General features: G+C 57.8%; 51 protein-coding genes and 1 pseudogene. 29 read left to right on the top strand and 23 right to left on the bottom strand.

Translation table 11 applies throughout. The annotated features are described in order from the left end of the window. Together ACR0AG_RS21195 and ACR0AG_RS21200 are read right to left on the bottom strand one after the other, a co-directional pair. Positions 1 to 232: thiamine pyrophosphate-binding protein (locus ACR0AG_RS21195; protein WP_480842494.1), on the bottom strand; the 232-nt coding region annotated here is incomplete at its 3' end. A 140-nt stretch (positions 233 to 372) separates the two neighbouring features. Then, a complete protein-coding gene (locus tag ACR0AG_RS21200; RefSeq protein ID WP_480842496.1) occupies positions 373 to 1,974 on the bottom strand; it encodes a GMC family oxidoreductase in 1,602 nt (533 codons plus the stop codon). Positions 1,975 to 2,082: 108 nt separating this feature from the next. Between ACR0AG_RS21200 and ACR0AG_RS21205 the strand changes: the two genes are divergently transcribed. The 4 genes from ACR0AG_RS21205 to ACR0AG_RS21220 all read left to right on the top strand — a co-directional run bounded on the left by ACR0AG_RS21205 (position 2,083) and on the right by ACR0AG_RS21220 (position 6,204). Continuing rightward, positions 2,083 to 3,321 (top strand): TRAP transporter substrate-binding protein, encoded by a 1,239-nt coding sequence (locus ACR0AG_RS21205; protein ID WP_480842498.1) that lies wholly within the window; start codon positions 2,083 to 2,085, stop codon positions 3,319 to 3,321. Between the two features lie 68 nt (positions 3,322 to 3,389). Continuing rightward, positions 3,390 to 4,055 (top strand): TRAP transporter small permease, encoded by a 666-nt coding sequence (locus tag ACR0AG_RS21210; RefSeq protein WP_480842500.1) that lies wholly within the window; start codon positions 3,390 to 3,392, stop codon positions 4,053 to 4,055. Then, the gene (locus ACR0AG_RS21215; RefSeq protein WP_480842502.1) at positions 4,055 to 5,413 is read left to right on the top strand and encodes a TRAP transporter large permease; all 1,359 of its coding nucleotides are present in this window, start codon (positions 4,055 to 4,057) and stop codon (positions 5,411 to 5,413) included. The genes ACR0AG_RS21210 and ACR0AG_RS21215 overlap by 1 nt, the downstream gene beginning before the upstream one ends. An 11-nt stretch (positions 5,414 to 5,424) precedes the next feature. Then, complete coding sequence (locus tag ACR0AG_RS21220; RefSeq protein WP_480842504.1) at positions 5,425 to 6,204, top strand: IclR family transcriptional regulator; 780 nt, start codon at positions 5,425 to 5,427, stop codon at positions 6,202 to 6,204. A 106-nt stretch (positions 6,205 to 6,310) separates the two neighbouring features. Here ACR0AG_RS21220 and ACR0AG_RS21225 read toward each other — a convergent pair whose 3' ends face one another. From ACR0AG_RS21225 to cyoA, 15 genes are all read right to left on the bottom strand, one after another. After that, the gene (locus ACR0AG_RS21225) at positions 6,311 to 6,874 is read right to left on the bottom strand and encodes a TetR/AcrR family transcriptional regulator (RefSeq protein ID WP_480842506.1); all 564 of its coding nucleotides are present in this window, start codon (positions 6,872 to 6,874) and stop codon (positions 6,311 to 6,313) included. Positions 6,875 to 6,880: 6 nt separating this feature from the next. Further along, positions 6,881 to 7,942 carry a flavin monoamine oxidase family protein gene (locus tag ACR0AG_RS21230; RefSeq protein WP_480842508.1) on the bottom strand — a complete coding sequence of 354 codons (1,062 nt, stop codon included), beginning with the start codon at positions 7,940 to 7,942 and terminating at the stop codon, positions 6,881 to 6,883. 3 nt (positions 7,943 to 7,945) lie between these two features. Further along, the gene (locus ACR0AG_RS21235; protein ID WP_480842510.1) at positions 7,946 to 8,629 is read right to left on the bottom strand and encodes an SDR family NAD(P)-dependent oxidoreductase; all 684 of its coding nucleotides are present in this window, start codon (positions 8,627 to 8,629) and stop codon (positions 7,946 to 7,948) included. A 3-nt stretch (positions 8,630 to 8,632) separates the two neighbouring features. After that, complete coding sequence (locus tag ACR0AG_RS21240) at positions 8,633 to 9,301, bottom strand: cupin domain-containing protein (protein WP_480842512.1); 669 nt, start codon at positions 9,299 to 9,301, stop codon at positions 8,633 to 8,635. A gap of 196 nt (positions 9,302 to 9,497) precedes the next feature. Beyond that, positions 9,498 to 10,274, bottom strand: a complete 777-nt coding sequence (locus ACR0AG_RS21245) for an aldolase/citrate lyase family protein (protein ID WP_480842514.1) — start codon at positions 10,272 to 10,274, stop codon at positions 9,498 to 9,500. Positions 10,275 to 10,284: 10 nt separating this feature from the next. After that, positions 10,285 to 11,085 carry a 2-oxo-hept-4-ene-1,7-dioate hydratase gene (hpaH, locus tag ACR0AG_RS21250; RefSeq protein ID WP_480842516.1) on the bottom strand — a complete coding sequence of 267 codons (801 nt, stop codon included), beginning with the start codon at positions 11,083 to 11,085 and terminating at the stop codon, positions 10,285 to 10,287. Then, complete coding sequence (locus ACR0AG_RS21255) at positions 11,082 to 11,936, bottom strand: fumarylacetoacetate hydrolase family protein (protein WP_480842518.1); 855 nt, start codon at positions 11,934 to 11,936, stop codon at positions 11,082 to 11,084. Before ACR0AG_RS21255 ends, hpaH begins: the two co-directional genes overlap by 4 nt. A 109-nt stretch (positions 11,937 to 12,045) precedes the next feature. Beyond that, on the bottom strand, positions 12,046 to 12,888 hold the full coding sequence (gene hpaD, locus ACR0AG_RS21260; RefSeq protein ID WP_480842520.1) for a 3,4-dihydroxyphenylacetate 2,3-dioxygenase: 843 nt from the start codon (positions 12,886 to 12,888) through the stop codon (positions 12,046 to 12,048). A 51-nt stretch (positions 12,889 to 12,939) separates the two neighbouring features. Next, a complete protein-coding gene (gene hpaE / locus ACR0AG_RS21265; RefSeq protein ID WP_480842522.1) occupies positions 12,940 to 14,448 on the bottom strand; it encodes a 5-carboxymethyl-2-hydroxymuconate semialdehyde dehydrogenase in 1,509 nt (502 codons plus the stop codon). A gap of 3 nt (positions 14,449 to 14,451) precedes the next feature. Next, a complete protein-coding gene (locus tag ACR0AG_RS21270; protein ID WP_480842524.1) occupies positions 14,452 to 14,847 on the bottom strand; it encodes a 5-carboxymethyl-2-hydroxymuconate Delta-isomerase in 396 nt (131 codons plus the stop codon). A gap of 63 nt (positions 14,848 to 14,910) precedes the next feature. Beyond that, positions 14,911 to 15,555, bottom strand: coding sequence for an SURF1 family protein (locus ACR0AG_RS21275; protein ID WP_480842526.1), 645 nt, complete (start codon positions 15,553 to 15,555; stop codon positions 14,911 to 14,913). A 53-nt stretch (positions 15,556 to 15,608) separates the two neighbouring features. Next, positions 15,609 to 15,965, bottom strand: a complete 357-nt coding sequence (gene cyoD / locus ACR0AG_RS21280) for a cytochrome o ubiquinol oxidase subunit IV (protein ID WP_480842528.1) — start codon at positions 15,963 to 15,965, stop codon at positions 15,609 to 15,611. Beyond that, positions 15,962 to 16,591, bottom strand: coding sequence for a cytochrome o ubiquinol oxidase subunit III (cyoC, locus tag ACR0AG_RS21285; protein WP_480842530.1), 630 nt, complete (start codon positions 16,589 to 16,591; stop codon positions 15,962 to 15,964). The genes cyoD and cyoC overlap by 4 nt, the downstream gene beginning before the upstream one ends. After that, on the bottom strand, positions 16,591 to 18,624 hold the full coding sequence (gene cyoB / locus ACR0AG_RS21290; RefSeq protein ID WP_480842532.1) for a cytochrome o ubiquinol oxidase subunit I: 2,034 nt from the start codon (positions 18,622 to 18,624) through the stop codon (positions 16,591 to 16,593). The genes cyoC and cyoB overlap by 1 nt, the downstream gene beginning before the upstream one ends. A gap of 33 nt (positions 18,625 to 18,657) precedes the next feature. Then, positions 18,658 to 19,716, bottom strand: coding sequence for a ubiquinol oxidase subunit II (cyoA, locus tag ACR0AG_RS21295; RefSeq protein WP_480842534.1), 1,059 nt, complete (start codon positions 19,714 to 19,716; stop codon positions 18,658 to 18,660). A 186-nt stretch (positions 19,717 to 19,902) separates the two neighbouring features. Between cyoA and ACR0AG_RS21300 the strand changes: the two genes are divergently transcribed. Together ACR0AG_RS21300 and ACR0AG_RS21305 are read left to right on the top strand one after the other, a co-directional pair. Next, a complete protein-coding gene (locus ACR0AG_RS21300; protein ID WP_480842536.1) occupies positions 19,903 to 21,177 on the top strand; it encodes an MFS transporter in 1,275 nt (424 codons plus the stop codon). A gap of 147 nt (positions 21,178 to 21,324) precedes the next feature. Then, positions 21,325 to 21,669: a RidA family protein gene (locus tag ACR0AG_RS21305; RefSeq protein WP_480842538.1), complete on the top strand. Its 345-nt coding sequence runs from the start codon at positions 21,325 to 21,327 to the stop codon at positions 21,667 to 21,669. Between the two features lie 126 nt (positions 21,670 to 21,795). Here the strand turns inward: ACR0AG_RS21305 and ACR0AG_RS21310 are convergent, their stop codons facing one another. Further along, positions 21,796 to 22,572 (bottom strand): DeoR/GlpR family DNA-binding transcription regulator, encoded by a 777-nt coding sequence (locus ACR0AG_RS21310; protein ID WP_480842540.1) that lies wholly within the window; start codon positions 22,570 to 22,572, stop codon positions 21,796 to 21,798. 202 nt (positions 22,573 to 22,774) lie between these two features. Between ACR0AG_RS21310 and ACR0AG_RS21315 the strand changes: the two genes are divergently transcribed. Then, positions 22,775 to 24,406 (top strand): alpha-D-glucose phosphate-specific phosphoglucomutase, encoded by a 1,632-nt coding sequence (locus ACR0AG_RS21315; protein ID WP_480842542.1) that lies wholly within the window; start codon positions 22,775 to 22,777, stop codon positions 24,404 to 24,406. Between the two features lie 76 nt (positions 24,407 to 24,482). Here the strand turns inward: ACR0AG_RS21315 and ACR0AG_RS21320 are convergent, their stop codons facing one another. After that, positions 24,483 to 25,397, bottom strand: coding sequence for a LysR substrate-binding domain-containing protein (locus tag ACR0AG_RS21320; protein ID WP_480842544.1), 915 nt, complete (start codon positions 25,395 to 25,397; stop codon positions 24,483 to 24,485). A 183-nt stretch (positions 25,398 to 25,580) separates the two neighbouring features. On the opposite strand from ACR0AG_RS21320, the gene ugpB reads away from it, so the two are divergent. From ugpB to ACR0AG_RS21370, 10 genes are all read left to right on the top strand, one after another. Continuing rightward, a complete protein-coding gene (gene ugpB / locus ACR0AG_RS21325) occupies positions 25,581 to 26,891 on the top strand; it encodes a sn-glycerol-3-phosphate ABC transporter substrate-binding protein UgpB (protein ID WP_480842546.1) in 1,311 nt (436 codons plus the stop codon). 61 nt (positions 26,892 to 26,952) lie between these two features. Further along, positions 26,953 to 27,834, top strand: a complete 882-nt coding sequence (ugpA, locus tag ACR0AG_RS21330; protein WP_480842548.1) for a sn-glycerol-3-phosphate ABC transporter permease UgpA — start codon at positions 26,953 to 26,955, stop codon at positions 27,832 to 27,834. A 20-nt stretch (positions 27,835 to 27,854) separates the two neighbouring features. Then, positions 27,855 to 28,691, top strand: coding sequence for a sn-glycerol-3-phosphate ABC transporter permease UgpE (gene ugpE / locus ACR0AG_RS21335; protein WP_480842594.1), 837 nt, complete (start codon positions 27,855 to 27,857; stop codon positions 28,689 to 28,691). 3 nt (positions 28,692 to 28,694) lie between these two features. Next, positions 28,695 to 29,753 (top strand): sn-glycerol-3-phosphate ABC transporter ATP-binding protein UgpC, encoded by a 1,059-nt coding sequence (gene ugpC, locus ACR0AG_RS21340; RefSeq protein ID WP_480842550.1) that lies wholly within the window; start codon positions 28,695 to 28,697, stop codon positions 29,751 to 29,753. Then, positions 29,753 to 30,685 (top strand): glycerophosphodiester phosphodiesterase family protein, encoded by a 933-nt coding sequence (locus ACR0AG_RS21345; RefSeq protein ID WP_480842552.1) that lies wholly within the window; start codon positions 29,753 to 29,755, stop codon positions 30,683 to 30,685. Before ugpC ends, ACR0AG_RS21345 begins: the two co-directional genes overlap by 1 nt. Before the next feature lie 125 nt (positions 30,686 to 30,810). After that, a complete protein-coding gene (locus ACR0AG_RS21350; protein ID WP_480842554.1) occupies positions 30,811 to 32,541 on the top strand; it encodes a sensor histidine kinase in 1,731 nt (576 codons plus the stop codon). Next, the gene (locus ACR0AG_RS21355) at positions 32,538 to 33,878 is read left to right on the top strand and encodes a sigma-54-dependent transcriptional regulator (RefSeq protein WP_480842556.1); all 1,341 of its coding nucleotides are present in this window, start codon (positions 32,538 to 32,540) and stop codon (positions 33,876 to 33,878) included. The genes ACR0AG_RS21350 and ACR0AG_RS21355 overlap by 4 nt, the downstream gene beginning before the upstream one ends. A 123-nt stretch (positions 33,879 to 34,001) precedes the next feature. Then, a complete protein-coding gene (gene dctP / locus ACR0AG_RS21360) occupies positions 34,002 to 35,012 on the top strand; it encodes a TRAP transporter substrate-binding protein DctP (RefSeq protein ID WP_170574179.1) in 1,011 nt (336 codons plus the stop codon). A gap of 70 nt (positions 35,013 to 35,082) precedes the next feature. Further along, positions 35,083 to 35,715 (top strand): TRAP transporter small permease subunit, encoded by a 633-nt coding sequence (locus tag ACR0AG_RS21365; protein WP_480842559.1) that lies wholly within the window; start codon positions 35,083 to 35,085, stop codon positions 35,713 to 35,715. Positions 35,716 to 35,726: 11 nt separating this feature from the next. Then, complete coding sequence (locus ACR0AG_RS21370; RefSeq protein ID WP_480842561.1) at positions 35,727 to 37,127, top strand: TRAP transporter large permease; 1,401 nt, start codon at positions 35,727 to 35,729, stop codon at positions 37,125 to 37,127. 12 nt (positions 37,128 to 37,139) lie between these two features. Here ACR0AG_RS21370 and ACR0AG_RS21375 read toward each other — a convergent pair whose 3' ends face one another. The 3 genes from ACR0AG_RS21375 to ACR0AG_RS21385 all read right to left on the bottom strand — a co-directional run bounded on the left by ACR0AG_RS21375 (position 37,140) and on the right by ACR0AG_RS21385 (position 39,781). After that, positions 37,140 to 38,189, bottom strand: a complete 1,050-nt coding sequence (locus ACR0AG_RS21375; protein ID WP_480842563.1) for a hypothetical protein — start codon at positions 38,187 to 38,189, stop codon at positions 37,140 to 37,142. Positions 38,190 to 38,265: 76 nt separating this feature from the next. Beyond that, positions 38,266 to 38,583, bottom strand: a complete 318-nt coding sequence (locus ACR0AG_RS21380; RefSeq protein ID WP_480842565.1) for a MocE family 2Fe-2S type ferredoxin — start codon at positions 38,581 to 38,583, stop codon at positions 38,266 to 38,268. A 19-nt stretch (positions 38,584 to 38,602) separates the two neighbouring features. Then, entirely contained in the window at positions 38,603 to 39,781 is a 1,179-nt protein-coding gene (locus ACR0AG_RS21385) for a fatty acid desaturase family protein (protein ID WP_480842567.1), read from the bottom strand. 164 nt (positions 39,782 to 39,945) lie between these two features. Between ACR0AG_RS21385 and ACR0AG_RS21390 the strand changes: the two genes are divergently transcribed. After that, positions 39,946 to 40,983, top strand: a complete 1,038-nt coding sequence (locus tag ACR0AG_RS21390; RefSeq protein ID WP_480842569.1) for a LacI family DNA-binding transcriptional regulator — start codon at positions 39,946 to 39,948, stop codon at positions 40,981 to 40,983. Positions 40,984 to 40,997: 14 nt separating this feature from the next. On the opposite strand, the gene ACR0AG_RS21395 is transcribed toward ACR0AG_RS21390, so the two are convergent. Next, positions 40,998 to 42,023, bottom strand: a complete 1,026-nt coding sequence (locus ACR0AG_RS21395; protein ID WP_480842571.1) for a LacI family DNA-binding transcriptional regulator — start codon at positions 42,021 to 42,023, stop codon at positions 40,998 to 41,000. A gap of 186 nt (positions 42,024 to 42,209) precedes the next feature. Here ACR0AG_RS21395 and ACR0AG_RS21400 point away from each other — a divergent pair, with 186 nt between their 5' ends. The 11 genes and pseudogenes from ACR0AG_RS21400 to eno form a co-directional block, all read left to right on the top strand. Continuing rightward, positions 42,210 to 42,938, top strand: a complete 729-nt coding sequence (locus tag ACR0AG_RS21400; RefSeq protein WP_480842573.1) for an SDR family NAD(P)-dependent oxidoreductase — start codon at positions 42,210 to 42,212, stop codon at positions 42,936 to 42,938. A gap of 11 nt (positions 42,939 to 42,949) precedes the next feature. Next, positions 42,950 to 44,104, top strand: coding sequence for a Gfo/Idh/MocA family protein (locus ACR0AG_RS21405; RefSeq protein ID WP_480842575.1), 1,155 nt, complete (start codon positions 42,950 to 42,952; stop codon positions 44,102 to 44,104). A gap of 10 nt (positions 44,105 to 44,114) precedes the next feature. Further along, entirely contained in the window at positions 44,115 to 45,029 is a 915-nt protein-coding gene (locus ACR0AG_RS21410; protein ID WP_480842577.1) for a sugar phosphate isomerase/epimerase family protein, read from the top strand. A gap of 25 nt (positions 45,030 to 45,054) precedes the next feature. Continuing rightward, on the top strand, positions 45,055 to 46,083 hold the full coding sequence (locus ACR0AG_RS21415; RefSeq protein ID WP_480842579.1) for an ABC transporter substrate-binding protein: 1,029 nt from the start codon (positions 45,055 to 45,057) through the stop codon (positions 46,081 to 46,083). A gap of 75 nt (positions 46,084 to 46,158) precedes the next feature. Then, positions 46,159 to 47,643: a sugar ABC transporter ATP-binding protein gene (locus tag ACR0AG_RS21420; protein WP_480842581.1), complete on the top strand. Its 1,485-nt coding sequence runs from the start codon at positions 46,159 to 46,161 to the stop codon at positions 47,641 to 47,643. After that, positions 47,640 to 48,578 (top strand): ABC transporter permease, encoded by a 939-nt coding sequence (locus tag ACR0AG_RS21425; protein WP_480842583.1) that lies wholly within the window; start codon positions 47,640 to 47,642, stop codon positions 48,576 to 48,578. The genes ACR0AG_RS21420 and ACR0AG_RS21425 overlap by 4 nt, the downstream gene beginning before the upstream one ends. Beyond that, a complete protein-coding gene (locus tag ACR0AG_RS21430; protein ID WP_480842585.1) occupies positions 48,575 to 49,582 on the top strand; it encodes an ABC transporter permease in 1,008 nt (335 codons plus the stop codon). The genes ACR0AG_RS21425 and ACR0AG_RS21430 overlap by 4 nt, the downstream gene beginning before the upstream one ends. Positions 49,583 to 49,595: 13 nt before the next feature. Next, positions 49,596 to 50,672, top strand: coding sequence for a Gfo/Idh/MocA family protein (locus ACR0AG_RS21435; RefSeq protein WP_480842587.1), 1,077 nt, complete (start codon positions 49,596 to 49,598; stop codon positions 50,670 to 50,672). Then, positions 50,669 to 51,763: a Gfo/Idh/MocA family protein gene (locus ACR0AG_RS21440; protein ID WP_480842589.1), complete on the top strand. Its 1,095-nt coding sequence runs from the start codon at positions 50,669 to 50,671 to the stop codon at positions 51,761 to 51,763. Before ACR0AG_RS21435 ends, ACR0AG_RS21440 begins: the two co-directional genes overlap by 4 nt. A gap of 335 nt (positions 51,764 to 52,098) precedes the next feature. Beyond that, positions 52,099 to 53,100, top strand: a complete 1,002-nt coding sequence (gene gap, locus ACR0AG_RS21445) for a type I glyceraldehyde-3-phosphate dehydrogenase (RefSeq protein ID WP_480842592.1) — start codon at positions 52,099 to 52,101, stop codon at positions 53,098 to 53,100. A 10-nt stretch (positions 53,101 to 53,110) separates the two neighbouring features. Continuing rightward, positions 53,111 to 53,264 (top strand): annotated as a pseudogene (gene eno, locus ACR0AG_RS21450) (phosphopyruvate hydratase); the annotation flags it as partial.

A 53,264-nucleotide genomic window follows, 5' to 3' on the forward strand; every position in this document is an offset into this window, starting at 1 on the left:
TGATGCCGGGGCCGTTCTGCGCGATCATCATCGACATCTTGCCGGTCGCGCGGGTGTAGCCATCGGCCATCATGCCGCCCGACCCTTCATGTGCGCAGTCCCAGAACGTGATGCCCGCCTGGCCAAAAATATCCGAAATCGGCATCATCGCAGAGCCGATAATCCCAAACGCATGCTCAATTCCATGCATCTGCAACATCTTAACAAACGCTTCTTCTGTCGTCATCTTCATGTGGAGGTTTCCTTGTTCATAACGTTACAATTCATGCCTGAGGACCTGAGCCGCCTACCAAGTGGTGTGGCTAAGCCCTAGCAGTCTGGATAAGGCGATCGGACCGACGCATCCGGCTATCTGGTAAGGGCAACCCACCTTCAGGTTGATACCTCCGCCGCAATCAGATCGCTTGCCTTTTCGCCGATCATGATTGCGGGCGCATTGGTATTGCCGCTCACGATTTCTGGCATGATCGAGCAATCTGCGACTCTGAGGTTTTCGATGCCATGCACTTTGAGGGTAGGGTCCACCACAGATCTTTCGGTACGGCCCATCGCACAGGTGCCTGTCGGGTGATAGATTGAGACAGAATTGGATCGCGCCCAATCCAACGTGCCCTCGTAATCGTCGCGAGACAGATCTGATGTCGGGCGAAACTCTTCCGAAATCTTGGAGGCCAGCGGGTTATGCCGGGCAATTTCACGCGCGATATTCACACCATCCACAAGGGTTCTGCAATCGGTCTCGGTCGACAGGTAATTGGGGATGATTTTAATGTAGGTCGACGGGTCCGGGCCGTTCAACCGCAGCTCACCCCGGCTTTCTGGTCGCAACTGGCATACCGACATCGTAAAGGCCGAGAAGGGGTGCACGCCTTCTCCGGGGCTGTCGGCAGACCAGGGTTGGACATGGAATTGAATGTCAGGGGTTTGCACCTCTGGGCGGGTTTTGAGAAAGCCTGTGGCCAGACTTGCCGCCATAGTCATGGGTCCCGCCCGGAAAAGCGCGTATTTCAACCCGATACGGGCCTGATTGAACAGGCTGCGCACCTCGTCATTCAGCGTGGGTTCATTGCATTTGAATACCAGCCTCGCCTGCAGGTGATCCTGCAGACCTTTGCCGACCCCGGGCAAAGCGTGGACGGGGTCAATGCCGTTTTCTTTCAGATGCTCAGGATCGCCAATTCCCGACAGCATCAGAATCTGAGGTGAATTGATCGCGCCACCGGACAGAATGATCTCACGCCGGACTTTAAGTACTTTTTCAGCGCCCGAACGGTCGCGATACACCAATCCTGTTGCCTTCTTTCCATCCATCTGGATGCGAGAGACCAAGGCATGGGTGATGATGTTCAGGTTTTGGCGATGCCGTATGGGCTTTAGATACGCAACGGCAGCGCTGCATCTGCGACCATTTCGCGTGGTTAGCTGAAAGTATCCAACGCCTTCCTGTTCGGCACCGTTGTAGTCCGGGTTGAATTTGTAGCCTGCGCTTTGGGCCGCTGCGACCCATGCATCACAAATCGGGCGCTGTATGCGCATGTTCGACACCGAAAGCGGCCCGCCCACACCGTGAAAATCGTCTTCGCCCCGCTCCTGGTCCTCGCAGCGCTTGAACAGGGGCAGGACATCGTCCCAACCCCAGCCTTCGTTACCCATCTGCCGCCAGCGGTCATAGTCTTCCTTCTGACCCCGCACATAGAGCAGACCGTTTAACGATGAGGAGCCGCCAAGCACTTTGCCTCTTGGCCAATCGATTGAGCGACCGTTCAGGCCCGGGTCGGGTTCGGTTTGATAACACCAGTCGACCGTCGGGTTATGCATCGTCTTGAAATAGCCGACCGGGATATGGATCCAGGGGTTGGTATCTTTGCCGCCGGCTTCGAGAAGGGCAACCGTTGTGCCAGGATTTGCGCTGAGCCGATTGGCGATGACACAGCCGGAAGAGCCGGCCCCGACGACTGCATAATCCACCTCCATGACCGCCTCCTCTCAAAGGTCTCAAAAAATATCTATGCAAATTGAATCAAATAAGCTAGCATTTTTTGATACAAATTGTCTCAATAATTGCGAACAGGGAGGTAAGCAATGGAGATTGGTCGGAAACTCAGTGGAATTTCGAGGCGGGATTTTTTCCGTGTGGCCGGGCGTTATGGTATGAGCTCGACACTGCTGGCTGCAGGTGGCTTTGGCGGGGCTATGAGCCTTGCGAACCTGGCGCAAGCGGCAGAATCCACATACGAAAAGCGTTTCTCGAAAGAGCCTAAGCACACGCTGAAATTCGGTGCGTCGGGCTTTAACACCCGTAACCTGCTGATTGAACGCGCAGGCGCAATCGAATTTGCGCGCGATCTGGAAGAACGTACCGACGGCGAGATTCGCATCGAGTTTATCGGTGACAACCAGATCTGTGGTCAGCTTAGCTGTGTTGAAAAGACTCAGCAGGGCATCGTCGATATCTATGCGGCCTCCACTCAGAACTCGGCAGGCGGTGCGCCTTATCTGAATGTGCTGGACTACGCGTACATGTTCCCAAGCCGCGCAGCGCAGTATCATTTCTTTTATAGCCCGGCGAGCCAGCGCATCCTGCGGGATCCGCTGGAAAAACGGCATGGCCTCAAGTTCCTGTTCACCCATTGTGAACTGCGCGGTCTGCAAATGGGATCGACCTTTGCCGACAAGCCGACTGTGACCAAGCTGGAAGAGTTGTTTGGCACCAAAAACCGCGTCACGGGCACGCAACTGGGTCGAATAGCGATGCAACTGCTGAACCTGAATCCGGTTCCGGTGGCATGGGAAGAGACGCTGGATGCACTGAAAACCGGTCTGATCGACGGCGCAGAAACATGGGCTTCAGCGGTGGCATATGCCAACATGGCGCCGGTGGTGTCGCAGTCGGTCAACCTGAAGTTCTTCTGCGGAACCGAGCATACATCGATGTCCGCCAAAGTGTTCGACAGTCTTGGCGGTGATCTGCAGGACGCGGTTATGGAATCGTCCTACTTTACACAGGCTTTGATCCAGGGGGCCAACGAGGCCGCTCTGTTGAACACGGTTGGGTTCTCGGAACCACAGCTGCCGAACACCATCTTTGCAGAAAACGGTGTGCGTCCGGCCTTCCTGCCGGATGATCAGATCAAACTGGCCGAAGAGATGTGTGCCCCCAACTACAACCCCGAGCCCTGGGCGCAATGGCGCGAGCGGCTTAACAAGTGGGCCGGTGGTATCGATACATATCAAGAGATCTACGACATCGCCCGTGAGATCCCCGCCGACACTCTGCCTGAAAATGTTGAGCCACGTCGTTGGTGGATGGGCGCAGCCTGATCCGAATTACATAAGAACCGGCCCTGTGGGGCCGGTTTCACCAAACACCGACTGGGAGGACGGGGTTCATGTCTTTTTGGACAGAGGTTCGCGCTATTTTCAGCGCTTTACTCACCTTCGATTCATTCGAGATTCAGTCCGCGCTGGAGTCTGATGCCACATGGGTCGTTGGCGCTGTTGTCTCGGCTTTGGGGGGGCTCCTGATTATGTGGATCTACCGCAAAGTGCCGTTTGTCGAGCGTCACTTTGAACGGTCGGTGATGGTCTATTCCTATCTGGCGATTGCGTTCATCATCTTTTGGGGCGTGATCGACCGGTTCGTTTTCAATGACCAGGAACCGTGGTCCACTACCATTCCTCCGCTTCTGTTCATGGTCATGGCTTGGTTTGGTGCCTCCTACAATGTCCGGCTGCGCACGCATCTGAGCTTTAGCGAATTCCGCAGCGCCATGCCGCGGGCGGGACAATTGGCCTGTCTCATTCTGGATGCGGTGCTTTGGTATATCTTCGCCGTTATCGTCATCGTCACGACGGTGCGGCTGGTGGCCCTGTCGGCGTCGAACTTTCAGATCGTTCTTGGCACGGACAACATCATGCAATGGTGGTTCCTGCTGGCAGCCCCCTTGTCTTTCTTCCTGATGGTCGGGCGGGTTTTTCAGAACCTCGCGGATGATTTCAGAAACTGGAAAACTGGTGAGCCGCTGATTAAGCAGGCGATGATTGGGGCTGACTGATGACTGACGGAACCTGGGTTACACTTATTTCATTGGGCGTCACGTTCCTGTTCATGCTGGGCGTCCCCGTTTTGCTGGTGATCGGTTATTGGGTCATCGGTTGTTCGTTCGTTTTGGGCCTGACGCTGGACAACATGGGCGCCGAACTGCTGAACGTCTTCAACAAGGGTTTCGCACTTCTGGCAATGCCGCTCTTTATTCTGACTGGGGACCTGATCAACAAATCCGGCATTGCACGAAGGTTGAGTGATTTTGCCTATGCCTGTCTGGGCTGGATACGCGGCGGGCTGGCCATGGCGTCGCTGGGCGCTTGCGGTCTGTTTGCCGCGATATCGGGATCGAATTCGGCTACGACCGCCACCATCGGCTCGATGCTGCATCCAGAAATGGTGAAGGGCGGCTATGATGAACGTTTCAGCGCCGCGACCGCTGCGGCGGGTGGCACGGTAGGGATCATTATCCCGCCGTCTATCATCTTTATCGTTTACGGGTTCCTGATGAACCTACCCATTTCCGAGTTGTTCTTGGCGGGCATTCTGCCCGGCGCGCTGATGGTCGTCGGTATGCAATTTGCATGTTGGATTATCTGCCGCATGAATGGCTGGGGCTACTTGATCCCGCTGCAACTGAACCGGGTTCTCAAAACCGCGTTTGGCGCGTGGCTTGGTTTCTTTGCCATAGGGTTGGTGCTTTGGGGTATCTACACAGGTAAGTTCTCACCAACCGAAGCTGCGGGGGTGACCGTGGGCTTCTGTGTCATCGCGGGGCTTGTTAGCTATCCGATCAACAAGATCATGGGCGCGCGCGATGACGTTTCGCCAACCGATAAGAGCTTTGCCGAAATGCTGGTCGTCGAAGGATTCACGATCCCCGAGATCCCCTCGGTCGTGATCCGTTCGGCGCAGATCACCGGCATTCTCGCCCCGCTGATCGCGATTTCCGTGGTCATGCAGCAGATCCTTTCGCTGCTGGGGGCACAACAGACAATCGGTGATTTTGTCACGTCGATGGGCGGCTACTATGCGGTTCTGTTCACGTCGATGGTGATCGTCTTCTTTTCGGGAATGGTGCTGGAAAGCTTGCCCGTGACGATCATCCTGGCACCGATCCTCGCGCCCATCGCTGCTTCTGTTGGGATCGATCCAATCCACTTTTCAGTGATCTTCCTTGTGGGGGCATCGATCGGCTTCATCACGCCACCCTATGGTCTGAACCTTTATGTGGCTTCGGGTGTAACGGGCGTGCCGTATTTCCGGCTGCTGCGCTATACGGTGCCGTATCTGGCCGCGCTTATCTCGGTTTGGATGCTGATCTCACTTGTTCCCAATATCGCCTTGATCCTGCTGCCAAACAGCTAGAATGTAACGGGATGGCCGATACGGACACGCAAGAGAAAGAAACCCAGATTCCCACGAACCTGCGCCTCCTCCTCATCCTTGAAGAGGTGGCGCGCCGCGGTGTGGCGGTAAAGCCGTCCGAGTTGATCGAGGCGTTGGGGCTTGCCAAACCGACGATACACAGGCTGCTTCAAACCGCCGAGGCCGAAGGATTTCTTCAGCGCGATCTGGATGGCCGGTCTTTTGGGCCGGGCAGACGGCTTCGCCTGCTGTCGGTAAATACAATGTCCGCCGAACACTTGCGCACCGCGCGTCTTGCCATATTGCGAAGCGTTGCCGATGCGGTCGGAGAGACTTGCAATCTGGCAGTGCCCGACCGCGAAGGCATGATCTATCTGGACCGGGTCGAAACCAAATGGCCCCTGCGCATTCAGTTGCCCGTGGGCACCCAGGTCCCGTTTCATTGCACCGCCAGCGGTAAGATGTACCTGTCCACTTTACGAGCGAAAACGCTCAGGGGGTTTCTGTCTGCGGGTCAGCTGAAACCGCAGACAGAACGGTCTTTGACCGAACCGGTGGCACTGCAATCGGAAATCGCGCGCATCTCCAAGAACGGGTATTCGACGGATGATGAAGAGTTCATGACGGGCATGGTGGCGATTGCGGTGCCGATCCGTGACGCGCAGGACCGGCTGGTGGGAACGCTTTCGGTTCATGCGCCGACTCAGCGGACGGACATTGAAAGCATGTTGACCCATCTGGGAACGCTGCGAGAGGGGGCTGACAAGCTCTCGGGCCTGTTGGTTGATTAAACTCTTAAGTTGAAGGCCGCAACGCAGGCGGGTGCGAAAGGGTGCGGGTCGCAAGTGGCGGTCCTGAGTAATTCGCAGGCGGGATTAAGCGTCGGGACCGGACGGATCAGCAGCGCGATTTCAGAATGCCCAATGCCTCGTCAAAAGCTGCCGTGTTTTCCTCCGCGCGTGCTGTCAGATGTGCACCTTCCAGAAGTGCCAACACCGCCCGTGCCTCAGCGGTTGGATCGGTGATACCCGCAATGGACTTGTCCTTTTGACCTGACCACAAGATCGCTTCGATCTGCGCGACCATCATGGCGCGAAACATCCTGATCTGTTGGATAACGTCTTCCGAAAGGCTTTCGCGACTACTGATCAGCGAAACGCACAGGCACAATGTCTTTCCATCATTGAGCGCATCACGATACAGGTCGATCAAGGCGAGCAACCGCTGGGCACCGGTTTCGTGAGCCACTTTGATGCGATTGCACTCGGCCTCAAGGGCTTGATGATAGCGATCCATCAACGCCGCCGACAAGGCAGCTTTGGTCGGGAAATGGTAGTGGATCGACGCCTTGCGAATGCCCACGGCCTCGGCCAGATCGGCATAGCTGAACCCGTCAAAGCCGCGCGCGCGCGCAGCAAGTTCCGCAACATCCAGAAGGGCCGTTTTGGTGTCACTTCCCATGTGCTTTCAAGCCATTTCTGTCGCGATCAGGGCCATCGCGTTTTCGGCGGCCTCAAGCGCGCCTTCAAGGTATCCGCCAAACTGCGGCGCTACCTCGGTTCCAGCAAAGATCAGGCGACCTTCCCAAAGATGCGCCAAGGCATACGGCAGCCCATATTGCGGATGGGCGTATAGCGGCTGCTGATCTTCTTCGACCGAAGTGAACGGATCAAAGGCCCAGTCTTTGACAAAAAGTGCTTTGGGCGTGGCCGCTTCAGGGCCGAAGATCCGCGTCAGTTGTTCGGTCAGAGCTTGCCGCAGGCGGTGTTCATCCTGCCGGGCCTGTGGTGAAATACCGACAAAGCCGAACAACGCATAAGGTCCGCCTTGGGCAGGCGATGCGTCATGAGTTTCCACCATCGGCCCACGGCGGCTCATGGCATCACCAGACAGCCCCGCGTCGCGCCAAAAGGGGTGGTCATAAATGGCAATGGCCTTGGCCTGCCCGGCCATCCAGGTGGCGATGCCGTTCATGGCTGTCTGCGCTGCAAACGGCAAGGCTGGGTAGAACGCGATCTTGCTGGCGACACGCGGCGGCAGTGCCAATACAGCCTCGCGTGCGCGGATGATCTGACCGGATTCCGTGGTCGCGGTGATCCCCGTTTCCGATTTTTGCAGCGCGACGATTGGCGCTGATCGCATAAATTGCTGTTCAGGAATATTTTCGGCCAGCGCATCGGTCAGGGCCGCCAGTCCACCCTTGAGGCGATAGGATCCCTGCATCGAGGCAAAGCCGCGACCACGTTCAACCTGACCGTTTTGATCCTCAAAGCTGAGCGTGCCTGTCGCATACTGTTCGAACCACTCCAGCCGCAACTTCTTTACCAGCGCCGCGATACGTGGCTGCCCGGGCCAGAACCAGGCCGGGCCCATGTCGAAATACCCGCCCTCCAGCTTTTGTGTCAGGATACGCCCGCCCGGGCGTTCCCGCGCCTCAACCAGCAGATAGTCGCGGTTTTGCGCCTCCATCTGATTGGCAAGGCTGAGCCCGGACAGGCCAGCGCCAATGATCAGCGTGTCTGCCTGCATCGCTCAGAACCCTTCGGAGGCAGGCCGCAGATCCTGCTCATGGGTCCAGGTGGAGACTGGTTGATGGGCCAGTTGCCAATAGGCCTCGGCGATCTCATCCGGTTTCATCATTTTTGCCGGATCCAGAGAGTGAAGGTCCCGGGACCGTGGCGTATCGATGATCCCGTCCAGGATGACATGCGAAACATGCACGCCCGCTGGCTGATACTCGCGCGCCAACGATTGGGTCAGCCCACGCAGCGCGAATTTTGCCGACGCAAACGCAGAAAACCGCGCGCCGCCGCGCAACGATGCCGTGGCCCCGGACACGATCAATGCGCCACCTCCGCCCCGCACCATCGGTTGCAGAACAGATTGGCCAAGAACAACAAGCGACTGCACCATTGAGGTCCACGTTCTTTGGTAATCCTCCAACGCGGTTTCGGTGAACGGGGCGATCACCAACTCGGCCGTGTTGTGCACCACGATCTGCGGCGGTCCATGGGCTGTGATCAAATCTGCGATCACAGGCGATACCGCGTCCGGATCCGACAGATCGACCTGATGAAATGGTGCGGTAGTCTCTGCCGGTTGTGTCCGTCCAAGGCCGACAGCCGTCATTCCACCTGCTTGAAATCGTGCCAAAAGGGACTGGCCAAGACCGGCCCCCGCACCCGCGACAAGCGCCAAAGGTTTTTCACTGCTCATGGATCACACCTCCGGCGCTTGGGCAAAGGGCAGGTGCCCGGTTTTCATCCAGACCTTTGCCCCTTCCGAGCCTGCAACGACAGACAACGCTTCGCCCTCGGGCAGGCGCAGCCAATCGTTCTTTTGCAGCACGTCATCCCCTGCGGTCAGCGACCCGCCGATCATCAAAATCTCGGTGCCGCCAGGTGCGTTCGATGTCATCCTCGCACCGGGTTCGAGGTGGCTGTAGGTTACAACCTCGCGGTCATCCTTGTGCAAAACCGCGGTGGCAACACCGTCGACAGGCGCGGCCAGTTCATCTGCCATGGTTTTGCGGAACTGAGTGCGGTCATCCATGTCGAACTGCCAGAGTTTGACAAAAATCGTGCAGCCAGGTTCCGAGCCGGGCGTATGCGCGGTCGTCGGCGGATTGCGGACATAGGTGCCTTCCGGGAAATCGCCGTGCTCATCCTGAAAGACACCGTCCAGAACAATGAACTCTTCGCCGCCTGTATGGGTATGGGCCGAAAACTTGCTGCCCGGCGCATAGCGTACAATTGTCGTGGCCCGGGCAACTTCGTCTCCAATCCGATCCAGCATGCGCCGATCAACACCCTTCATGGGTGAGGCCTGCCATTCAAGCTGATCCGAATGAACAACGACGCGGGCAGAGAAATCCGAGTTGAGTTCCATTGAGAAGGGTCCTTTCTGCTGAAGTGGCAGGCCTTGCCGCGGCAGTGATTGACAGGCCTTCGAGAACGCGAGTAACAGATATTACCTACTGATAGGTAGGTAACAATGCAACCCGGATTCCAAACCGGGTTCGCAAAGACACAGAGTTGTGAGATGGCTCACGCCGGCTATCGCGACAGCAAGACCGGCCGTCAGCCTATGTCTCGCCAAGCTGTTTCGCCGCATCCGCCGCAGCGCGCATGGCGTTTGCAAATAGAATGACGTCGATATTGGTGGCCAGAAAGGTGACACCAAGATCCAGGCACTTGCGTTGCATGGCCGGATCGAGGGTCAGAATACCTGCGGCTTTTCCGGCGGCGACGATACGGGTGAGGGCGTCCGAGATCGCATCCACAACGTCGGGGTGGTCCGCATTCCCCAGATGCCCCATGTCGGCGGCAAGATCGGCTGGGCCGATAAAGACGCCGTCCACATCGGTGGCCAGAATGTCATCCAATGCGTACATGCCTTTTTGGCTTTCGACCTGAACCAACAGGCAGATCTGGTCGTCTGCGGTTGTCAGATAGTCCGGGATCGCCGCGAAACCCGAAGCCCGCGCCAGCGATGAACCGACGCCGCGTACGCCCTTTGGCGGGTACTGCACGGCGCGCACCAGTTCGCGGGCCTGCTCGCCGCTTTCCACCATGGGGATCAGAAGACTCTGAACGCCTGCATCCAGATATTGCTTGATCATCCAGGTCTCACCAATCGGCAAGCGCGCCACTGGATGGCTGCCTGACCCTTCGATAACTCGGACCTGTTCCAGGATTGACCGCAGATCGTTTGGTGCATGTTCGCCATCCACCAGCAGCCAGTCAAATCGTGACGTTGCGGCGATTTCGGCGGCGTAGGCGCTGGCCATCCCGATCCAGCACCCGATCTGAGGTTGACCGACGGCCAGCGCGGCCTTGAACGTGTTATGGGGGGCAGGCATGGGGCCTCCTTCAGGCGAAGTTGATATCGACCGACCCGAACGGGCCGAAATCGGCGTGGATTTCCGTGCCCGGCAGGCATTCGACCGGACGGATGAAGCTGCCGGATAGAATAACCTGCCCGGGCTCAATGTTCTGACCATATTGCGCCATGCGGCGGGCCAGCCAGACCACGCTTTCGACCGGGTCGTTCAGCACACCCGCGCCCAGCCCGGTTTCCTCAATCTCGCCATTGCGGAAGGTTAGCGCGCCGACCCAGCGCAGGTCAAACGCATCAACCGCGTGGCGCTGTGGGCCCAGCACGATGCCTGCATTGGCGGCATTGTCGCTGATCGTGTCAAACACGGTGCGCGCTTTGCCGGTGTCCGGATCCACCCGTTGAATCCGTGTGTCGAGAATCTCGATCGAAGGGGCAACAAAATCGGTGGCCGCGAAGATATCGTCGCGGGTAACGTCATCGCCCCCCACGGCGGAATTCATCACAAAGGCAATCTCGGCCTCGATCCGGGGCTGGATGAAGCGCCCTGCAGGGACGGTTCCGCCGTTGTCAAAAGCCATGTCATCGAAAAGGATGCCGCTGTCGGGAATGTCGATATTCAGCGCGTATTGCATCGCTTTCGAGGTCAGGCCGATCTTCCAGCCAATCACTTTGCGGTCTTCAGCCAGTTTCTGGCGATAGATGGCGTTCTGTACCGCATAGGCATCATCCATGCCCATTTCCGGATGGCGCAGAGTCAGCAGGCCTATCTGCGCACGCGTAGCCTCTGCCTGCAGCAGATCGGCGGCGGCGCGGGCGTGATCTTCGGGGGTCATACCTGCTCGTCCTCGATCCCGTTGCTCAGCGTGCCGATGCCTTCGACTGTGATCTCGACCACATCGCCCGGGACAAGATATTTCGGCGGGTCAAAGCGCGCGCCTGCGCCGGTGGGGGTGCCGGTTACGATCATGTCGCCGGGCTGTAGCGTCATGAAGGTCGAGATATATTCGATCTCGCGCCGGATCGGGAACATCATGCGGTTCAGCGTATCGTCCTGGCGCACTTCGCCGTTCACCGTGGTGATGATCCGGGCGTCATCCAGCTGCGCTGCATCGGTAAACGGCACCAGCCACGGGCCGATGGCGCCGGATTTGTCCCAGTTCTTGCCTTGCGTGACGTTGAACTTGGCGTGACGCACCCAATCGCGGATGGTGCCTTCGTTGCAAAGCGTCAGCGCCGCAATGTGGTCATAGGCGTCATCCTGGCTGATCCGACGACCTTCTTTGCCGATCACGATCACCACCTCGCCTTCATAATCCAATGTGTGGTTTTCCGGCGGGCGCACCAGATTGCGCCCATGCCCGGTAAAGCCGGTGGCGAAACGCGGGAACAGCGACATGTATTTCGGCTGCGCGCTGCCGTCCTTGTATTCCGCATTGCGGTCGGGGAAGTTCACGCCGACACACAGGATGCGGCGGGCGTCCGGCATCACCATTTCAAACTCATAGGCGGTATGGGTGACGGGCTTGCCTGCAGCGGCGGCAGAGAGCTGATCGAACTTTCCAGCGGCGATCACCTCATAAAGGCTGGCGCAATCGGGAAAAGCGGAATTCAGGGCAATCGCACCATCATCGGTGATTGCACCAAAGAATGTCTCGCCATCGGCGGTGTAGGTTGCAAAGCGCATCAGATCTCCTTGGCGGCGTCGATGCCACCCATGCATTGGTTTCTCAGGTCCATTTGGTGCGCAGCTTTGCGGCCCAAACCGGATATCTTGACCGCATCAGCTGTCGGGATCAGACCGAAAAGCTGATATTGGCCTGCCCCGTGCCGGAGCTTCCGAAATAGGGGGTATAGATATCGATCTCGCCCTTGTAGCTGCCCCAGCCGAGCGCGCCGAACAACAAAGCGGTGTCGTTCATGGCGCATTCGCCGGCACATTTCTTGGCGTAATCGGGCAGAAGTTCGAGGAATTCCTCGAACCGGCCCTGTTCCCACAGGTCCAGCACGCGCATATCCATTTGCCGATTGAACTCGCCATTCACACTGTTCAGGCCATCGACCGAGCGCTCGTTCGGGGTAAAATCGTGGCTCAGCGAACCCGATGCCAGAATCGAGACATTGCGGTCCGACCGGCGGATGCCTTCGGCGATGGCCTCGCCCCAGACGCGGTTCTCGGCGATGGACGAGAACTGGTTCACCGCCACCGGCAGCACCCGTGCATTCACCCCGTCATTGATAAAATGCATCGGCAGCAGGGTGCCGTATTCCATGCCCATATCGGGATGGGAATGGCCAAGCGCGCGTTCACCGCGTTCACGCAGAACGTCTAGGATTCCTTCGCCCAGCTCATGATCGCCGCGATAGTTGAACTCCATATCCGCAAGCATGTGCGGCAGTTCGTGGCTGATGAAGCGGCCCTTGTGGTGCTCTTTCGTGTTCAGGTGAAAGCCCTGATTGGTGATCCAGTGGGTGTCGAAGATGACGAAGGTATCGACGTTGCGGTCGATCGCGTCCTGACGCAGGCGCGCATAGCCGTCAATGGCAGGTTGCCGGATGCCTTTGTATTTCGGCATCGTGTGGGACATCCAGATACTTGGCACATGCGTGATCTTTGCAGCCTGTACAATCTTTCCCATGACAGTTCCTCCTGTTGCATCAGATCCGGTCAACGATCGGTTTGCGGGCCGTTACTTGCCCAGCTGCATGATCTTGTGCTGACCGGTCGCAAAACCGATATGCTTTTGTTCCATATAAAACTCGAACGACCAATCGCCGCCATCACGGCCAATGCCGGATGCCTTGACCCCGCCAAAGGGTGTCGGCAGGTGGCGGACGTTTTCCGAGTTCACCCAGATCATCCCGGCCTCAAGCCGATCTGTGAACCGCAGCGCGCGGGTCAGGTCATTGGTCCAGACATAGCCGGTCAGACCATAGGGCGTGTCATTGGCAATCTGCAACGCCTCATCCTCGGTCGAGAACGAGATCGAGGTCAGGACGGGGCCAAAGATCTCTTCGCGCGCGATGCGCATCTGGTTGCTGGCATTGGTGAACAGGGTCGGGCGGATGAAAAACCCTTCGTCGCCCAGCTTGACGCCACCGGCGGCAATCGTGGCACCGTCCTCTTTGGCGATGTCGAAATAGGAGGTGACCTTGTTGTAATGCTCTTCCGTCACCAACGGGCCGATTTCGGTCGCGGGGTCCAGCGGATGGCCGACCTTGATTTTGTTCACGCGTTCGACCAGCCTGGCTTCGAACTCTTCCTTGATGCTGTCTTGCACCAGCAGGCGCGAGGACGAGGTGCAGCGCTCGCCATTGATCGAATAGATCATGAAGATCACCGCATCCAGCGCCCTGTCCAGATCAGCGTCCTCGAACACGATGACCGGGTTTTTGCCGCCCAGCTCCAGATGCATCCGCTTGAGCGTATCGGCCCCTTGTTTGGTGATAATGCTGCCCGTGCGGCTTTCGCCGACAAAGGCGATGGCCTTGATCAAGGGGTGTTCGGTCAGCGCCTTGCCCGCATCGGGGCCAAAGCCGTTGACAGTGTTCAGCACCCCCTTGGGCAGACCGGCCTCTTCGGCGATCTCGACCAGCAGGCGGGCGGATAACGGGCTGTCTTCTGCCGGTTTGTGAACCACGGTGCAGCCTGCGGCCAGTGCCGGTGCGATCTTCCAGGTCGACAGCATGAACGGCGTGTTCCAGGGCGTGATCACGCCCACAGGGCCGATTGGCACGCGGGTGGTGACGTTCATCAGGGTCGGCGATTTCAGGTGCTGACCATCGCGTGCCTGCACCACCTGATCGGCGAAATAGCGAAAGTTCTCGGCCCCGCGCAACGCCGCCTTGGACATGAACCGCAGGGTCTGGCCCGTATCCCAGCATTCGCACAGTGCGATTTCCTCAGCCCGCGCCTCAATCGCGTCGGCCACGTTCAGCAGGATGCGACGACGCTGAGTGGCGGGCATGTCGCGCCAGTCGGCAAAGGCCGCGTGGGCTGCTTTGGCCGCGGCGTCGATATCTTCGGCGGTGCCATGCGCCACGTCGCAGATTACAGATTTATCTACGGGCGAGGTCGATTGAAAGACACCAGCACCACCATCCCGGTCCTGCCCCGCAATGCGGTTCTTGATACCGGTGTCCTTGAACCGCGCCAGAAAGCCCGCCAGTTTCTCGATATTTGTGTCCAAAACGCTCATGGGTCAGGTCTCCTGCGTGGTCGCCAAGTGATCGCGGATGGTGCCGGTCTTGGGCGAAAGCTCTGGGTCGATGTCGCGCATCTCAAGCGAGAGCGCGATGGAATACTGTTCGAAGGCAGGTGCCAAATAGGCCTTAACCGCCTCAAAGATACGCTGGGTGGCATCTTTTTTGACGTCCTCGGGGCGACCAGCGCGCAGCCGGATCGAAATATCAATGAACCCATGCGCCGGGTTGCCGTCGGCAATGGCATAGTGATCGACCCGCGTGGCGCGCACGCGAATACCGGGCATCGGAAACGTATCGATCTTCGCCGCGTTGGCTCGGATGCACTCGCACAGGCCATCCATGTCGATCCTGTCCTCCAGATTGCCGGAATACTCGACGTGGAAATGTGGCATGGGTCCCCTCCGTTCATTAACATGTGTAGTAATAAAAGGTGCGCCTGTCAAGTAGTTGCTTTGTTAACTTGTTGAAGATTGATTGAGCCTGAGAACATAGACAAGCGCAATCGCAAGCAACACGGCCATGGCGTACCAGGTCAGCGCGTAGATGAGATGAGAATTACGGAACCGGATAACCGTCATTCCGCCACGTGGCCAAACATTCCGAGCGCCCACGTGATCGGCATCCAGAAAATACGGTAATGTTGCACCTAGGCCAAATGTTTGTGACATCGCGACCGTGTCACGCGCCACCCAGCGCGCATTGGCGGGATCGTTGCGTTCCAGCAGTGTACCACCTTCCTCCATAGGACGGAGCAGGCCGGTCAGGGGCGTCTGAGGTTCCGCCCACTTGGTCGTGGCCGAAGGCACGAAACCCCGGTTAACCCAGAGTACCCCTCTCTGGGTCTGCACCGGGGACATGACCCAGAAACCCGGGCCGAGCTCGGTAACAGCCTTCACCAGCACCTCGGGTTGGTCCAGAAATGAACTCTCGACTGTCACCCGCAGATACGAATGCAGGGCGGGATCGAATTGGGCAGGTATTTCGACAGGCTCCCTAAATGCGCGCGCGTCAACCGCGGCGATCAGCTCCTGCTTCCAGGCCAGTCGCCTGATCTGCCAGTTTCCAAGCAAGACAAACACCACCATCAGAACAACAGACATCGCCAATAGCAGGGCTGTAAACCAACGTGGCCGACCTGTTGAGGCGGGACCACTCATGGTAGGTTGCGTACCCTTTCGATCTGCTCGTGTGCGGGCATCATGTTTTCATCCAGATTGAACATGACCCAGATTGAACCGGCCATTACGATCACCAGCAACAAAATCGTCAGACCCAGAGACATCGCCTGCCAGCCGGCCTCAACCTTGAGTGACACGTGCAGAAAATAGTGGATGTGGACCACCATCTGCGTGGCCCCGAGCGTGAAAATGATCGCCACCGCCCAGCCTGTGCTGTCTGTGACATCTCCCAATACGATCCAGAAGGGGATCAGGGTCAAAACCACCGACAGCAAAAATCCGATCATGTATGATTTGAAGGTCCCGTGGCGACTTTTTGCTTGCTCGCTCATAGCAGCACTCCGGTCAGGTAAACCAATGAAAAGACGCCGATCCAGATCAGATCGAGGAAGTGCCAGAACAAAGACAGACACATCACGCGGCACTTGTTTTCATGGGTCAGCCCGCGCTGCCCCAGTTGGAGCAAAAGGACAATTAGCCAGATACTTCCGCCCAAAACATGCAACCCATGCGTGCCGACCAGCACGAAGAACGAAGACAGGAAGGCGCTCGCTTGTGGAGTGGCGCCGATATGGATGAGGTGCGAGAACTCCTGAAACTCCAGGAACAGAAATGCGGCACCGAAAAGGCCGGTCACGATAAGCCACAGGACCGTCCCGCGCAGATCGTCCATATCCATCCGCAGCACTGCGAACCCGTATGTGATCGAGGAAAATAGCAACGCAAAAGTTGCCACCAGGATCATCTCGATCTCGAACAGATCCACTGGCGCGGGTCCGGCGGCATAGTTCTGGCCCAAAACGGCATAGGTCGCAAAGAGGATGCCAAAGATCAGGCAATCGCTCATCAGGTAGATCCAGAAGCCAAGCATGGTTCCGGTTTCATGATGTTCGTCCCCATGGTGGGGATCTTCGATCACATAGAACTCTTTCGGCGTTTCGCTTGTGCTATCGCTCATTATTCCGCGGCCCCCGCCAGCTGTTGTGTGCGCTGGTTTTCAATCGAGCGCACTTCATCTGCCGGGACAAAATAGTCGCGGTCATAGTTGAATGTGTGACCAATGCCGTAGAGCAGCGTCGCAGCAAAGCTAAGCGCTGCCAGCCACCAAACATACCAGATCAGTGCAAATCCCATGATGGTCAGCAAACCCGCCATCACAATCCCGGTGGCGGTGTAACGCGGCATGTGGATCGGCACATAGCCGTCTGTTGGGCGAACAAAACCTTCGCGTTTCATTTGGGTGAAAGCGTCCAACTCATGTACGCGCGGTGTGAAGGCAAAGTTGTAGTAGGGCGGGGGGGACGAGGTGGACCATTCCAGTGTCCGCCCGTTCCAGGGATCGCCTGTCGTATCGCGCAACTCATCACGTCTGAGAATGGAAACGACAATCTGCACGATGAAGGCACCGATCCCGGCGGCCACAATCAGGGCCCCAACCAGAGCCACGATGAAGTAGATCGAGTAGAACGTGTCTTCAAACTGGCTGAGGCGGCGGGTCACGCCCATCAGACCCAGCGCATAAAGCGGCATAAAGGCCAGGTAGAACCCGATCAGCCAACACCAGAAACTGACCTTGCCCCAGAACGGCTCGAGCCGGAAACCGAACGCCTTGGGCCACCAATAGATGATGCCTGCAAAGATACCGAACACCACGCCACCGATGATCACGTTGTGGAAATGCGCAATCAGGAACAGCGAATTGTGCAGCACGTAATCCGCAGGCGGCACCGCCAGAAGCACCCCGGTCATGCCGCCGATCACGAAAGTGAGCATAAAGCCCATGACCCACAGCATCGGTGTCTCGAACCGGATGCGCCCTTTGTACATGGTGAACAGCCAGTTGAAGATCTTGGCCCCTGTCGGAATCGAGATGATCATCGTGGTGATGCCAAAAAAGGCGTTTACGTTGGCTCCGGCCCCCATGGTGAAGAAATGGTGCAGCCAGACGATATAGCTGAGCACCATGATCACGCAGGTCGCATAGACCATCGAGGTGTAGCCAAACAGGCGCTTGCCGGTAAAGGTGGGCACGATCTCGGAAAAGATGCCAAAGATCGGCAGGATCAGGATGTAAACCTCGGGGTGGCCCCAGATCCAGATGAGGTTCACATACATCATCGGATTGCCGCCCAGATCGTTGGTAAAGAAATGGGTGCCCAGATACCGGTCCGCCGTCAACAGCGCCAAGGTGGCTGCCAGCACCGGAAAGGTCGCGACGATCAGGATATTGGTGCACAGAGTCGTCCACACAAACACCGGCATTTTCATCATCGTCATACCCGGCGCGCGCATCTTGACGATGGTCACCACAAGGTTGATCCCCGAAAGGGTCGTGCCGATACCCGCGATATTCAAAGACCAGAGGTAATAGTCCATCCCCACGCTTGGGCTGTATTCGAGGCCCGAGAACGGGGCATAGGCCAGCCAACCTGCTGTCGAGAACTCTCCCACAAACAGCGACAGCATGATCAGGACCGCGCCCGAAACGGTCAGCCAGAAGCTAAGGTTGTTGAGGAACGGAAATGCCACGTCCCGCGCGCCGATCTGCAACGGCATGACATAGTTCATGAAGCCCGTGACAAAGGGCATAGCCACGAAAAAGATCATGATCACGCCATGCGCGGTGAAGATCTGATCATAGTGATGCGCGTTCAGATACCCCTCACCCCCGCTGGCCGCGATGGCCTGGTGGCCCCGCATCAATAGCGCGTCGGCAAAGCCCCGAAGCAGCATGATCAACCCGAGGACCATGTACATGATCCCGATCTTCTTGTGGTCGATGCTGGTGAACCACTCCTTCCACAGATACCCCCACAGCCGGTAATAAGTCAGCGCTCCAACAACAGCGAGGCCCAGGATGGCAACACCGATAAAGGTGCCTAGAACGATCGGCTCATAGAAGGGAAAGATATTCCAGGACAGCTTGCCCCAAAACGGGTCCACAGTTGACAGGGTTGCATGGCCGTCCGTTGCTGCATGAGATAGCGACATTGCGTTATCTTTCGTGTTTTGGTGCGTTTCGGGTCAATTTGCGGCTGCTGGAGGAACCAGCGTCATCGCAGTCACGATTTCATCTTTATGGATTCGAAGCTCGGGCCGGATCATCGCCATCAGCGCGCCGGGGTCGTCGGCCGAGCAGATGCCGCGAAACATCTCGCGGTTGAACAGTCCCTCAAGACCACCTCCGCCAAGCGCATCGACCATCATCATATCGTTCCGGCACAGCGCGTCATCCTGGATGCACAGATTGACGATCTTGTCCCACAGACCGTCTTCGACCGCGTTGTAATAGGTGATCGGGTGCGAAATGCTGGGCTGGTTCAAATGTGCCGCGGCTTCGCGATCCAGAACGGTGCCTTGCGCGCGCACCTGTTCGACCCACGCGTCGAAATCCGCCTGATCCTTGCCGTGGAATTTGAAATGCATCTGCGAAAACCCCTCGCCGCTGTAATTGGCCGAGAAGCCCTTGTAGATACCGGGTTTGTTGATGACGGCGTTCAACTCGGTCTGCATGCCGGACATGGCATATATCTGCCCGGCCAGCGCCGGGACGAAGAAGGAATTCATCACCGTGGTCGAGGTAATCTCGAACTTGATGGGCCGGTCCACCACCGCCGCCACCTCATTCACGGTGGCAATGCCCTGTTCGGGGTAGATGAACAGCCACTTCCAATCCATCGCCGAGACCTGGATCACCATCGGCTCGACCCCCGGCTCGACAGGCAGGCCATCGGACAGCCGGGTCAGGGGTTGGTAAGGGTCCAGTCGGTGTGTGGCCACAAAGGTCAGCCCAGCAAGACAAATGATGATCGCCAGAGGAACCGACCAGATGATAATCTCAAGGCTGGTCGAGTGATCCCAATCCGGCTCATATGTGGCCTTTTTGTTGGATTCCCGGTACTTCCACGCGAAAAATACCGTCAGTGCCATCACCGGAACGATGATGATCAGCATCAGGATCGTGGAATACAGGATCAAGTCGGCCTGCTGGGAAGCAACATCGCCCGAAGGGTTGAGAACGACCAAATCACAGCCGGAAAGGGCCAGCAGTGGCAAGGCCAATACATAAAACGCACGCGCCATAATCTTGCGAACCTTGGATCGTTTTTCGTCTGAGGACCTGCTAAGCTGGCGAGACATTTTGCGTACCTCTGCTTGCAGGGGCCTTGTGCTACTATTTCAGCCGTGCTGCAATGTGACAAATAGTGACCCTAGAACATACCTTTGGCGTGACGCTCCGGAAAGACCGGGTCCAGACAGGAGTATAGCATGTCCGGTGTCGATGGCACACAACGATACACGGCCACGATTGATGAGGTGATCACCACTGTCATCATGGCGCGGGTAACTGATTTCTTTGGCTTTTTTGTCTATGCCATCGCGTCCGCGCTGGTTTTTCCTCAATTGTTTTTCCCAATGCTGGATCCGCTCGGCGGGACATTGGCGTCATTTGCGATCTTCTCGCTGGCGTTTTTGGCGCGCCCGATTGCCAGTCTGGCGGGGCGGACGTTGCAATATAAAATTGGCCGGGTTGGCAAGGTTTCTCTGGCCTTGCTGCTGCTGGGAACGGCAACCGTCGCCATCGGATTGCTGCCGGGGTACGAAAAAATTGGCTGGTTTGCGCCGGTGCTGCTGGCGGTACTGCGTATCCTGCAAGGCCTTGGTCTGGGCGGTGCCTGGGACGGGCTGACCCTGCAATTGCAAAACGTGGCCCCGGAACACCGCAAGGGTCTGTATGCCATGGTTCCGCAACTGGGCGGACCGATCGGTTTTGTGGTAGCGGCATCGATATTCTACGTGCTGCACGGGTTTCTGACTCCGGAGGAATTCATCCGGTGGGGCTGGCGCTTTGCGTTCTTTGCGGTCATGGCGGTCAATGTCGTGTCGCTTTATGCTCGGGTGCGGCTATTGAACTCTGATCTGGGTGTTGACCCAGAGGTGCTGAAATCCGCGCCCCTTCCCGAACTGGTTCGGAACGAGGGCAAAACGATATTTCTGTCCGCCTGCCTGCCTTTGGCAAGCTATGCTTTGTTTCACATGGTCACAGTGTTTCCGCTTGCATTCGCGGCCATTTATGAGCGGTTCGAGATCAACGAAGTTTTGACGGTTCAACTCTTTGGTGGCGCTTTGGCGATCTTGGCCGTTATTCTTTCCGGGATTCTGGCCGACAAATATAACCGCCGAGCCGTCATTCGGGTCAGTTCTGTCCTGATCGTGCTGCTCAGCCTCATGATCGGGACGCTGGCCCATTTCCCCTACGCTTACATCCTGCTTGGCTTCACGATCCTGGGCCTTGCCTACGGTCAAGCCGGTGGCATCGTTCCCAAACGGTTTCCCAAGAAATACCGCTATTCCGGATCGGCCATGGCGACCAACCTGTCCTGGATCATCGGCGCGGCTTTCGCGCCTTTGGTGGGTATCGGGCTGACGGCAGCTTTCGGCCTTTGGGCGGCGGGGCTTTACCTGATGTCCGGGGCATTGGTCACCTTCGGGGCGCTTCATTTGCTAGAGAAGCGAAAATTGGACGAAACCGGGCCCTCGTGAGGGTCGAGCCTGATCACCCCGCGCAATTCCATCAACAAAAGCGGCATCCGGCTAGACGATCTGTATGCGGGCGGGTAAAGCCGTCTCGACCCACCGGCCCCTGGTATTGGCGGCGTGAGCACAGATTTCGACAACAGGAAAACAGATATGACCATCACCCGCATAGAAACCGGCCAACGCATGAGCAAGATCGTCAAGCATAACGGGACAGCCTATCTGTGTGGTCAGACCTCGGATGCGGCGACGGTCGCAGATCAGACGCGTGATATTCTGACCAAGGTCGAAGATTTGCTAACCAAGGCCGGGAGCGACAAGACACGCGTGCTGCAATGCGTGATCTGGCTGGCGGATATGGCCGATTTTGCCGAAATGAACGCGGTCTGGGACGCTTGGGTTCCTGAAGGTCACGCGCCTGCACGCGCCTGTGGCGAGGCAAAGCTGGCCCGTGATGCCCTCAAGGTCGAGATGATCGTCACTGCTGCCTGCGATTGATTGACGGGGCATCAGCCTAAGCTGCGATGACGTCCACGCCGTGCGCTCTCAGGATGTTTTAGCAGCTGTCGCAATTCGGTTCATCGGGGTCATCGACTGCTGCAGATGGCCCACCCGAAACACAAGCTAGGCGACATTGATCGAAAATTCGGAGTTGGGCCATTTCGCCAAAAGATCTTCAGGAATGTCGGCGTCTGTGAACAGTGCGTCAATATCCTGAACCGAGCCAATCCGACCGGGTGCCGTGCGCATGATCTTGGAGTGGTCGGCAACCACAAAGGTCGACCGGGATCTGGCGATGATTGCCTGCGTGGCCGCGACCTCTTGCAGGTCGAAATCCAGCAACTCTCCGTCGCCGTCGATCCCGGCGCAACTGATAACCGCATAGTCGAACTTGAAGAAATCCACCACTTGCGTCGTGAGGTTCCCAAGCAGACCGCCGTCGGTTCGCCGCAAGGACCCCCCGGCGACGATGATGTCGATATTCGGATTGCCTGCCAGGATATTTGCGGTGTTCAGGCTGTTGGTAACAACCATCAGGCCACTATGATCCATCAATTCGCGTGCGACTGCTTCGGTGGTCGTACCGATATTGATGAACACGGCCACATTGTTGGGGATGGCAGCGGCACAGGCTTTGGCAATTTTTGTCTTGCCTTCCGCATTTTGCTTTTGGCGCCGCATGTAGTCGAGATTGGTCAACTCATTGGCGATGATCGCACCGCCATGAACCCTTTCGACATGACCTGCGCGGCTGAGCTCGGCCAGATCTCTGCGAATGGTGTGCACCGTGACCTCGAACTGCCGGGACAGATCGTCAACATGGACCTTGCCGCGCTCGCGCGTGATCTTCAGGATCTCTGCCTGGCGCATTCCGCTTGTGACGCGCTCTCCTTGGTCCATTTACAGCGACCTCATGCTCGGTTTTGTTCGAATTTTCGGAATTGTTGCATAGTTTGATCGAACCGAACAAGGTCGGGGGCAAGATATTCGGGTTGGTTCGCGAAACCGGACGCTCGGGCGTCACAACATGTTGTATTGGGTTGCGCAGCGGTGCGGCAGAGGTACACATGACCGGCAAAATACCTAGCGCTCAGAGAAGGCCATGACGATTTCCGAACTCATCTGCACCCCGTTTGAGGGGCAAAAACCAGGCACGTCGGGTCTGCGTAAAAAGACGCGAGTGTTCATGCAACCGGGATATCTGGAAGCCTTTGTGCAATCCATCTTCAACGGGATAGGCGGCGCGCAAGGCAAGCGTTTTGTCGTCGGTGGGGACGGTCGGTATTTTAACCGCCCTGCCATACAAACGATCCTTCGCATGGCCGCCGCCAATGGGGCGCGGCAAGTGATTGTAGGTCAGAACGGTTTGCTTTCGACGCCTGCCGCCTCGCACCTGATCCGTTCAAACCAGACCGATGGCGGGTTGATCTTGTCCGCCAGCCACAATCCCGGCGGGATCGACGCGGATTTTGGCTTGAAATTCAACGTCGCAAACGGCGGCCCCGCGCCCGAAGCCGTTACGGACGCGATTTTCGAGCAAACCCGAACCCTGGGTTCTTACAAAACTCTGGATGCGCCTGACATCGATCTTTCAGCGGTAGGGTCTCAGCAGATGGGTGAGATGGACATACGGGTTGTCGACCCTGTTGCGGATTACGCGGCATTGATGGGGCAGCTGTTCGACTTTACCAAGATCAAAGCCTTGATCGCAGAAGGATTCCAAATCCGATTTGATGCGATGCACGCGGTAACCGGCCCCTATGCGACGTATATTCTCAAAAACCTTCTGGGCGCACCAGAGGGATCGGTGTTGAATGGCACCCCATCCGAAGATTTTGGCGAGGGCCACCCTGATCCCAACCCGATTTGGGCCAGGCCCTTGGTCGATCTGGCCATGTCAGATGACGGGCCGGATTTCGCCGCAGCGAGCGATGGTGATGGTGACCGGAACATGATCCTGGGCAAGGGGATCTATGTTACGCCATCCGACAGTCTGGCTGTTCTGGCGGCCAATATGCATCTGGCGCCGGGGTATTCCTCTGGGCTGGCGGGTATCGCGCGCTCGATGCCAACCAGCCGCGCCGCCGATCACGTGGCAATGGCTTTGGGGGTCGATTGCTTTGAAACGCCCACGGGTTGGAAGTTTTTTGGCAACCTGCTGGACAATGGCCGTGTCACGATCTGCGGCGAAGAAAGCGCAGGCACCGGATCGGATCATGTGCGAGAGAAGGACGGGCTTTGGGCGGTTCTTTTATGGCTGAATATTCTGGCGGAACGGCGATTGTCTGTTGAGCAGGTCATGGCCAAGCACTGGGCCCGTTTCGGACGCCACTACTATTCTCGGCATGACTATGAGGCGATCGCGCCAGACGTCGCAAATGCGCTGATATCAGACCTTGAGAGCAAGCTTGCCGTGTTACCAGGCACCAAAGCCGCCGGGATAACGCTAACCAAATGTGACCAGTTCGCCTATCACGACCCTGTCGATGGCTCTGTCAGTCAGAAACAAGGCCTGAGACTTTTCTTTGAAGGGGACGCACGCGCTGTTCTGCGCCTGTCCGGGACGGGAACCGAGGGAGCGACCTTGCGGATTTACCTGGAACGCTACGAACCCGCCAACGGCAATATTTCACTGGACACTCAAGAGGCCCTAGGTGCAGTGCGCGACGCCGTGTTGGAACTGACCGATCTGCAAAGCCGCACAGGACGAGATGCCCCAGATGTCATGACCTGACGCCAGCGATGCTGATTGCGGAGCCTGTGTATCCGGACCGGTGATCGCGCTTTCCGAGTGAAATTCCATCTGGACACTACTTGCGACCCGCATCAACTCGGAACGGCGCGAGGCTGTCGCTGAATTGTTCGATGAATTCCAGGGTCACCAGCGACGGTTGCTTCAAAATCGGTCGCACCAATGACAACCTGTGGGGCAACGCGGGTTTGAAGGGCCGGAACTCCAATCCCTGGTTTGTGTATTGCACGGCATCCAGCTCGCTCACGATCGATACGCCGACACCTTTGATCACCAACTCGCAGGCCGCCGTAAACTGTCGAACCTCAACATGCGAGTTCAGGGGAACTTTCGCAGTTTGGAACGCTTTGGAGAGGCGCAGGAAAAAATCACTGTCCCTGCGCGTGTGGATGATTTTCTGATGCGCCAGATCGGCAGGTCTGATCTGTGCGGCATTTTCAAGTTCGTGCCCAGCGGGAAAGACGCATACGGTGCGCAGGTCGATATGGGTGCTTTCCACCGCAGGATGGCCGTTGAACCCGTCGGTGATTCCAAAATCATATTGCTCGCCGATCATCCATTCCAGAATACGTTCGGGTCTGTCGGGCTCGATCGTCATGGTCACGCCGGGCCGGTCGGTCAGAAAACCGGCAACCACGCCAGGCAAATGGCTGGTGGCAAATCCCGGCAGGCAGGCCACACGGATATGCCCTGCTTTGCGCTGCGTAATGTCCTGACTGACATCGGTGATTTGCTTCATAAGCTCCAGTACACGCTCGACACTGGGCTGCAGATACCGAACCTCCTGCGTGGGTTGCAGTCGACCTTCGCGGCGATCAAACAACTGAAACCCAAGCGCTTTTTCCAAATCGGATAGCAACCGGCTGACCGCGGGCTGACTGACACCCAGATCCGCAGCGGCCGCTGTGATCGAGCCATTATTGGTCACGGCCAGCAAAGCCTCCAACTGTCGAATTCGTAAGACTTGGCTCATCGCTGCCTTCCTGATCCTTTGGTTCGATTTCTCATCGATATAATGTTGTGTTATGTTTTTTGTCAAAAAATTTGCCTTGAATTATATTTCTGTAACGTTACCGTCGCAAAATCGTCATGTGTGCCGACTACGCGTTGCGACCGGTACTCAACGAAGCATCAAACCCGATGCATGGGAGGAAACATGAGAAAGAATCTGCTCGGCGCTCTTGCCGTAACAACCGCCCTGACCCCCGCGGTGGCCATGGCGCAAACCGAAGTACAGTTCTGGCACGCCTTTACTGGCCGTCTGGGTGACTTGGTCAAAGCTCAAGTCGAAGAATTCAACGCCAGCCAGGATGAATATGTCGTGGTCGAAAACCACAAAGGCAATTATTCGGAAACCCTGAACGCAGGCATTGCGGCCTTCCGTGCAGGCGAACAGCCCCACATTCTGATGGTCTTTGAAGTTGGCACCGCGACCATGATGTCCGCTGAAGGCGCGATTAAACCGGTGTACGAAGTGATGGCCGAAAGCGGTGCATCCTTCGACCCGGACGCCTATATCGGCGCGGTCAAAGGGTACTACACCACCACCGATGGTGACATGCTGTCGCTTCCGTTCAACTCGTCGACCCCGGTTCTTTGGGTCAACCGTGACGCGTTTGAGGCGGCCGGCGTTGATCCCGACACCGACCTGTCCACCTGGGAAAACGTGGGTGCGGTTCTGGATCAATTGAAAGCCGGTGGCGAAGACTGTCCGCTGGTTACCGCATGGCAAAGCTGGATCCATCTGGAGAACCTGTCGGCCTATCACGACGTACCATTTGCCTCGAAGGATAACGGCTTTGCTGGTCTCGATACCGAGCTGATGCTGAACGGCCCGACCCAGGTCGCGCACCTGAGCGCGATGGGTGACTGGGCCAAAGATGGCAAGTTCATCTATACCGGTCGCCGCAACGAAGGCGGTGCAAATTTCCGTGCCGGCGAATGCGCCCTGTTCACCGAAAGCTCGGCGGGGTATGCCGGGATCAGTTCCGAGGCTGAGTTCGACTTTGACGTCCGCCCGCTGCCTTACTGGGAAGGCGTGATCAGCGAGCCGCAGAACACCATCATCGGCGGCGCATCCCTGTGGGTCATGGATGGTCACGAAGCGGATGAATACAAAGGCGTGGGTGAATTCCTGAGCTTCCTGTCTTCGTCGGACGTGCAGGCCTCTTGGCACCAGAACACCGGGTACCTGCCGATCACGGCAGAGGCAGGAGATGCCACCCGCACGGCTGGTTTCTATGAACAGAACCCGGGCACCGATATCGCTGTCATCCAGATGACCGCGAAAGAGCCGACCGCCAATTCGAAAGGTCTGCGCCTTGGGTCTTTCGACCAGATCCGCGGCATCATCGATGAAGAGCTTGAGGCGATTTGGTCCGGTGAGAAAACCGCGCAAGAAGCAATGGACAGCGCCAAGGAACGCGGCGACGCCCTGCTGCGCCGCTTTGAATCCGCAAATCAATAATCTTTAACCCGATGCGGGCCCTGTTGGGGGCCCGCATTCTCATTCCGGGTGGAATAACAAGATGGAAAAACGCGTCACTTTTCGCGGTTGGCTCCTGCCGCTTGCGCTGATTGCGCCTCAGGTGCTGATCTCTGCCGTTTTCTTCTTCTACCCCGCAGGGCAGGCCGTCTGGCAATCGCTGTTTATTCCCGACCCGTTTGGGCTGTCGTCCCAATTCGTGGGGCTGGGCAACTTTGAGTTTCTGCTGAGCGACAAGTTCTATCGTGCCTCGTTCCTGACGACCGCGATTTTTTCCACGCTTGTCACCTTGTGTTCGATGATCCCAGCGCTGTTTCTGGCGGTGATTGCCGACCGATTGATCAAAGGATCGGGCGTTTACCGGACCATGCTGATCTGGCCCTATGCCGTTGCTCCGGCGGTGGCCGGTGTCTTGTGGCTGTTCATGTTCAACACGCGCGTCGGCGTGGTGTCGTGGTATCTGGGCCAGTTGGGTTATGACTGGAACCACGTCTTGAACGATACCGAAGCAATGGGCCTTGTGGTTGTCGCGTCGGCCTGGGGGAGGATCAGCTATAACTTCCTGTTCTTCTTTGCCGCTTTGCAATCGGTCCCACGTTCGGTGATCGAGGCCGCAGCCATCGATGGCGCACGGTTCTGGCGCCGGTTCTTCACCATCGTGCTGCCGCTGTTGTCACCAACCGCGTTCTTCCTGCTGGTGGTCAACGTGGTCTATGCCTTCTTTGAAACCTTCGGCGTGATCCACACGATCACCGGAGGCGGGCCTCAGCAAGCGACAACCATTCTGGTCTACAAGGTCTTTTCCGACGGCTTTGTCGGACAGGATCTGGGATCGTCCTCGGCCCAGTCGGTCATCTTGCTGGTCGTCGTCGGTTTGCTGACGGTCATTCAGTTCAAATACGTGGAAAAGAGGGTGCATTACTGATGGCGGCCCAACAACACGGTATGGTCGAGAAACGCGGCGCTGGGATCTGGTTGACCCATGCAATGATGATCCTTGGCGTCGTGATCATCTTTTTTCCGATCTGGCTGGCTTTTGTCGCCTCGACCGTCACGCAGGCCGACATTGTCTCGCCGCCAATGCCGGTGGTGCCTGGGGACCAGTTCTGGGTGAACTACAAGGCGGCGCTGTTTTCCGGCGTGAACGTGCCGGTTGCCACGATGCTGTTCAACAGCCTGGTCATGGCCATCGGCATTGCCGTGGGCAAGATCATCATTTCGCTGCTGTCGGCCTTTGCGATCGTCTATTTCCGCTTTCCCGGGCGTCAGACATTCTTCTGGATGATCTTCATCACCCTAATGCTGCCGGTCGAAGTGCGCATCGTTCCAACATTCGAGGTGGTCGCAGGGTTCGGGATGCTCAACAGCTATTCCGGGCTGATCCTGCCGCTGATCGCCTCGGCCACGGCAACCTTCCTGTTCCGTCAGTTCTTTCTGACCATTCCCGATGAACTGGCCGAGGCTGCGCGGGTCGATGGCGCCCGCCCGATGCGGTTCTTCATTGATATCGTGGTGCCCATGAGTCGCACCAACATTGCAGCACTTTTTGTTATCCTGTTTATCTATGGCTGGAACCAATACCTCTGGCCGTTGCTGATCACCACCGACCCGGAGATGAACACCATCGTCATGGGCATCAAACAGATGTTCCCGTCAGGCGACGATTTTGCCCATTGGCCCACGATCATGGCGACGTCGATCCTGGCGATGATCCCGCCTGTCATTGTCGTGGTGTCGATGCAAAAGCTTTTTGTCCGTGGTCTTGTCGATAGCGAGAAATAAGAAATGGCAACTGTAACTCTAGAGAACGTCAAGAAAAGCTTTGGCCCTACGGACGTCATTCATGGCATCGACATCAACATCGAAGATGGCGAGTTTATCGTGATCGTCGGCCCTTCGGGATGCGGGAAATCGACCCTGTTGCGCATGGTGGCCGGGCTGGAGACGGTGACCGCAGGCGAAATTCGCATCGGTGACGAGCGGGCAAATGACAAGGAACCGATGGATCGCGATATCGCGATGGTGTTTCAGAACTATGCGCTTTATCCGCATATGTCGGTGCGCCAGAACATGGGGTACGGGCTGAAGATCGCGGGCCTTCCCAAACCCGAGATTGACCGCAAAGTCACCGAAGCCGCCAAGCTGCTGCAGCTAGAACCCTTGTTGGATCGCAAGCCCCGGCAACTGTCGGGCGGTCAGCGTCAGCGTGTTGCGATGGGCCGGGCGATTGTTCGGGAACCGGCCGTGTTTCTGTTTGACGAGCCTCTGTCGAACCTGGATGCCAAACTGCGCGTTCAGATGCGGTTGGAGATCCGCGAGTTGCAGGAAAAGCTGGGCATCACCTCGCTTTATGTGACGCACGATCAGGTCGAGGCCATGACCATGGCAGACCGGATGATCGTGATGAATGGCGGCATCGCCGAACAGATCGGCACGCCGCTTGAAGTGTACGAGACCCCGCGAACCCTGTTCGCCGCGCAGTTCATTGGCAGCCCGGCGATGAACATCTTTGACGCGCGGTGCGAAAACGGAGCCATCAAACTGGGCGATGTGCAAATTGGCTTTGCGACGGGCGCTGATATGCCGGTCAAGCTGGGGATACGCCCCGAACATCTGGTTTTGGACGACAACGGCCCCTTGGAGGTTGCCATTCAGATGGCCGAGCCGCTGGGCGCCAACACGTTGTTGCATGGACATCTGACCCAAACGACGGATGCAATCACAGTCAGCCTGCCAGGCGTACACCCCGTGGAACACAAACACCCAAATATGCGCTTTTCGGTTGCAACCGAGAACCTACACCTGTTTGACCCCAATACTGGTAACAGGTTGGAGCGTGGTTAATGTATCCTCAGGTCGAAGCTTTTCGCGGCGGTGACAAACTGATCCGTGTCGTGGGTCACCGGGGTGCTCGGGGTGTGCTGCCGGAAAACAGCATGGTCGGGTTCGAATTTTCGCTGAATATCGGCGTTCCGTTGATCGAATTTGATGTGGTGCTTTCAGCCGACGAAGTGCCTGTTATCACACATAACCACCGCGTTCACGCGCCCTCGTTCCGGGATGAAAAGGGCCAGTTTCTGACGCAAGAGCCCAAAGTCTCAGAACTGAGCTTTGCACAGCTTCAACAGTTCGATGTGGGGCGATTGGACGGGCAATCGGCTTATGGGAAACGGTTTCCGGATCAGGCCCAGCTGGACGGGGTGCGGGTGCCCAAACTGCGCGACCTGCTCGAATTGATCAATCGGGCCCAGCATCCCGATGCAGGTTTGATGCTGGAACTAAAATCCGACCCGGATATGGCACTGAATGCAGCGTACCGAGAAAATTTTGTGCAGCGTGTTTTGCAAGACGTGCGCGAAACCGATTTGACCGCGCGCGTCCTGATGCACAGTTTTGACTGGTCCTTGCTGGAAGAATGCCAGCGACAGGCCCCCGACATACCAGCGTCTTATCTGACGCAGATGCCGGAAAATGCGGATGATGTGGGCGAGGATTCCTCAAAAGCGATCTGCCCGGATTTCCGCGGTCGACGCGATGAGATCCCGACATTGGTCAAAGAGGCGGGCGGCAAACTCTGGTGCCCGTATTACCTCGATGTCACGGAAGAAAACGTGGCACTGGCCAGAGAACTGGGCCTTTGCATCGCCGTCTGGACGGTGAACGAGCCCGAAGATATTGCCCACATGATCAATCTGCATGTCGACGCCATCGTCTCGGACTATCCGGGCCGGGTTCAGCGGCATTTGTCGGATGCCGGCCTGACATGGCAGGGCTGATCGCCCTGTGGCCGGTTAAACGCGTGGGCAAATGCCAATCTCAGACCGCCTAGCGGTAGGACAATCTTGGGATGGACGGCGAAATCCCCCTGTGCTGAAATGAAAGCGCAGCGTGTGGGCCGTTAATGCGATCATCATCTTACATTGTTGTTTTGGTCGTGGCCGCGTTGGCCAGCGTGGGGCTGTATCTGGCCTCCTATCAATATTTCCTGTCCGAGGAGCTGTCCAAGGTGCAGGGCCGTTTGTCGCTCTATCAAAGCTCGGTAACAGCAGAACTCGAACGGTTCTCTCACCTGACATATGTATTGGCGCAGGATCCTTTTGTCATAGCCACGGCATCCGGGGACGGCACCGGCGCACTGAACCAAAGGTTCGAGGATTTCGCCAAGCAAGCGGGCCTGGATGCGATTTACCTGATGGATGCAGATGGGATCACAATCTCTGCATCAAACTTTCGGGATGTCGGCAGTTTTGTCGGTCAGAACTATGCCTTTCGCCCTTATTTCCAAAGCGCCATCGAGGGTGAGCAAGGCCGGTTTTACGCCATCGGCGCAACCACCGGGCTACCGGGTTATTTCATTGCCAATATGGTGCAGGATGGATCATCTGACCCTATTGGTGTGATTGCAATCAAGATCGATTTCTCGGTCCTGGAAGAAAGCTGGAAAAACTCGGGCGAGCAGGTTCTTTTGGCCAATGACGATGGCGTTGTCCTTCTGGCCTCGGATCCGGCCTGGCGCTACCGCGTTCTCAGCCCGTTGTCAGAGCCACAACGCGAAAGGATCCGTGCCTCGCGGCAATTTCCCGGGCAGGCGCTTGATCCGCTGGACTGGAGCGAATTGCCAGGGGATCAGGCGAGGATTTCAGGGGCAAAACGCCTGCATCTGGCGGCCAACGACCTACCACATGGGTGGTCGCTACATTACTTTGCAAGCGATGACCGGGCGGTGGCGCGCAGTTGGCTTGTCACAGCCTCGTTCGTCTTAGTGGTTGGGGCCGGCTTGGTCCTGTTCCAGATACTACGCGCCCGACGGGTCAGTGCCGCTTTGGAACGGTCAGAACAGGAAGAAGCGCAGTTGCGTCAGGCAAATGAGCGCCTTGCCGTTGAGGTCGAGGACCGCAAAACCGCCGAGCGTCGCCTCAAACGCACGCAGGGTGAGCTTGAACGCGCAAGCCGTCTGGCCGCACTTGGTCAGCTTTCCGCTTCGGTCACGCATGAGCTGGGGCAGCCCATCGCTGCAATGCGCAATCATCTGGTGGCGGCCGAGATCGGGTCAGGTGATCAGGCACAATTGTCGCGGAAAATCGGCGGTCTTGTGGACCGAATGGATGGAATAACGCGCCAGTTGCGGTTCTTTTCACGCTCGGAATCCGAGCCGTTTGGTGACATTGATCTGTGCAGATCCGTGAATGCTGCGCTGGCCCTTGTCGCGCCAAATATTGAACGTTCCGGCGTCACCGTTTCATTGTCCTTACCGGAGCAACCCGTATTGGTGCGTGGTATCGCGCTGCGGATCGAGCAAGTGATCACCAATCTCCTGCGAAACGCCATCGACGCAACCGATGAAACCCCCGCACCTGAACTGACCATCTTGGTCGCCAGGTCCGAAACCAAGGTGACGCTGGACATTCAGGACAATGGCCACGGGCTTGGCGATGCAACGCTGGCCGAACTGCAAGAGCCGTTTGTGACCACGCGCGAAAGCGGGCGGGGAATGGGGCTGGGGCTGGCCATTTCCGCCAGCATTGTCAAAGATCACGACGGGACGATGACTGCTGAAAACAGGCCTGGCGGCGGCACGGTGTTCCGTGTGACCTTTCCGGTGGCCCCAAAACCCGAAGATGAAGACACATGACCCAGCAACAACCCTATCGCGTTCTGATCGTCGATGATGACAAATCCATGCGGCTATCGCTTGTTGAGCTGCTTGAGGCCGCGGGCTGGATCGTGGATGCCTTGTCGCGCGCCGGTCAAGTCGCTGACCATCTGCTCAGCGCCGCCCCGGATGCCATCCTGTCGGATGTGCGAATGCCGGGCATGTCGGGGCTGGAACTGCTGGCCAGTCTCGACCGCCAGATTGCACCACCAGTTGTATTGATCTCGGCTCATGGGGATATCCCGATGGCCGTTCAGGCGATCCAGGATGGCGCCTATGGTTTCCTTGAAAAACCTTATGAACCAAGGCGCTTACTGACTGCCCTGACCCATGCGGCAGAGCAGAACCGGATGCGCAAAAGCAACGCGCGCCTTCGGGATCGGTTGTTCAAACTTTCGGGGCTAGACCGGGTGCTGCTGGGGCAATCAGACGGGATTGAGGCGTTGCGGCAAGAGGTGCTGGATCTTGCGGACACATCCGTACCCGTTCTTTTGCAAGGCGAAACCGGGACCGGCAAAGAACTGGTGGCGCATGCGCTGCATGACCTGGGCGATACCCCCGACGCGCCGTTTCTGGCCCTGAACTGTGCTGCCTTGTCTGCCGATACATTTGAGGCTGAGATGTTTGGCGTCGCGGGCGTGTCAGACGGGCGATTGCTGGCAGCGTCCGGCGGGACCCTGTTTTTGGACGAGATTTGCAGCTGCCCACTTGCCGTGCAGGCCAAGCTGTTGCGTGTGATCGAAGATCAGCAGGTGCTGCCGGTTGGTGCGGTATCCCCGGTTCCAGTGCGTCTTCGGGTGCTGTCTGCGACGAACGAGGATGTGACAGAAGCCGCAGAGGATGGCCGTCTGCGTCAGGATCTTCTGTTCCGGCTCAATACCGTGGTCCTGACACTGCCACCTCTACGGCAACGGCGCGACGATCTGGTGCTGCTGGCCACCCATTTCCTTTCGGAACACGCTCAGATCTATGAAATTGATCCGCCCGAGCTGAGCCAGGACGATCTGGCAGCACTGCTTGCCCATGATTGGCCCGGCAATGTGCGAGAGCTGCGCCATGTGTGCGAGCGCCGGGTCCTTTCGGCGCGCAGGGGCGGCGGATCGCTGTCCCTGTCAATACAAAGCGATCAGAATTTTGACGATGTCCCAGACACGCTGCGCGATGCAGTCGCAGCGTTTGAACGTGAATTGATCGGTAAATCGATCAAAGCCCACAAAGGTCGGATGGACGCCGCGGCCGAGGCCTTGGGGATCGGTCGCCGCACCTTGAACGAAAAGATCGTCAAACTGGGGTTGGACAAGGACGCTTTGCTGTAAATCGCAACCCTGCGGAAATCCGCAGGGCAGGGGGACAACGACCGGCGTATTTCCTCATTGTCAGATCGGTTCGCGTTTTGAATACTCCGCTCAGACAGAATGTGTGATCTGGGAGGAACCACCATGCGTAAACACCTGAACCGAGCGGCCCTTGCGGCCCTGTCTCTGACCTTTGCATCCGAGGCATTGGCCGTTGAATGGAACGTGTCCCTGTGGGGCAAACGCCGTGCCTTTACCGAACATGTCGAGAAACTGGCCGAATTGGTCAGCGAAAAAACCAATGGCGAGTTCACTTTGAACCTCAGCTATGGCGGCTTGTCGAAGAACCGCGAAAACCTGGACGGTATCTCTATCGGTGCGTTCGAGATGGCGCAGTTCTGCGCCGGGTACCACCGCGACAAGAACCCCACGATCACCGTGCTGGAGCTGCCGTTCCTTGGCGTGTCCTCGCTGGAGCAAGAGATTGAACTGTCGATGGCCGTCTATCAGCACCCTGCCGTGGTTGAGGATTTGGCCCGCTGGGACGCGACCCTGCTGATGCCGTCGCCGCTGCCGCAGTACAACCTTGTCGGCGTGGGTGAGGCACCCAAAACGCTTGCCGATTTCGAAGGTCTGAGCGTGCGCGCCACCGGTGGCATCGGTGCCGCGATGGAGACCGTGGGCGCCGTTCCAACGTCGATGTCGGCCTCGGAAGTGCGCCAGGCCATGGACAGCGGCATCGTCAAGGCGGTCAGCTTTGCCCCCCATGCGCATATGTCCTTTGGCACGATCGAAAACGGCACCTGGTGGACCACCAACCTGAACCCCGGCACGGTCAATTGCCCCGTTGTGGTCAACACGCTGGCGCTGGAAGGTCTGTCTGACGAACACCGCGCGGCGCTCATGGGGTCCATTGACGAGGCGCTCGACCACTATGTCACCAACTATGAAAACAACACGATGGAGGCCTGGGGTCCGGAACTGGACAAGCGCGGGATCGAACGTGTGACCTTCACGGATGAAGAGATCGCGTCATTCAAGGAAGCCGCCGCGGCACCAGCAGCCGCAGCATGGATTGCCGAGAACAACGACCGCGGTCTGCCTGCGCAAGAGCTGTATGATCTTGTGACCGGCATGATCGCAAACGGAAGCTAATCCACTCAGCACCCGGCGCGGGCCTCGGCCCAAGTCGGGTGCATTTGTTTAAATCCAGCGGAGCAGTGTGATGGCCGGATCCTCTCTGGTGCTGTCTGATGACAGCCGTCTCAGCCGAATTGATCAACGTCTGTACAAGGTGGAAACGGCGCTGGCGTTGCTGAGCGGTCTTGCGGTATTTTCTCTGATGTTGCTGGCCGTGGTGTCGGTGGGTGGTCGCAATGCTGCTAATGCGCCCTTGCCCGGCTATGTCGACTGGATCGAACAAGCCATGCCGCTGATCGCCTTTATGGGCATCTCCTACGCGCAGCGCGATGGCGGTCACATTCGGATGGATATGGTGGTCGGCGCGCTGAAGGGACGGACGCTTTACATCGTTGAATTCATTACAACTGCCGTCGTACTGGCGCTGTTCATTTTGCTCATCTGGGGCAGCTGGGCCCATTTCGCACGCAGTTTCGATTTTGGCGCACCGCTCTGGAGCCGCGACAGCTCCATCGACATTGGCATCCCCCTGTGGCCCGCGAAACTACTGGCCCCGGTGGCGTTCGGCGTGCTCAGCCTGCGGCTGGTGCTGCAGCTTTGGGCCTATGGCCGCGCCATCCGTCACCCGCATCAAAACCCTGTTGCCGTGCCGCTGATCGCTGACGCCGCAACGCAGGCCGCAATGGAAGCCGAGCATGTCTCGGGCCACGACAGTTAAGGTTTAGGCACATGGAACCCATTGATATCGGTCTGATGGTCTCGGGCGGGATGCTTGTTCTTGTCGTGCTGGGCATGCGTGTGGCCTTTGCCGCGGCCACTGCGGGTCTGGTGGGCTTGATCTGGATTTTCTGGGCGAAATTCGGCTATGACCCGGCTCGATTTGGCAAGGCCGTGACCGTAGCCGCGAAAACGGCGGGGCAGGTGCCGCATTCCAAGATCTCAAGTCAGGCGCTCAGCCTGATCCCGACCTTCATCCTAATCGGATACCTCGCCTACTACGCCGGGCTGACCAAGGCGCTGTTCGAGGCCGCCAAGCGTTGGTTGGCCTGGGTGCCCGGCGGGTTGGCTGTGTCCACCGTGTTCGCGACCGCGGGTTTTGCTGCGGTGTCGGGTGCATCCGTGGCCACGTCGGCGGTCTTTGCTCGTATCGCCATCCCAGAGATGCTGAAGATCGGCTATGACAAACGCTTTGCTGCCGGAGTGGTCGCAGCAGGCGGTACGCTGGCCTCGCTGATCCCGCCCTCGGCCATTCTGGTGATCTACGCCATCATCGTCGAACAGGATGTGGGCAAACTGCTGCTGGCAGGCTTTATCCCCGGCATGTTCTCGGCGGTGATCTATGGGTTGCTGATCATCGGCATGGCCCTGCTGATCAAGGGTTTCGGCCCTGCGGTGACAGGCTTTACCTGGAAAGAGCGTTTTTTGTCGCTGCCACCCGCGCTGCCCATCGTGATCGTGGTGATGACGATCATCTTCTTTGTCTACAACCCCTTCGGCGGCGATGCCTGGGGCACGCCGACCGAAGGCGGAGCCATCGGGGCATTCGTGGTCTTCGTCATGGCGGTTTTCAAAGGCATGCGCTGGCCTCAGCTCAAGGATGCTTTGCTGGAAACCGCAAAGCTCAGCGTGATGATCTTCACCATCATCTGGGGCGTTCTGGTCTATGTTCGCTTCCTTGGATTTGCCGAACTGCCCAATGCGTTCTCCGACTGGATAACCTCGCTTGAGATGTCGCCGATGCTGATCCTGGTCTGCATTCTGCTGGCCTATGCCGTGTTGGGCATGTTCATGGACGCAATCGGAATGCTGTTGCTGACGCTGCCCGTGGTCTATCCTGCCGTCATGGCCCTGAACGGGGGCGAGGCGGTCAGCGCGGCGGAAAGCACCTTTGGCATGTCGGGGCCCATGTGCGCGATCTGGTTCGGGATACTGGTGGTGAAAATGGCCGAGTTCTGCCTGATTACCCCGCCGATTGGCCTCAACTGTTTCGTCGTGGCTGGCGTGCGTGACGATCTGAGCGTGCAGGACGTGTTCAAGGGCGTAACCCCGTTCTTTCTGGCCGATGCCGCGACGATTGCGCTGCTGGTCGCGTTTCCGGCGATTGTCCTTTGGTTGCCCGGGCAGGTTTGACAAACGGACTGGCTAGATCCCAAGAGAGTTGGCGTCAAAACCGACCTGTTTCACTGTTCCACATTCGCCCACGACCTCAAGCCCTGCGCCACTGAGGTGAACGGCCTGAATAGCGGACCCCGACGGCCAGGCCATGGCGCCGATGACATGCGTGACGCTGACGGCTGGGTCAGTGGACAAATCCAAGGCACCCGGCCCAGCCAATTCGACATCCCGCCCCGCGCCCAGAACATGTGCTGCGGCGCCTTCTTCGATACCAAGACAGCCAAAGTGACGCCCGAGCCACGGCGCATAATCGCGCCCGCCATTTGAGTGCCAGAGCATCGTCATCGGGAGGGACTCGGACCGTTTCAGAGACAGGAACAGGTCGCCTTCGACCGGCCTTGTGACTGCCGTCCAGGCAAATTGTTGACCCGGTGCATCAATCCCCACAACAAAATCCTCATGCTTCGGGAACCAGGGATAGCGTGTCAGATCAGCGGTGCCATCAAGCGAAGGGAAACGCGTAGGATCCGTGCTTGCAGCGGGATAAATCAAGCCCGAACGCCCTTTTGCCGGATCGGATTCCTGCGGGTCCGGCGTGGTCATCCAACAGGTTTTGGCAGAGGTCCGGATCAGCCCGCCATTCGGCAGCGACAGGTTTGCATGGTTGGCGACCGGAACCTGCCCGCCGCCGCCTGTAAAGCTGTGGCGTTGATAGACAAACGGATGATCGGGTTTCAACCAAAGCTCTTTTGTCACTTCGGCCTTATTCACCCGCCGGTTCAGACGCGCCGTCAGCCGATCCGGGGTGCTGTCCGCAACAGACCAGGGCGCGTTTGCTGGCCAGCCATGCAAGGGCGCGCCGTCTTTGGCTTGACCAAAGGGTGCGCAAAAGAAATCTCCGCCCAACGTGTACATGTGCGGCGCCAATCCGTCGGGCAGGGGTTCGCAGGTTCCAACCCAAGGGGCCCGATGCAGCGGCGCGATGTAGGCACCGCCGTCAGTGACCGAGAAGCTTTCGATCAGACCGGTACGTGGATCAAAGTTCAAGCCTATGCCATCTGCTGACAATTCAATCATCTGCTTCTGTCCCGAAATCGCTGAACGCTTGTGCCGAAGAAAAGAGAGGTCGTCCCCGGAATAATCAATTGGTCCTTCATAGGTCAGGCACCAGGACAAAGATCTTTCCTGCTTCGACCTTGGTTTCAAAGATCTGCAACCGATCACAAGCCGGAGCGCGCAGAGCTTCGCCTGATCTATAGTCGAAAATGCCGTTGTGCCTTGGGCATTCGATCTCATAATCCATGACCAGACCATCGGCCAGATGCACCTGTTCATGAGTGCAAAGCCCGTCGGTGCAAAAGAATGCGCCATCCGGGCTGCGGATAATGGCAAAGGTCCGATCCCCATGATCCCATTTGGTGACATCTTCCTCTTCGACATCGTCGACGGATAGGGCTTCGATCCAGGGCATTTTGCCTCCTGTCACTGTCTCAATTGTCGCTGCGGTCAGGCACAAATTCGTGCAGAAACTCGCGGTAGGGCTGCGCCGTTGGTGGCAGTGTCTTGCGCAGCGCATATTCGGGGTCCCTTCGCTGACGCATTACTGCGCGCATCATCTCTTTGTAGCCGTCCCAAATCGAGGTGTTTGGGGGCGGAAGGTCATCCTTGATGTGGCGATGCAGGTCGGGCAGGGCATAGTAGGGGACCATGGGAAACATATGATGTTCTATGTGATAATTCATGTTCCAATAGAGCCAGCGACTGATCGGGTTCATATAGACCGTCCGCGAATTCAGCCGATGGTCGATGACATCTTCGGGTAGACCACCGTGCTGTAAAAGGCCGGTCATGACAAAATGCCAGCAACCGTACACCCTCGGCCCGCCAATCAGCAGCACAGGGATGGACGATTTCCAGCCCAGCCCGCTGAATAGCATGATGAGCGTCGTCAGAAGAACCACCCCGCAGACCATCATGTGAACCCGGGCCCAAAGGACCGCTTTAGGCCAGGCGGATTCCGGGATGTAGTTTTTCTCATCCGGTGACAACCGGCCCAACGCATTGCGCCAAAGGACCTTCAGGGACATCCAGGTCTCGTAGATGCCGACAAAAGCCAAGGCCTTGAGCGTCAGGTTGATCGGGTGCATCCAGGCAATCTCGGGGTCGCGCCCGACAATCAGGGTATCGGTGTGATGGCGTGCGTGGCTCCATCGCCAGCTCACAGGGTTTCGCATGACCTGAAATGAGGCGATGTGATAGACAACATCGTTCATCCAGCGCGTTCGAAACGCCGTGCCGTGGCCACATTCGTGCCAACGGCTGTCACAAGCCGAACCGTACAACACGCCATATGCCAGCCAGAAGGGCAGCGACAGCCAGGTGCCCCAAAAGGTGATCGCAGACCCCGCGAAAACGACATGAAGCGCGATCCAAAGCGCCGTGTCTCGCAATGCGGGGCCATCACGACGCTTCATCAAAGATTTCATGGTCTTGCGCGGTACGGCGCTGTGGTACCACTCCGCCGCTGCCAGCCCGATCTCTTGCGCCTTGCGCCCAGATGGGCCGGTCAGCGCATAGTCTCGGGTGGATCTAGGTTGATGATCGGGGCCTGCGCTTTCCATGTAACGAGAGTTCCAAGGGCCGGGGATCGCATCAAGTGAATACAACATCAGATTACATCAGTCGTACTCAGTGTACTACTCTGAGAAGCCTGCGATTAAAGACAGTTTTTGGGTATCCACTCTGATGGAAATTGATGCAGAGAAATAGACAGCGGGCCCAACAACGTGCCACAAAAAATGCGCAAGTTTCATCGAACCCGGGGCTTTCGAACATGGCACGCGCGACGATTTCGGACATTTCCCAACGGGCGGGGGTTTCAACCGCAACCGTGGATCGGGTGCTGAACGGGCGCAAAGGTGTCAGCGCGGCAAACCGACAACGAGTCATGCGTGCAGCCCGGCTGTTGGGATATCTGCCGTCGGAAGGGGCCGTGCCGCTGCCATCGCGACCCGCGCATCTGAGGTTCCTGATCCCGAACCGCGCAAACACCTTTATGCATGATCTTGCCGACAGCATTGCCCGCTTTGCAGATTCGCAGCCGCTGGTCGCGACATGCGAGATAATTTCGCCGAATGGAATTGGCCCCGATGCGCTAGTGGAGGCGTTGGACAGACTGCCCCCCGAAATCGATGGTATTGGTGTCGTTGCGACTGATGATGCCCGCAGCCGTGACGCCCTGCGCCGCGTGTGTGAGGCAGGTATCCGTGTTGTCACATTAGCATCTGACGTGTCGGCCACTCCACGGTCAGACTATGTGGGCGTGGACAATCTGGTGGCCGGACGCACTGCGGCGCAGATCCTCGGCATGTTTTCCGGTCAGCGCACAGGAGAGGTTGCCGTTCTTCTCGGAAGCCCGTTTTACCATGGCCACGCAGCGCGCGAGACCGGGTTTCGCGCTTGCCTGTCGGCTTTTCATCCGAACCTCACCGCTCTGCCCAGTATCGAGACCGGTGAAAAGGGCGATTTGCTGTTCCAGGAGCTGACCCGTCTTTACCGGTCAAACCCGAATCTGGCAGGGGTTTATTGCGTTGGGGCTGGCCAAAACGGTCTTGTTGAGGCGCTGTTGTCCATGCCCCCGTCCACGCGTCCCTTGGTGGTCATGCACGATCTGACCGAAGGCACGCGCCAATGGCTGGCCGAAGGTTTGATACACGCCGTCATCGACCAGAATGCCCGTCTGATCGGAGAGCAAGCGGTTCTGCGACTGCTGGGTGCGATTGCATCCGGCCCCGTACAGCTGCCGCAGGAACATATCGAACCGCGCATCATCCTGAGAGAGAACATCCCTGCCGGACGCGTGGCAATCTGACAGGCCACATGCCTTTACGGTGAAGGAGCCGCCGTGCTTGCGCGTTCGATCAATTCGACCGCTACGGGCAATTCCAACTCATCCGAAACCACACTGTTCGACAATCTGCTCTGTAGCAGCGTGGCTGCACGTTGTCCGAGCAGATGCCGGTCCTGCCGGATCGTTGTCAGGGCAGGGACATAGAATTCAGACATTTCAATATCGTCAAACCCAACGACCGAGACATCCTCGGGCACCCGTATGCCCCCTGCCTGCAACCCGGCGATCAAACCGAAGGCAACCATATCGGCTGAGCAAAAAACGGCCGTCGGTCGGTTGCGCATGGCAAGGATGCGCCCTGCGGCCTCATATCCCGATTCAAGCGAAAAATCCCCGCGGATAATCCATTCGGACGGGGCGGGCAGGCCCAACCGCGCACGTTCTGAAGACATGCCTTCCCGTCGGGCGGTGGTCAGAACATTGCCCTCTGGTCCTGTGATATGGGCGATTTTGCGGTGTCCCAGATCATACAAGTGGCGTATCGCCAGCCGCGCGCCTTCGACATTGTCACTTTTTACAACGGGAAATGTTTGATCCTCGACCCATTCGCAAAGGAAAACGATCCGCTTTCCCGCTCCGGCCTGCACGCATTCGGTCAAAGCCGTTTCCGACAATTGCCCATCCAACGAGATGGCACCGTCAATCCGACCGTCCAGAAAATACCCGGCCAAGGATGAATCCTGCACCGGATTTGTTTCGGTATCGGTGATCAGCACCGCATACCCTGTGTCCGAGAACCCCTCGCTAATGCCGGCCAGAATGCCAGAATAGAAGGGCTTGCCAAGGTTCGGAACCAGCACAAGCACAGCATTGGCGCGCTGCATCCTGAGGTTTCTGGCCGCCTGATTGACCCGATAGCCGGTGCTTTGAATCGCCTGCAAAACCGCATCTTTTGTCGATTTCCGAACCAGATCAGGGTTCGACAGCACGCGACTGACTGTGGCGGTCGAAACATTGGCCTGGCGGGCGACATCCTGGATTGTAGCTGGCTTTTGGATCATGGGTCCTGGTTGCATTGTGAGATTTCAGTTGACTCGAATCTCTGCTGGTGACGACTATGTAATCGATTGCACAAGATGAAAAGGCTGAATTTCTCAAAGTGTAATCGATTGCAGACGTCTTTTCAGACGCAAGTTGGGAAATCTTGTGACCACATCGATAGGCCAAAACTCGAACGAGGTGACGCTTTGACAGCGCGGGCGCGGTTCGACTATTCCGGTGCCCGCATCGCGGTGGTTGGAGCCAGTCGTGGCGGGATCGGCGCATCCATCGCCCGGGCCTTTGACGATGCGGGGGCCGAGGTTGAGATCACCGGCGTCGAAGCGGATTGCATTGCCGAAGATGCAGACCGGTTTCCCTATACCCAGCTGGACGTAACACAAACCGAAGCGGTTGAAGCTTTTGGCCGGGAGCGGGATCAGTTGGACGTGCTGGTCAATTGCGCGGCAATCACCAAGCGCGGTGAGGAAACCGAGCCGGGGTTTTTCCAACATGTGTTGGATGTGAACCTGGTCGGAACGATGCGCTGCGCCCAGGCCCTGCATACCGCGTTGCTTGCGCGGCAAGGACGGGTGATCAATATCGCGTCGATGTATGCCCGGTTTGGGTCGCCGCAAAATCCGGCTTACGGGTCGTCTAAGGCGGGGGTGGCTCAGCTGACCAAGTCGCTGGCCGTCGCCTGGGCATCGGACGGTATTCGCGTCAACGCCATCGCGCCCGGCTTTATCGTGACGGAACAATCGGCCCGGGCCAGACAGAACCCGGAATTCGTAGACGCTGTGAAAGCCCGAACACCTGCCGCGCGATGGGGCCAGCCCGAAGACATCGTGGGCGCAGCTTTGTTTCTGGCCTCCGATGCGGCTGCGTTCATCACAGGAATCTGCCTGCCTGTGGACGGTGGATATTCAGTTGTTTGAAGGACAGCTACATGACTGACGTCTCACAAATCCGCGCGGCCGTAATCGGTACCGGCTTTATCGGAACCGTGCACGTTCAAGCCCTGAGGCGATTGGGAGTGCAAGTGGTCGGCGTGCTCGGCTCGTCCCCGGAACGCGGCGCGGCGCGCGCGGCTGAGATCGGGGTGGCGATGGCCTATCCCACACTCGACGCGTTGCTGGCGGATAACAGTGTGGACGTGGTCCATGTGACGTCACCCAACCACGCGCATTATCCGCAGGTCATGGAGATCCTTTCAGCAGGCAAACATGTGATCTGCGAAAAACCCCTGGCGATGACCAGCCAACAATCCGCCGAGATGGTCGAGAGGGCGAACGCATCGGGCAAGATATGTGCGGTCTGCTACAACATCCGGTTTTATCCGCTGAACCAGCAAGCGCATGGTATGGTGCGCGCGGGTGAGCTGGGCGATATCCGTTTCATCACCGGCCACTACCATCAGGATTGGCTGGCAAAACCCACCGACTGGAACTGGCGTTTGCAATCCGAGGTCGGCGGCGCGCTGCGATCGGTCGGGGATATCGGGACCCACTGGGTGGATTTGACCAGCTTCATCACCGGGCTGAAAGCCCGCTCTGTTTTCGCCGATCTGACAACCTTTTTGCCCGAACGCCAGCGGCCCACGGGCCCGGTTGAGACGTTTTCAAGCGCTCAGGGGGCGACCGAACCGGTTGCTGTGGACACAGACGATACCGCAGCCATCATGCTGCGATACGAGGGCGGCGCCAAGGGTGTGATGACCACGTCGCAGATCAATGTCGGACGCAAGAATTCGTTAAACTGGGACGTCGCGGGCAGCACTGCGAGCGCGGCCTGGAACAGTGAAACACCCGATCACTTGTTTATCGGCCATCGCGACAGCGCCAACCAGATACTAATGCGCGATTTCACCCTGATGAACGCGACCGGAACACGCGCAGCAACCCTGCCGCCGGGACATGTCGAAGGGTTTGCAGACAGCTTTTTCAACTTTTTCTCAGCGGTTTACGCGGACATCAGCGCAGGGGAACGCGGGCCGGGCAGCACTTGGGCCAGTTTCGAAGATGGCCACTATGAGATGCGGTTCTGCGACGCGGTTCTGAAATCTGCACGCGAAAGCCGCTGGGTCGATTTGGACGAGGTGTAAAGGATCAACGATGAAACTTGGGCTGCTGACTGCACCGTTTGAAGATACTGAACTGTCCGAGGTCGCCACATGGGCCGCCGACAACGGGTTTTCCGCGCTTGAAATCGCGTGCTGGCCGGATTCCGGCGGTGAAAAGCGACGCTATGCCGGGACCAGTCATATCAATGTCGATGGCCTCATGGACGCGCAAGGCAAAGACATCGTAGACGAGCTTATCGGCAAGGGGATCGAGATATCCGGCCTGGGCTACTATCCCAATCCGTTGCATGCAGATGCCGCGCATCGGGACGAAGTGATTGATCATCTGAAAAAGGTGATCACTGCGGCCGGCGTCATGGGTTTGCCGGTGGTCAACACGTTTGTCGGGGGCGACCGGACCCTGAACGTGGATGAAAATTGGTCTCGGGCGAAAGAAATCCTGTCGCCGGTTGTCGATCATGCAAAAGGGCAGGGCGTCCGCCTGTGCTTTGAAAACTGCCCGATGATCTTCAGCTATGATGAATGGCCCGGGGGTCACAACATCGCCTATTCGCCGAAGATCTGGCGCCGGATTTTTGAACAGTGGGGCGACGCTGTGGGCATGAACTTTGACCCGTCACACCTGATCTGGCAATTCATCGACCAGACCCGCTTTATCAAGGAATTCGGACCTCAAATCGCCCATGTCCACGCCAAAGATCTGATGGTGGATCAGGATGGGCTTTACGAACACGGCATCATGTCTGCCGGGATGGGGTGGCAAGTGCCCCGGTTGTGCGGTTTGGGGGATGTGGATTGGTCTAGCTTTTTCTCAGGTCTCTATCGCACCGGATATGACGGCCCGATCATCATCGAACACGAAGACCGGCTGTTTGAAGGAACCGACGAAAAGGTCAAACGCGGCTTCTTGCTGGCACGGGACGTGCTGCAACCCTTCATCAAATGAAAAGAGCAAACGGGAGGAAATAGACATGAAAACACTACTGACAGGTGCGGTGGCCCTAGCCATTGCTGCTGCGTTTACACCGGCGGCTTTTGCGGCTGACTACACGATTGGCGTCTCGAACACAGTTCAGGGCAATGGCTGGCGCGAACAGATGATCTGTGCGATGCGGGCGCAAGCATTGGTCGAGGATGACGTTTCGAACCTGATCGTCGCGCACCGGAACACCGATTCCGCAGGGCAGCTGGAGGACATCAACAACCTGATCGAGGCAGGCGTTGATGCGATTGTTCTGAACCCATCCAACCCTGATGCGCTGAACTCGGCCCTGGATGCCGCGATGGAGAAAGGTATCGTCGTGGTCGCTGTTGATGCAGGCGTGACGGCGGATGGGGCCTATATCCTGTCCAACAATCAGGAGGAATACGCCTATCTCGGTGCCAAGTGGCTGTTTGACCAACTGGGCGGGTCCGGCGACGTGGTCTATATGCGCGGTATCGCTGGCGTGTCGGCAGACACGGATCGCGACAATGGGTTCAAGCGCGCCTTGGCCGAATATGACGGCATCAATGTGGTGCACGAAGTCTTTACCGGCTGGCAGCAGGACCAGGGCAAACAGCAGATGTTTGACTTCCTGGCCACCGGCGTTCCGTTTGACGGTGTCTGGACCAGCGGCATCGACAACGTGATCGTGGATGCATTTGTCGAATCCGGCGCACCGTTGGTGCCGATCGTTGGTGCCGACAATGCGGGCTTTGTGCAGTACCTGACCGAAGTTGACGGCCTGCAAGGGGCCGCTGTCACCAACCCCGGCTCGGTTGGTGGCGCAGGCATTGCTCTGGCTGTCGATATTCTGAACGGAAACGCGCCCGGCAGCAACACCGTGCTGGTCGATCCCGTCCTGTGGGAAAACGCCAGTGACGAGGGCGTGGCCACCATCACTGCAGCGCAGAATCCAAATCTTGATCCAGAATGGCCCGTATCGGTCACCGTGCCGGGTTGGACGGATTACTCCATGGATCAGATCATCGCCTGCAAAGGTCCGGGCGACAGCTGAGGCGATCCTCAAAGACCAGACCCTTCCCCTGCGCTTGATGCGGGGGGAGGGTTATCGTCAACGACGCAGGCATGTATGACTGACACACATCTTCTCGACGCATCCGGGATTTCCAAAAGCTTTGGCGCCGTGCGTGCTTTGACGGACGCGGGTCTCAGCGTTTCGCAGGGCGAGGTTGTTGCGCTGATGGGCGCGAATGGGGCCGGAAAATCCACCTTTGTGAAAATCATCACAGGTGCTTTGCAACCGGACCAGGGGGGCGTTCTGATCCGAGGTCAGCAAGCACGCGTTGGCAGCCCCTCCGAGGCACGGAAATCAGGTCTTGTCCCTGTGTATCAAGAGCCATCGCTGATCCCCGACCTGGATGTCAGGGATAATCTGCGCCTTGGTGACACGCCCATCGACGCATTTCTGCACTGGGTTCAAGAGCTTGGGATCGAGGCTCTGAGCCTGTCAGACATGATCGGCGATCTGCCACTGGCTACGCTGCGCGTTCTGGACCTCGCACGCGCGCTGGCCTCCGAACCTGACGTGCTACTGCTGGATGAAATGACGGCTGCCTTACCGACCGACCTGGTTGAACGGGTGCTCAAGGTGGTTCGACAGCAGGCGGACAAGGGGCTTGGTGTCATCTATGTCTCGCACCGGTTCAGCGAAATCTCAGAGCTTTGCGACAGGGCATCCGTGTTGCGGGATGGCGTCACTGTTGGTGATCTTGAGATCGAACCGGGCGTGGAAGAACGCGCTGTTGAGCTGATGCTGGGCCAAAAGCTGGATCTGGGTCAGCGCGAAGTGCAAGAGGGCAGAACGGTTTCAAAAGACCATCCCCGCGTGCGTGTCCGCGATCTGGCGATTGCCCCCACGGTCTCTGACATCTCGTTCGATTTGCATCCAGGCGAAGTTCTGGGTGTGGTCGCGTTGGAAGGGCAGGGGCAGGATGAACTGTTCGAATGTCTGGCAGGTTTCATACCGCCCACACGCGGAACGATTGAGGTCGATAGCAACCCGGTGATGTTCAAACATCCTGCAGATGCAATCTCTGCTGGACTGACCTTTGTTCCCGGCGATCGGTCAGAGGCGCTGCTGGCGCAGCGGTCTGTCCGGGAAAACATCGCGCTGCCGTTTTCGGCCCGGTTTCGAAATTGGGGCAACCTGAAACTGCGGCATGAACGAGATCGTGTCGACCATGCCATCGAGAAACTGCAAATCGACACCCGCGCGCAGGGCGAGGTGCAACGTCTGTCCGGCGGCAACCAGCAAAAAGTCACCATCGGTCGATGGCTGGCAACAGGTGTCGAAACGCTGTTGCTGTTCGACCCCACCCGCGGGATCGATGTGCGCACCAAACGTCAGATCTATCCCCTGGTGCGTGAGCTGGCCCAAAACGGCGCGTCCGTGCTGTTTTACACCTCTGAACTCGAAGAAATCCCGCTGGCCTGCGATCGCGCACTGGTTATTTTCAACGGTCGCGTTGTCGACGTGATCGATGCGGCAAATGCCGACGAGCAAACCTTGCTACGCGCCGCATATGGCCTGACCAACAACGAGAGCGCAGCGTGACCGGGATTTTGCGAAAACATGCCTGGCTGGCGGGACTGATTGCCCTGCTGATCGTCCTTTTGGCGATCACCAAGGCCATTCAACCTTCGTTCGGTGCTGCTGGTCTGGAGAGCATAGCCCGCGCAGCACTGCCCTTTGCCTTCGCAACGGCGGGCATGGCCGTGGTTGTCATCGTAGGCGGTATCGACCTTTCGGTGGCTTCGATGATGGCGGTGTGCGCCGTAACGGCTGCCGTTTTGATGGAAAAAATGGCCGGCCCGCCCGCAATCCTGATTGTGCTGGCCCTTGGGTTTGCCATGGGTTTGATCAATGGTGGCTTGATTGTCCTGACCCGCGTTCCCGACATCGTCGTGACGCTGGCCATGTTGTTCGTCTGGGAAGGCGTGGCGCTTCTGATCCTCGAAACACCGGGCGGTGCGACAACTGGCTGGGTGCAACAGAGCATCCGTGGCAGCCTTGTACCTGGCCTCCCAAGCGCCCTGGCAATCATGGTCGGCTGCATTGCGTTGGTTTGGTTGCCCATTCGCCGCTCAAAGCTGGGCATTTCGATCTATGCCACCGGATCGGATGAACGGGCTGCCTTTCGGTCCGGCGTTGCCGTGGGGCGCGTCAAAATTGCGGCTTATGGGATATGCGGCCTGTTCTGCGCCTTTGGCGGGCTCAGCCTTGCCGCCCTGACCGGGATCGGAGAGCCCGTGCCGGGACCATATCTGATGGCTTCGGTGGCCGCCGTGGTGCTGGGCGGCGTTGTGCTGGGCGGCGGGCGAGGGGGGCTGTTGGGGCCGATCATCGCCGTTTTCATCCTGCGGATCGTACGGACAATCCTGACGCTGTTAGCCGTCGATCCCAATGTCACGACAATTATTGAAGGATCCATTATGGTCGCCGTTGTCCTGCTGGGCACCGCCGCAACCTTGCGAGGGGCAAGACGATGAGCATGGCCGTTAACGATCCCCCCATCGCACGCCTTGGGCGCTATTTGCGCGACAATCCCGTGGTCCCTCTTGTCGTGTTCCTGCTGGCGCTGATTGTTGTGCTTGAGATCATGCGGCCCGGTATCGTCACACCGTTCCGGGCGGGCCGAGACGGGATCATCTCGACCTTTTGGGTGGGGAACCTGATCAAGTTCGCAATCCCGTTGGCCATGCTTGCCGCCTGTCAGGTGTTGACCATGTTGACCGCCGGGATCGACCTGTCTGCAGGTGTCGTGGCCACCGTTGCGGCCTTTGTGTGCGCGACACTCAGCTCGATCTGGGGTGTTGCGCCCGCCGTTCTGGCGGCTTTGACCTGCGGAGTGATTGTGGGCGCGGCCAACGGTCTTGGAGTTGGCCTTGTAAGGGTACATCCTTTGATCATGACCCTTGGAACCGGGTTGATCGCCACCGGCTGTTTGCAGGTCTATCAGCGGCTGGTGATCAATGCCGGATCCGAAATACCGGGCTTTCTGACATGGCTGGGAACAGGGCGCACCCTGGCGATGCCGAACGGGTTGTTCCTGTTCATCCCGTTTGCGCTGTTCATATTCTGGCTGATGCGGTTTACAGGCTTCGGTCGGCTGCTCTTTGCACTTGGCTCGAACGAGAACGCGGCCCGTCTGTCTGGCGTCAAATCCTGGCAGGTGTTTCTTGCGCTCTATACGCTGTCTGGTGTCATCGCCGCGATTGCCGGGCTGCTGTACCTGGGCATGATCCGGCAAACCTCACTGAGCCTTGCGAACCCGCTATTACTGCCATCCGTTGCTGCAGCGGTAATTGGAGGTACGTCGATTTTCGGCGGCAGGGGCAGTTTTGCGGGCGCCATTGTCGGCGCGCTGATCATCCGGGTTCTCGATACCATGCTGACGCTGCTACAAATGCCCGAGGGTGCCAGAACGGCCTTGTTTGGCCTGATCATCCTCATCGTGACGGCCGTTTACGTCAGGATCACCGGAAACCGCTAAGGGGGGAAGGACGATGCCAAAGTTTCGTATTGTCGGAATAAGCTTTGATCATATGCATATGGGCGATCTTCTGCGCATGGTGCATGAACATCCTGACGCCGAAATCGCCGGACTCTACGATCCTGATCCGCAGAAAATGGCCTCGGCGGTCAAGAGCTTCGAGATCCCGCAAGACCGGATTTTTACCGACTTCGACGCTTGCATGGCTGCTGGGCCATACGACATGGCCATCCTGTGTGTGGCAACCGCAGAGCACGCAGACTACACCGAAAAGCTGGCAGCCTATGGCGTGCATGTCTTCGTCGAAAAGCCCTTTGCCGCGTCGTCGGCTGAGGCGCGGCGCATGATTGCGGCGATGGCAGGGACCGGCAAGCAGCTGATCATCAACTGGCCGCTGCGTTGGGTCGAAAGCCATGTGACAGCCAAACGTCTGATCGACGAAGGGATGATCGGCGATCTGTCCGAGGTTCATTTCTACGACGGCAACCGGGGCCCGCTGTTCCATCTGGCCGACAAGGTCGAGGTCACCCCGGAAGAGGTTGAACGGCAAAAGCCGGATTCGTGGTGGTACAAGAAATCGTCAGGCGGAGGATCATTGCTGGATTATCTGGGCTATGGCGCCACTCTGGGCACCTGGTACATGAACGGTGAGGCTCCGATTGAGGTCACTTGCACCGTTGACGAAACACCCGGGATTGAGGTGGATCAGCATGCAATTGCGATCTGCCGTTACGCGCGCGGTTTGTCCAAGATGGAAACACGCTGGGGCACATTTACCGACCCCTGGACCACGCAACCGCAGCCCACCTGCGGCTTTGTCTTTGTCGGAACGGATGGCACCATCGCCTCGCCAGACTATGCCGATCACGTGACCGTTCAGACGCGCGCCAAACCAGAGCTGCACAAAATACCTGCCGATCCCCTGCCGCCGGGGCAGGCGAATGCAATCGACTATGTTCTGGGTTGCCTCAGCCGTGGTGAGGCGGTCTCTGGCCCGCTGGATCCTGCGCTTTGCCTGACGGCCCAACGGATCGTCGACACAGCGGTTCAATCCGCCGCGCAAAAACGGACACTGGGGTTGCTACCATGACTGACGACGCCGCCGACACAGACACCTATGCGCTTCGGTCCGAAACCGTTCCAGAAATCGCGCCGCCGGATATCGACTACAAGCCGCCGATGCCGCGATCCTATCGCCCTCGTATAGGGATGATCGGCACCGGCGGTATTTCGAACAGTCATCTGGATGCCTATCAAACGGCCGGCTGGGACGTCGTCGCCCTTTGGAATCGCACGCCGTCAAAGGCCAGAGAGAAAGCGGCCAAATTCTGCCCGACAGCGCGGGTGGAAACAGAAATGCAGGCCATTCTGGACAACAGTGAAATTGATGTTGTCGACATTACATTGCCTACGGAAATTCGCGCACCCGTCATCGAGGCCGCATTGAGGGCGGGCAAGCATGTCCTCAGCCAGAAACCTCTTGTTTCCGACCTCGATACCGGCAAGGCGCTCGTCCAGCTGGCCGAGGATCAGGGCGTAAAGCTTGCGGTCAACCAAAACGGTCGCTGGTCGCCACATATGGCCTGGATGCGCGAAGCGTGCAGGGCTGGCCTGATCGGAGACATCATATCGATGCATGTCGCCATCCACTGGGACCACGGCTGGACAGCGGGCACCCCTTTTGACACGGTAGATGACCTGATCCTCTACGACTTCGGCATCCATTGGTTCGACTTCGTTTCGTCAATCATCGGACCCCGCGCCCAAACTGTTTTTGCCACGGCCTCTCATGCCGCGCTTCAGAAAAACAAGGTGCCCATGTTGGGGCAGGCTATGATCACATTGGACCAAGGTCAGGCCAGCCTGATCTTTGACGGTAGCACACTTCACGGTCCATCGGACACAACGTATATCGCGGGCACGACAGGCAGCATCCAGTCCCAGGGCCCCGATCTTGGACAACAGACAATCACGCTGACAACCGCCGATGGGTTTGCACAGCCTTCGCTGGAGGGTGCATGGTTCAACGACGGGTTCCGAGGTGCCATGGGTGAATTGCTCTGCGCCATCGAAGATGGTCGGCAACCGGAAAACGCAGCCGCGAACATCATGCAATCTTTGGCGCTGACCTTTGCTGCGCTGGAATCTCGCCATTCCGGCCAACCCGTGGCGCTTGCATGAAGCCTTAAGGAGTAGTGAGGCTTCAATTCGCTTCATTTAAAATTACATAATCATCATTATAGGCAATATTGTCTACGCTAGACCTCTCCCGAACACCTTCGGAATATCTAGCTGATAGACTATGCGCGAAATTGCTCGAATGTGTTCCAATGATGCTCGTTTGCGTTGACAAATTAGGGCATCTATGATTGTTAGCGCCAACAGAACCAGAGTTATCCTGAAAAGGACAGGACGTGGACCATCAGCGAAATGCGAAATTCCTCGCGCTTATTTGGTCACATCGCAACGCGTGCCCTGTCTCTTAGCCGAGCAATACAATTCCGGGAGAAATTGTCATGACAGTCAAAGTAGGTATCAACGGTTTCGGACGTATCGGCAGATGTGTTCTGCGCGCGCTTGTTGAATCCGGCCGCACCGACATCGAAGTGGTTGCGATCAATGATCTGGGTCCCGTTGAAACCAACGCACATTTGCTGAAATACGACAGCGTACATGGCCGTCTGAACGCCGAAATCCGGGTGGAAGGCAGCAGTATTGTCATCGACGATCACGAGATCCGGGTCAGTGCCGAACGCGATCCGGCCAAGCTGAACTGGAACGACGTGGACGTCGCGTTGGAATGCACCGGCATTTTCACCAAGCGCGACGCGGCTGCCAAGCATCTTGAAAATGGCTCGAACAAGGTTCTCGTTTCAGCCCCCGCTTCGGGTGCGGACAAGACCATCGTGTTTGGCGTGAACCACACCAGCCTGACCGGCGACGATGTTGTTGTCTCGAACGCAAGCTGTACGACGAACTGCCTGTCTCCGGTGGCAAAGGTGCTGGACGATGTGTTCGGGATCGAGACGGGGTATATGACCACCGTGCATTCCTATACCGGAGATCAGCCGACGCTGGACACCATGCACAAAGACCTCTATCGCGCGCGCGCCGCTGCAATGTCGATGATCCCCACCTCGACCGGCGCCGCCCGAGCGGTGGGAGAGGTTTTGCCGCAACTGAAAGGCAAGCTGGACGGGTCGGCCATTCGTGTTCCGACACCAAATGTTTCCGCCGTCGATCTGTGCTTCATGCCTAGGAAAGAGGCCTCGGTCGAGGCGGTCAACGACGCCATTCGCGCCGCGGCTCAGGGTGGCATGAAGGGTGTTCTGGCTGCCACGGATGAGCCGCTGGTGTCGATGGATTTCAACCACGATCCGCACTCATCCATCTTTGCCACACAGCAAACCCGCTTGACCGATGGCGGCATGATCCGCGTGCTCAGCTGGTATGACAATGAATGGGGATTCTCGAACCGTATGCTGGACACAGCCGTTGCCCTGGCAAACGCGAACTAAGGACCCGCAGATGAGCACGATCATAGACATACATGCGCGCGAGATATTGGACAGTCGGGGCAATCCGACGGTAGAGGTTGATGTGATCCTCGAAGACGGGACGATGGGTCGGGCGGCGGTGCCGTCTGGGGCGTCGACCGGGGCCTATGAGGCGGTGGAAAAGC

The sequence above is a fragment of the Ruegeria sp. H6 genome (assembly GCF_056532975.1).

Bases quoted from the DNA above. Each gene is read 5' to 3' on its own strand.
- ACR0AG_RS21390 (WP_480842569.1), top strand. From the start codon at position 39,946: ATGGCACGCGCGACGATTTCGGACATTTCCCAACGGGCGGGGGTTTCA.
- ACR0AG_RS21205 (WP_480842498.1), top strand. From the start codon at position 2,083: ATGGAGATTGGTCGGAAACTCAGTGGAATTTCGAGGCGGGATTTTTTC.
- ACR0AG_RS21215 (WP_480842502.1), top strand. From the start codon at position 4,055: ATGACTGACGGAACCTGGGTTACACTTATTTCATTGGGCGTCACGTTC.
- hpaH (WP_480842516.1), bottom strand. From the start codon at position 11,085: ATGACCCCCGAAGATCACGCCCGCGCCGCCGCCGATCTGCTGCAGGCA.
- ACR0AG_RS21245 (WP_480842514.1), bottom strand. From the start codon at position 10,274: ATGCCTGCCCCCCATAACACGTTCAAGGCCGCGCTGGCCGTCGGTCAA.
- ACR0AG_RS21210 (WP_480842500.1), top strand. From the start codon at position 3,390: ATGTCTTTTTGGACAGAGGTTCGCGCTATTTTCAGCGCTTTACTCACC.
- ugpA (WP_480842548.1), top strand. From the start codon at position 26,953: ATGGAAAAACGCGTCACTTTTCGCGGTTGGCTCCTGCCGCTTGCGCTG.
- ACR0AG_RS21310 (WP_480842540.1), bottom strand. From the start codon at position 22,572: ATGGACCAAGGAGAGCGCGTCACAAGCGGAATGCGCCAGGCAGAGATC.
- ACR0AG_RS21305 (WP_480842538.1), top strand. From the start codon at position 21,325: ATGACCATCACCCGCATAGAAACCGGCCAACGCATGAGCAAGATCGTC.
- ACR0AG_RS21435 (WP_480842587.1), top strand. From the start codon at position 49,596: ATGCCAAAGTTTCGTATTGTCGGAATAAGCTTTGATCATATGCATATG.
- ACR0AG_RS21410 (WP_480842577.1), top strand. From the start codon at position 44,115: ATGAAACTTGGGCTGCTGACTGCACCGTTTGAAGATACTGAACTGTCC.
- ACR0AG_RS21370 (WP_480842561.1), top strand. From the start codon at position 35,727: ATGGAACCCATTGATATCGGTCTGATGGTCTCGGGCGGGATGCTTGTT.
- ACR0AG_RS21230 (WP_480842508.1), bottom strand. From the start codon at position 7,942: ATGCAGGCAGACACGCTGATCATTGGCGCTGGCCTGTCCGGGCTCAGC.
- ACR0AG_RS21405 (WP_480842575.1), top strand. From the start codon at position 42,950: ATGACTGACGTCTCACAAATCCGCGCGGCCGTAATCGGTACCGGCTTT.
- cyoC (WP_480842530.1), bottom strand. From the start codon at position 16,591: ATGAGCGATAGCACAAGCGAAACGCCGAAAGAGTTCTATGTGATCGAA.
- ACR0AG_RS21380 (WP_480842565.1), bottom strand. From the start codon at position 38,583: ATGCCCTGGATCGAAGCCCTATCCGTCGACGATGTCGAAGAGGAAGAT.
- ACR0AG_RS21345 (WP_480842552.1), top strand. From the start codon at position 29,753: ATGTATCCTCAGGTCGAAGCTTTTCGCGGCGGTGACAAACTGATCCGT.
- ACR0AG_RS21355 (WP_480842556.1), top strand. From the start codon at position 32,538: ATGACCCAGCAACAACCCTATCGCGTTCTGATCGTCGATGATGACAAA.
- hpaD (WP_480842520.1), bottom strand. From the start codon at position 12,888: ATGGGAAAGATTGTACAGGCTGCAAAGATCACGCATGTGCCAAGTATC.
- ACR0AG_RS21220 (WP_480842504.1), top strand. From the start codon at position 5,425: ATGGCCGATACGGACACGCAAGAGAAAGAAACCCAGATTCCCACGAAC.
- ACR0AG_RS21200 (WP_480842496.1), bottom strand. From the start codon at position 1,974: ATGGAGGTGGATTATGCAGTCGTCGGGGCCGGCTCTTCCGGCTGTGTC.
- hpaE (WP_480842522.1), bottom strand. From the start codon at position 14,448: ATGAGCGTTTTGGACACAAATATCGAGAAACTGGCGGGCTTTCTGGCG.
- cyoA (WP_480842534.1), bottom strand. From the start codon at position 19,716: ATGGCGCGTGCGTTTTATGTATTGGCCTTGCCACTGCTGGCCCTTTCC.
- ACR0AG_RS21240 (WP_480842512.1), bottom strand. From the start codon at position 9,301: ATGGAACTCAACTCGGATTTCTCTGCCCGCGTCGTTGTTCATTCGGAT.
- ACR0AG_RS21350 (WP_480842554.1), top strand. From the start codon at position 30,811: ATGCGATCATCATCTTACATTGTTGTTTTGGTCGTGGCCGCGTTGGCC.
- gap (WP_480842592.1), top strand. From the start codon at position 52,099: ATGACAGTCAAAGTAGGTATCAACGGTTTCGGACGTATCGGCAGATGT.
- ACR0AG_RS21395 (WP_480842571.1), bottom strand. From the start codon at position 42,023: ATGATCCAAAAGCCAGCTACAATCCAGGATGTCGCCCGCCAGGCCAAT.
- ACR0AG_RS21420 (WP_480842581.1), top strand. From the start codon at position 46,159: ATGACTGACACACATCTTCTCGACGCATCCGGGATTTCCAAAAGCTTT.
- ACR0AG_RS21440 (WP_480842589.1), top strand. From the start codon at position 50,669: ATGACTGACGACGCCGCCGACACAGACACCTATGCGCTTCGGTCCGAA.
- ACR0AG_RS21300 (WP_480842536.1), top strand. From the start codon at position 19,903: ATGTCCGGTGTCGATGGCACACAACGATACACGGCCACGATTGATGAG.
- ACR0AG_RS21225 (WP_480842506.1), bottom strand. From the start codon at position 6,874: ATGGGAAGTGACACCAAAACGGCCCTTCTGGATGTTGCGGAACTTGCT.
- ACR0AG_RS21320 (WP_480842544.1), bottom strand. From the start codon at position 25,397: ATGAGCCAAGTCTTACGAATTCGACAGTTGGAGGCTTTGCTGGCCGTG.
- cyoD (WP_480842528.1), bottom strand. From the start codon at position 15,965: ATGAGCGAGCAAGCAAAAAGTCGCCACGGGACCTTCAAATCATACATG.
- ACR0AG_RS21415 (WP_480842579.1), top strand. From the start codon at position 45,055: ATGAAAACACTACTGACAGGTGCGGTGGCCCTAGCCATTGCTGCTGCG.
- ACR0AG_RS21235 (WP_480842510.1), bottom strand. From the start codon at position 8,629: ATGAGCAGTGAAAAACCTTTGGCGCTTGTCGCGGGTGCGGGGGCCGGT.
- cyoB (WP_480842532.1), bottom strand. From the start codon at position 18,624: ATGTCGCTATCTCATGCAGCAACGGACGGCCATGCAACCCTGTCAACT.
- ugpC (WP_480842550.1), top strand. From the start codon at position 28,695: ATGGCAACTGTAACTCTAGAGAACGTCAAGAAAAGCTTTGGCCCTACG.
- ACR0AG_RS21270 (WP_480842524.1), bottom strand. From the start codon at position 14,847: ATGCCACATTTCCACGTCGAGTATTCCGGCAATCTGGAGGACAGGATC.
- ACR0AG_RS21375 (WP_480842563.1), bottom strand. From the start codon at position 38,189: ATGATTGAATTGTCAGCAGATGGCATAGGCTTGAACTTTGATCCACGT.
- dctP (WP_170574179.1), top strand. From the start codon at position 34,002: ATGCGTAAACACCTGAACCGAGCGGCCCTTGCGGCCCTGTCTCTGACC.
- ACR0AG_RS21315 (WP_480842542.1), top strand. From the start codon at position 22,775: ATGACGATTTCCGAACTCATCTGCACCCCGTTTGAGGGGCAAAAACCA.
- ugpB (WP_480842546.1), top strand. From the start codon at position 25,581: ATGAGAAAGAATCTGCTCGGCGCTCTTGCCGTAACAACCGCCCTGACC.
- ACR0AG_RS21365 (WP_480842559.1), top strand. From the start codon at position 35,083: ATGGCCGGATCCTCTCTGGTGCTGTCTGATGACAGCCGTCTCAGCCGA.
- ACR0AG_RS21255 (WP_480842518.1), bottom strand. From the start codon at position 11,936: ATGCGCTTTGCAACCTACACCGCCGATGGCGAGACATTCTTTGGTGCA.
- ACR0AG_RS21430 (WP_480842585.1), top strand. From the start codon at position 48,575: ATGAGCATGGCCGTTAACGATCCCCCCATCGCACGCCTTGGGCGCTAT.
- ugpE (WP_480842594.1), top strand. From the start codon at position 27,855: ATGGTCGAGAAACGCGGCGCTGGGATCTGGTTGACCCATGCAATGATG.
- ACR0AG_RS21385 (WP_480842567.1), bottom strand. From the start codon at position 39,781: ATGTTGTATTCACTTGATGCGATCCCCGGCCCTTGGAACTCTCGTTAC.
- ACR0AG_RS21275 (WP_480842526.1), bottom strand. From the start codon at position 15,555: ATGTCTGTTGTTCTGATGGTGGTGTTTGTCTTGCTTGGAAACTGGCAG.